General features: G+C 61.5%; 36 protein-coding genes and 2 pseudogenes. 13 read left to right on the top strand and 25 right to left on the bottom strand.

Going from position 1 to position 51,365, the window contains the following annotated elements; all coding sequences use genetic code 11:
• A pseudogene (locus AC07RO_RS26320) lies at positions 1 to 558 on the top strand (threonine ammonia-lyase, biosynthetic); the annotation flags it as partial.
• Positions 559 to 619: 61 nt separating this feature from the next.
• A complete protein-coding gene (locus tag AC07RO_RS26325) occupies positions 620 to 1,048 on the top strand; it encodes a DUF2269 domain-containing protein (protein WP_495087492.1) in 429 nt (142 codons plus the stop codon).
• Between the two features lie 81 nt (positions 1,049 to 1,129).
• Here the strand turns inward: AC07RO_RS26325 and AC07RO_RS26330 are convergent, their stop codons facing one another.
• Positions 1,130 to 1,786, bottom strand: coding sequence for a histidinol-phosphatase (locus AC07RO_RS26330; RefSeq protein WP_495087493.1), 657 nt, complete (start codon positions 1,784 to 1,786; stop codon positions 1,130 to 1,132).
• Between the two features lie 166 nt (positions 1,787 to 1,952).
• Between AC07RO_RS26330 and AC07RO_RS26335 the strand changes: the two genes are divergently transcribed.
• A complete protein-coding gene (locus tag AC07RO_RS26335; RefSeq protein ID WP_062379340.1) occupies positions 1,953 to 2,432 on the top strand; it encodes an RNA pyrophosphohydrolase in 480 nt (159 codons plus the stop codon).
• Positions 2,433 to 2,453: 21 nt separating this feature from the next.
• The gene (gene ptsP / locus AC07RO_RS26340) at positions 2,454 to 4,733 is read left to right on the top strand and encodes a phosphoenolpyruvate--protein phosphotransferase (protein ID WP_065986723.1); all 2,280 of its coding nucleotides are present in this window, start codon (positions 2,454 to 2,456) and stop codon (positions 4,731 to 4,733) included.
• Between the two features lie 55 nt (positions 4,734 to 4,788).
• Here the strand turns inward: ptsP and AC07RO_RS26345 are convergent, their stop codons facing one another.
• Positions 4,789 to 5,535, bottom strand: a complete 747-nt coding sequence (locus AC07RO_RS26345; protein ID WP_495087494.1) for an NRDE family protein — start codon at positions 5,533 to 5,535, stop codon at positions 4,789 to 4,791.
• Positions 5,536 to 5,801: 266 nt separating this feature from the next.
• On the opposite strand from AC07RO_RS26345, the gene lgt reads away from it, so the two are divergent.
• From lgt to AC07RO_RS26360, 3 genes are all read left to right on the top strand, one after another.
• Positions 5,802 to 6,608, top strand: a complete 807-nt coding sequence (lgt, locus tag AC07RO_RS26350; protein WP_133774815.1) for a prolipoprotein diacylglyceryl transferase — start codon at positions 5,802 to 5,804, stop codon at positions 6,606 to 6,608.
• Positions 6,609 to 6,681: 73 nt separating this feature from the next.
• Positions 6,682 to 7,515, top strand: coding sequence for a thymidylate synthase (locus AC07RO_RS26355; protein WP_495087495.1), 834 nt, complete (start codon positions 6,682 to 6,684; stop codon positions 7,513 to 7,515).
• Positions 7,516 to 7,698: 183 nt separating this feature from the next.
• A complete protein-coding gene (locus AC07RO_RS26360) occupies positions 7,699 to 9,147 on the top strand; it encodes a catalase (RefSeq protein WP_346627985.1) in 1,449 nt (482 codons plus the stop codon).
• Positions 9,148 to 9,378: 231 nt separating this feature from the next.
• Here AC07RO_RS26360 and cadR read toward each other — a convergent pair whose 3' ends face one another.
• Positions 9,379 to 9,837 carry a Cd(II)/Pb(II)-responsive transcriptional regulator gene (gene cadR / locus AC07RO_RS26365; protein ID WP_122533975.1) on the bottom strand — a complete coding sequence of 153 codons (459 nt, stop codon included), beginning with the start codon at positions 9,835 to 9,837 and terminating at the stop codon, positions 9,379 to 9,381.
• Positions 9,838 to 9,921: 84 nt separating this feature from the next.
• Between cadR and AC07RO_RS26370 the strand changes: the two genes are divergently transcribed.
• Positions 9,922 to 12,255 carry a heavy metal translocating P-type ATPase gene (locus AC07RO_RS26370; RefSeq protein WP_495087496.1) on the top strand — a complete coding sequence of 778 codons (2,334 nt, stop codon included), beginning with the start codon at positions 9,922 to 9,924 and terminating at the stop codon, positions 12,253 to 12,255.
• Between the two features lie 198 nt (positions 12,256 to 12,453).
• Here AC07RO_RS26370 and hutG read toward each other — a convergent pair whose 3' ends face one another.
• The 13 genes from hutG to hutC all read right to left on the bottom strand — a co-directional run bounded on the left by hutG (position 12,454) and on the right by hutC (position 28,855).
• Positions 12,454 to 13,257, bottom strand: a complete 804-nt coding sequence (gene hutG / locus AC07RO_RS26375; protein WP_282369795.1) for an N-formylglutamate deformylase — start codon at positions 13,255 to 13,257, stop codon at positions 12,454 to 12,456.
• Between the two features lie 13 nt (positions 13,258 to 13,270).
• Positions 13,271 to 14,476: an imidazolonepropionase gene (gene hutI / locus AC07RO_RS26380; RefSeq protein ID WP_495087497.1), complete on the bottom strand. Its 1,206-nt coding sequence runs from the start codon at positions 14,474 to 14,476 to the stop codon at positions 13,271 to 13,273.
• 172 nt (positions 14,477 to 14,648) lie between these two features.
• A complete protein-coding gene (locus AC07RO_RS26385; RefSeq protein ID WP_495087498.1) occupies positions 14,649 to 16,043 on the bottom strand; it encodes an amino acid permease in 1,395 nt (464 codons plus the stop codon).
• A 187-nt stretch (positions 16,044 to 16,230) separates the two neighbouring features.
• Positions 16,231 to 17,781 carry a histidine ammonia-lyase gene (gene hutH / locus AC07RO_RS26390; RefSeq protein WP_495087499.1) on the bottom strand — a complete coding sequence of 517 codons (1,551 nt, stop codon included), beginning with the start codon at positions 17,779 to 17,781 and terminating at the stop codon, positions 16,231 to 16,233.
• The gene (gene hutH / locus AC07RO_RS26395; protein ID WP_495087500.1) at positions 17,778 to 19,427 is read right to left on the bottom strand and encodes a histidine ammonia-lyase; all 1,650 of its coding nucleotides are present in this window, start codon (positions 19,425 to 19,427) and stop codon (positions 17,778 to 17,780) included. Before hutH (AC07RO_RS26395) ends, hutH (AC07RO_RS26390) begins: the two co-directional genes overlap by 4 nt.
• Before the next feature lie 13 nt (positions 19,428 to 19,440).
• On the bottom strand, positions 19,441 to 20,325 hold the full coding sequence (locus AC07RO_RS26400) for a quaternary amine ABC transporter ATP-binding protein (protein WP_244655849.1): 885 nt from the start codon (positions 20,323 to 20,325) through the stop codon (positions 19,441 to 19,443).
• A complete protein-coding gene (locus AC07RO_RS26405) occupies positions 20,322 to 21,173 on the bottom strand; it encodes an ABC transporter permease (protein WP_192171248.1) in 852 nt (283 codons plus the stop codon). The genes AC07RO_RS26400 and AC07RO_RS26405 overlap by 4 nt, the downstream gene beginning before the upstream one ends.
• Positions 21,174 to 21,378: 205 nt before the next feature.
• On the bottom strand, positions 21,379 to 22,344 hold the full coding sequence (locus AC07RO_RS26410) for an ABC transporter substrate-binding protein (RefSeq protein ID WP_495008599.1): 966 nt from the start codon (positions 22,342 to 22,344) through the stop codon (positions 21,379 to 21,381).
• 139 nt (positions 22,345 to 22,483) lie between these two features.
• Complete coding sequence (locus AC07RO_RS26415; RefSeq protein ID WP_495087501.1) at positions 22,484 to 23,953, bottom strand: purine-cytosine permease family protein; 1,470 nt, start codon at positions 23,951 to 23,953, stop codon at positions 22,484 to 22,486.
• Positions 23,954 to 24,130: 177 nt separating this feature from the next.
• A complete protein-coding gene (gene hutU, locus AC07RO_RS26420; RefSeq protein WP_346629417.1) occupies positions 24,131 to 25,828 on the bottom strand; it encodes a urocanate hydratase in 1,698 nt (565 codons plus the stop codon).
• Between the two features lie 493 nt (positions 25,829 to 26,321).
• Positions 26,322 to 27,500: a Na+/H+ antiporter NhaA gene (nhaA, locus tag AC07RO_RS26425; protein WP_463583969.1), complete on the bottom strand. Its 1,179-nt coding sequence runs from the start codon at positions 27,498 to 27,500 to the stop codon at positions 26,322 to 26,324.
• Positions 27,501 to 27,554: 54 nt separating this feature from the next.
• The gene (locus tag AC07RO_RS26430) at positions 27,555 to 28,148 is read right to left on the bottom strand and encodes a HutD/Ves family protein (RefSeq protein WP_495087502.1); all 594 of its coding nucleotides are present in this window, start codon (positions 28,146 to 28,148) and stop codon (positions 27,555 to 27,557) included.
• Entirely contained in the window at positions 28,145 to 28,855 is a 711-nt protein-coding gene (gene hutC, locus AC07RO_RS26435; RefSeq protein WP_192171477.1) for a histidine utilization transcriptional repressor HutC, read from the bottom strand. The genes AC07RO_RS26430 and hutC overlap by 4 nt, the downstream gene beginning before the upstream one ends.
• A gap of 190 nt (positions 28,856 to 29,045) precedes the next feature.
• Between hutC and AC07RO_RS26440 the strand changes: the two genes are divergently transcribed.
• The gene (locus AC07RO_RS26440; protein ID WP_282369774.1) at positions 29,046 to 30,410 is read left to right on the top strand and encodes a formimidoylglutamate deiminase; all 1,365 of its coding nucleotides are present in this window, start codon (positions 29,046 to 29,048) and stop codon (positions 30,408 to 30,410) included.
• 127 nt (positions 30,411 to 30,537) lie between these two features.
• Here the strand turns inward: AC07RO_RS26440 and AC07RO_RS26445 are convergent, their stop codons facing one another.
• The 6 genes from AC07RO_RS26445 to AC07RO_RS26470 form a co-directional block, all read right to left on the bottom strand.
• On the bottom strand, positions 30,538 to 31,035 hold the full coding sequence (locus tag AC07RO_RS26445) for a lipocalin family protein (protein ID WP_495087506.1): 498 nt from the start codon (positions 31,033 to 31,035) through the stop codon (positions 30,538 to 30,540).
• 86 nt (positions 31,036 to 31,121) lie between these two features.
• Entirely contained in the window at positions 31,122 to 31,376 is a 255-nt protein-coding gene (gene bamE / locus AC07RO_RS26450) for an outer membrane protein assembly factor BamE domain-containing protein (RefSeq protein ID WP_192171240.1), read from the bottom strand.
• Between the two features lie 311 nt (positions 31,377 to 31,687).
• Positions 31,688 to 32,698: a class 1 fructose-bisphosphatase gene (locus AC07RO_RS26455; protein WP_065986681.1), complete on the bottom strand. Its 1,011-nt coding sequence runs from the start codon at positions 32,696 to 32,698 to the stop codon at positions 31,688 to 31,690.
• Positions 32,699 to 33,065: 367 nt separating this feature from the next.
• Positions 33,066 to 34,412, bottom strand: coding sequence for a DUF3999 domain-containing protein (locus AC07RO_RS26460; protein WP_495087507.1), 1,347 nt, complete (start codon positions 34,410 to 34,412; stop codon positions 33,066 to 33,068).
• A 50-nt stretch (positions 34,413 to 34,462) separates the two neighbouring features.
• Positions 34,463 to 37,333, bottom strand: coding sequence for a DUF2339 domain-containing protein (locus tag AC07RO_RS26465; RefSeq protein WP_495087503.1), 2,871 nt, complete (start codon positions 37,331 to 37,333; stop codon positions 34,463 to 34,465).
• A gap of 375 nt (positions 37,334 to 37,708) precedes the next feature.
• A complete protein-coding gene (locus AC07RO_RS26470) occupies positions 37,709 to 40,192 on the bottom strand; it encodes a glycogen/starch/alpha-glucan phosphorylase (protein WP_192171236.1) in 2,484 nt (827 codons plus the stop codon).
• 380 nt (positions 40,193 to 40,572) lie between these two features.
• On the opposite strand from AC07RO_RS26470, the gene pip reads away from it, so the two are divergent.
• From pip to mdoH, 4 genes are all read left to right on the top strand, one after another.
• The gene (pip, locus tag AC07RO_RS26475) at positions 40,573 to 41,544 is read left to right on the top strand and encodes a prolyl aminopeptidase (protein WP_122533954.1); all 972 of its coding nucleotides are present in this window, start codon (positions 40,573 to 40,575) and stop codon (positions 41,542 to 41,544) included.
• Positions 41,545 to 41,982 (top strand): D-aminoacyl-tRNA deacylase, encoded by a 438-nt coding sequence (dtd, locus tag AC07RO_RS26480; RefSeq protein WP_192171234.1) that lies wholly within the window; start codon positions 41,545 to 41,547, stop codon positions 41,980 to 41,982.
• A 264-nt stretch (positions 41,983 to 42,246) separates the two neighbouring features.
• Positions 42,247 to 44,202, top strand: a complete 1,956-nt coding sequence (locus tag AC07RO_RS26485) for a glucan biosynthesis protein (protein WP_282369765.1) — start codon at positions 42,247 to 42,249, stop codon at positions 44,200 to 44,202.
• Positions 44,195 to 46,792 (top strand): glucans biosynthesis glucosyltransferase MdoH, encoded by a 2,598-nt coding sequence (gene mdoH / locus AC07RO_RS26490; RefSeq protein ID WP_495087504.1) that lies wholly within the window; start codon positions 44,195 to 44,197, stop codon positions 46,790 to 46,792. The genes AC07RO_RS26485 and mdoH overlap by 8 nt, the downstream gene beginning before the upstream one ends.
• Positions 46,793 to 47,027: 235 nt before the next feature.
• Here the strand turns inward: mdoH and AC07RO_RS26495 are convergent, their stop codons facing one another.
• From AC07RO_RS26495 to AC07RO_RS26505, 3 genes and pseudogenes are all read right to left on the bottom strand, one after another.
• Entirely contained in the window at positions 47,028 to 48,971 is a 1,944-nt protein-coding gene (locus AC07RO_RS26495) for a methyl-accepting chemotaxis protein (RefSeq protein ID WP_495087505.1), read from the bottom strand.
• A gap of 182 nt (positions 48,972 to 49,153) precedes the next feature.
• Positions 49,154 to 50,017 (bottom strand): methyl-accepting chemotaxis protein, encoded by an 864-nt coding sequence (locus AC07RO_RS26500; protein WP_495087508.1) that lies wholly within the window; start codon positions 50,015 to 50,017, stop codon positions 49,154 to 49,156.
• Positions 50,018 to 50,056: 39 nt separating this feature from the next.
• Positions 50,057 to 51,223: pseudogene (locus AC07RO_RS26505) on the bottom strand (methyl-accepting chemotaxis protein); the annotation flags it as partial.
• Positions 51,224 to 51,365: the final 142 nt, after the last annotated feature.

The raw sequence follows: 51,365 nt of genomic DNA on the forward strand, positions 1-51,365 counted from the left end.
AGAGCTGAACTGGGCGAAGGCCGCGAAGCAATCATTGCCGTGACCATCCCGGAGCAGCCGGGCAGCTTCAAGGCGTTCTGCGAGGCGATTGGCAAGCGGCAGATCACCGAATTCAACTACCGCTACCACACCGACCGCGAGGCGCACATCTTCGTCGGCGTGCAAACCCACCCCGACACCGACCCGCGCAAAGCCCTGATCGCAAGCCTCACGGAACAGGGTTTCCCTGTGCTCGACCTGACCGACAACGAACTGGCCAAACTGCACCTGCGGCACATGGTCGGCGGGCATTCGGAACGGGTCAACGACGAGGTGGTGCTGCGCTTTGAATTCCCCGAGCGGCCGGGTGCGCTGTTCAACTTCCTGAACAAGCTGGGCGGGAAATGGAATATTTCGATGTTCCACTACCGCAATCACGGCGCGGCGGATGGCCGAGTGGTGGCGGGGTTGGTGGTGCCGGAGGATGAACGGCATCTGGTGCCGCAGGCGCTGGCAGAGATTGGGTATCCGTATTGGGATGAAACCAGGAACCCTGCGTACAAGCTGTTTCTGGGATAACAGCAGCGGCATGCGACTGGCTGCTACGCTTCAAACACAGCCATACAGGGACACGAACACAATGGAACACTTCGCTGCACTGAAAATCCTGCACGTCATCAGCACGGTGCTGCTGTTTATCTGCGCGCTGGGGCTGGTCGTGTGGATCGTGCGCGGCCGTCGGGCTGGCGATGCGAAGGTGCAGAACCGCGCCATGCAACGACCATGGGCATTTGCCTGGGTGCTGATGGGCGTGTGTTTGTTGACCCTGCCAATCAGCGGCTGGTGGCTTGTCCACTACGCCGGCTGGCCGCTGGGACAGACCTGGCTGCTGGCGGCGAGTGTGCTGTATCTCTTCGGCGCCTTGAGCTGGGCGTGGCTGGCGGTGCGAGTCAATCGCCTGCGCCGGCCAATCATCGTGGGTAATTCCCGCTTCACCCTGGCGCTGGCCATCTTCAGCGTCGTCTGCTTCGTGGCGATTGCCGGTCTCATGGGCGCCAAACCGGTCTAAACCTCAGTCATCCAAATTGACGCTACCGCAGGTGTTCCTGCCGATAAAGACCGGTGGGAGCGAGCTTGCTCGCGAAGGCTTTCAATCGCGCAGTGAAATCACCGGCCAGCCGCGACGGGTGGCGTCGGCGCGCAGCTTTTCATCAGGATCGACTGCGACCGGATTAGCCACCTGCTCCAGCAATGGCAAATCGTTCATCGAATCGCTGTAGAACCAGCTGTCATCGAGATTGAACCCATTCTCTCCGATCCAGCGATTCAGGCGGGTCACTTTGCCCTCGCGGAAGCACGGCACGTCAGTGGTGCGCCCGGTGTAGCGGCCGTCGACGATCTCGCATTCGGTCGCCAGCAAGGTGTCGATGCCCAGTCGGGCCACGATCGGCGCGGTGACGAAACGGTTGGTCGCCGTGATCACCGCCAGCTTGTCGCCGGCTTCGCGGTGTTTGGCGATGAGGGCCATGGCTTTCGGCAGGATCAAGGGCTCGATGCAGTCGCGCATGAATTCCCGGTGCCATTCGTCGAGCTGCGCCATTTCAGTGCGGCCCAGAATCTCCAGACTGAAATTCAGGTAGTCGGTCAGGTTCAGGGTGCCGGCCAGATAGTCCTGATAGAACGCATCGTTGCGTGCCTTGTAGGCAGCGCCGTCCAGGATGCCGCGCTCGCACAGGTAATCGCCCCAGGCGTGATCGCTGTCGCCGCCGAGAAGGGTGTTGTCGAGGTCGAACAGGGCCAGGCGCATGGGCTTTACTCGCTGAATTATCAGAAAAAAGAGCATAAGAATACGAGGTTTGCCCGAGAGATCGCATCTATTAATGCAGTTGTCACGATAAGCTGTCCCAGCCTCGTTGCTGCCTTCACGATCTTTGTGGAACAATGCGGCGACATGCGTTTGCGAGGTTGTAGCCGTGATCGACCCCGATGGTTTTCGCCCTAATGTCGGGATAATTCTGACAAATGATGCTGGCCAGGTCTTATGGGCTCGGCGCATCAATCAAGACGCCTGGCAGTTTCCGCAGGGGGGTATCAACCCTCAGGAGACCCCGGAAGACGCGCTTTACCGTGAATTGAATGAAGAAGTCGGGCTGGAACGGCATGATGTTGAAATTCTTGCCTGCACTCGGGGTTGGTTGCGCTATCGTCTGCCGCAACGATTGGTCCGTACCCACAGCCAGCCGCTGTGCATCGGCCAGAAGCAAAAATGGTTTCTCCTGCGCCTGATCTCCAATGAGCAGCGGGTGCGGATGGATTTGACCGGCAAACCGGAGTTCGATGGCTGGCGTTGGGTCAGTTATTGGTACCCGTTGGGCCAGGTGGTGACATTCAAGCGCGAGGTATATCGCCGCGCACTCAAAGAGCTTGCCCCGCGCCTGTTGGCGCGCGACTGACACGGAGTTCGACCCCGAGCCATGCTCAATACGCTGCGCAAGATCGTCCAGGAAGTTAACTCCGCCAAGGATCTCAAGGCGGCGTTGGGCATTATTGTGTTACGCGTCAAAGAGGCCATGAGCAGCCAGGTCTGCTCGGTCTATTTGCTCGATCCTGAAGCGAACCGCTTCGTGCTGATGGCCACCGAAGGCCTGAATAAGCGCTCGATCGGCAAGGTGAGCATGGCCCCGAACGAGGGCCTCGTGGGTCTGGTCGGTACGCGTGAGGAACCGCTGAACCTCGAAAATGCTGCCGATCACCCTCGCTATCGTTACTTTGCTGAAACCGGCGAAGAGCGTTATGCGTCGTTCCTCGGCGCGCCGATCATCCACCACCGCCGGGTTGTGGGCGTTCTGGTCATCCAGCAAAAGGAGCGCCGCCAGTTCGACGAGGGCGAAGAAGCCTTCCTCGTGACGATGAGCGCGCAACTTGCAGGCGTCATCGCCCACGCGGAAGCCACCGGTTCCATCCGCGGGCTGGGCCGTCAGGGCAAAGGCATTCAGGAAGCCCGATTCGTCGGTGTGCCGGGTTCGCCGGGCGCTGCGGTCGGTACTGCGCTGGTCATGTTGCCGCCGGCTGACCTCGAAGTCGTGCCGGACAAAACCGTCACTGATATCACCGCTGAACTCAAACTGTTCCAGACTGCGCTTGAAGGCGTTCGCAATGACATGCGTACCCTTTCGGCGAAGTTGGCCACGCAATTGCGTCCTGAAGAGCGCGCGTTGTTCGATGTGTACCTGATGATGCTCGACGATGCGTCGCTGGGCAGTGAAGTCACCAACGTCATCAAGACCGGCCAGTGGGCCCAGGGCGCCTTGCGCTCGGTGGTCAACGAGCACGTCAAACGCTTCGAGCTGATGGATGACGCCTACCTGCGTGAGCGCGCATCGGACGTCAAAGACCTCGGTCGCCGCCTGCTCGCCTACCTTCAGGAAGCGCGTCAACAAACCCTGGTCTACCCCGACAACACCATTCTGGTCAGCGAAGAGCTGTCGCCCGCCATGCTCGGCGAGGTGCCGGAAGGCAAGTTGGTGGGTCTGATTTCGGTACTCGGCTCGGGTAACTCCCACGTCGCCATTCTGGCCCGAGCCATGGGCATTCCCACGGTCATGGGCGTGGTGGACCTGCCGTACTCGAAAGTCGATGGCATCCAGCTGATCGTCGACGGCTATCACGGCGAGGTCTTCACCAACCCTTCCGAGATCCTGATCAAGCAGTACTCCGTCGTCGTCGAAGAGGAGCGTCAGCTTTCTCAAGGCCTCGACGCGCTGCGTGAATTGCCCTGCGTGACCCTCGACGGCCACCGCATGCCGCTGTGGGTTAACACCGGTCTACTGGCAGACGTGGCCCGCGCGCAACAGCGAGGCGCGGAAGGCGTTGGCCTGTACCGCACCGAAGTGCCGTTCATGATTCAGCAGCGGTTCCCGAGCGAGAAGGAACAGCTCGCCATCTACCGTGAGCAACTGGCGGCTTTCCATCCGCTACCGGTGACGATGCGAACGCTGGACATCGGCGGTGACAAGTCGCTGTCGTATTTCCCGATCAAGGAAGACAACCCGTTCCTCGGCTGGCGTGGCATTCGCGTCACGCTGGATCATCCTGAAATCTTCCTGGTGCAGACCCGCGCCATGCTCAAGGCCAGTGAAGGCCTGAACAACCTGCGGATTCTGCTGCCGATGATTTCCGGCACCCACGAAACCGAAGAGGCGCTGCACCTGATCCACCGGGCGTGGGGCGAAGTCCGCGATGAAGGCACCGACGTCCCGATGCCGCCGGTGGGCGTGATGATCGAAGTCCCGGCGGCGGTCTATCAGACCCGAGAGCTGGCGCGTCAAGTGGATTTCCTGTCTGTCGGTTCCAACGACCTGACCCAGTATCTGCTGGCGGTCGACCGTAACAACCCGCGGGTGGCGGATTTGTACGACTATCTGCACCCGGCTGTGCTCCAGGCCTTGCAGAGCGTGGTGCGCGATGCCCATGCCGAAGGCAAGCCGGTGAGCATCTGCGGCGAAATGGCCGGTGATCCTGCGGCGGCGGTGCTGCTGATGGCGATGGGCTTCGACAGCCTGTCGATGAACGCCACCAACCTGCCAAAAGTGAAGTGGATGCTGCGTCAGATCAACCTGAGCATGGCCAAGGACCTGCTGGCCCAGCTGATGAAGAACGACAACCCGCAAGTGATCAGCAGCTCGTTGCAGCTGGCGCTGAGAAATCTGGGCCTGTCGCGGATGATCAATCCGGGGTCTGTGAAGGGGCATTGACGGCTGGCGCTGCGCTGCTCTTAGTGGGACCGGCTTCAGCCGGGAAGAGGTGGAGTCAAATCTCCAGGTCCACCTCACCCAATCTCCCGCCATACGGCCCGAAGCTGCGCTCGATCAGGCGCCGGCTGCCGTCCGCATTGACCAGTAACACCGTGCTCGCCCGCGTGCCGTAATTGGGGCTGGCAATGAACACGCTCGACAATAACTTTTCCGTCGCAAGGCCTACGCCGGTGCTCGGCAGTTCAGCCTCTGGCGCAGGCGCGTGATCGATGAGAAAGCCAAACAGCGCTTCAGTGTCTGGATTCTCCAAATGTTCAGACAGCGCCGCTTTGGCTTTCACCAGTTTCGGCCACGGCGTATCGAGCCCTGCGTTGGACACCCCGTAAACGCCCGCTTCCAGACGGCGGGGTACCGGATCGTTCCCGTTGAGAAAATGCAACTGCTGACGATCACCCACCAGCAGGTTGAACCCACCGTACTCAGACGACCGCGTCGCGATCTCAGTCAAATACTCATCCATGGACACATCGCTGGTCAAAAAACGAGCAACCAGTTCGCCCCGCGAACGGTGGCCAGGCGGTTTGCCCGGTTCGCGGATATTGGTCAGAGCGGCAAAACGTCCGTCAGCATTGATCCCCAGCCATGTCCCGCCCGCTTCAAGATCGCGCCCGGCGTAGACCTGCGGCGCGTCTTCCCACTGGGCCAGCGGCAGAGTAGGGCGGGCGTAGAACTCGTCACGATTGGCCGCCAGAATCAGCGGCTGAGCGTGAGATGGCCGCCAGGCGAAGACGATAAGGCACATGGATGACTCCTTTTTGCGCCACTTTACCCACCCCGCACGCCGACATCCATCGCACGCTGCTAGAGCGGATTGGCGCGGTCCGGTAACATGCCGCACTGTTTTTGAGAGATGTCCGCGCCATGCGTGGCGACATCGTCGGCGTGCGAGACTTTCATCGCGGTCGCTCTTGCATCAGATTTCATCATTATTGGGTGGCACTACCTGCTACCGCCGCCGCATAGTTCTGCTTCGTCGCTCAATGAGCGCTTCTATTTCAAGGAGTCGCAATGCTGCCTTACCCGCAGATTGACCCGGTAGCCGTGGCCATCGGTCCGCTGCAAATTCACTGGTACGGCCTGATGTACCTGGTCGGTATTGGCAGTGCCTGGTACCTGGCATCCCGTCGCCTGAATCGCTTTGACCCGACGTGGACCAAAGAAAAGCTCTCGGACATGATTTTCTGGGTCGCCATGGGCGTCATCGTCGGTGGGCGTCTCGGTTACGTGCTGTTCTACGATCTGCCCAACTACATCGCCAACCCGCTGCTGATTTTTGAGGTGTGGAAGGGCGGCATGGCGTTCCACGGTGGCTTCATCGGCGTGATGATCGCGACGTACTGGTTCGGCAAGCGCAACGGCAAGTCATTCTTCCAGCTCATGGACTTCATCGCCCCTATGGTGCCGATTGGTCTGGGTGCCGGGCGCATCGGCAACTTCATCAACGCCGAGCTGTGGGGCAAGCCGACTGATCTGCCCTGGGCCATGGTGTTCCCCACCGACCCTGCGCAACTGCCGCGCCATCCGTCACAGCTCTACCAGTTCGCGCTGGAAGGCGTGGCCCTGTTCGTCATTCTCTACTTCTTCTCCCGCAAGCCGCGTCCGACCATGGCCGTTTCCGGCATGTTCGCGCTGTTCTACGGGATCTTCCGCTTCGTGGTGGAGTTCGTTCGCGTACCGGACGCCCAGCTGGGTTATCTGGCCTGGGGCTGGGTCACCATGGGGCAGATCCTCAGCCTGCCAATGATCATCGGCGGCCTGGTGCTGATCTGGCTTGCCTACCATCGCGCGCCCGCTGCCAACAACGCTGCGGCTTGACGCGCCGGGTACATTTGCTGAACGCCGGGCCCGAAGGGTTCGGCGGATTCTCCGAAACAGAGGGCCTCTGGTCATGAAGCAATACCTTGAACTGCTGCAGGACGTCATCAACAACGGAACCCGCAAGGGCGACCGCACCGGGACCGGCACCACTGCCGTGTTCGGTCGGCAGATTCGCCACAATCTGGCTGATGGCTTCCCGCTGCTGACCACCAAAAAGCTGCACTTCAAGAGCATCGCCAACGAGCTGATCTGGATGCTCAGCGGCAACACCAACACCAAATGGCTCAACGAGAACGGCGTGACCATCTGGGACGAGTGGGCCACTGAAGACGGCGACCTAGGCCCGGTATACGGCGCGCAGTGGACTGGCTGGCCGACCAAGGATGGCGGCAAGATCAACCAGATCGACTACATGGTCGACTGCCTGAAGAACAACCCGAACAGCCGCCGCATCCTGTTCCATGGCTGGAATACCGAATACCTGCCGGACGAAAAGCTGTCGCCGCAGGAGAACGTCAAAGCCGGACGCCAGGCACTTGCCGTGTGCCATTTGCTGTACCAGGCCTTCGTTGCCGACGGCAAGCTGTCGATGCAGTTGTACATTCGCAGCTCCGATGTCTTCCTCGGACTGCCCTACAACATCGCTGCGCTGGCGCTGCTGACCCACATGCTGGCTCAGCAATGCGACCTGATCCCCCACGAGATCATTGTCAGCCTGGGCGACACCCACGCTTATTCCAACCACGAAGAGCAGATCGCGACGCAGCTGACCCGCACGCCGCGACAGTTGCCGCAGCTGAACATCAAGCGCCGCCCGGAGCGCATCTACGACTATCGCTTCGAAGACTTCGAGATCGTGGGTTATGACGCGGACCCGAGCATCAAGGCGCCGGTAGCGGTGTAATCCTGCTGCGCTCATGAGCGGAGGCTATTGATCAATCGGTAATCGATTGAAATCCCCTATCCGCCCAGTGCGCAGTGACAATGAGCTTAAACGCGTCGATTTCCCTATCGTTCTCCCCATCGGACAGACACAGGGCGGCCTCAATGGAGGTCGCCCGCCAGTATCCTTGGTGGAGAAACACGCATGAGCAACAAACTGACGACCGCTTTCGGCGCCCCTGTAGTCGATAACCAGAATATCCAGACCGCCGGCCCTCACGGCCCCGCGCTGCTGCAGGATGTCTGGTTCCTCGAGAAGCTCGCCCATTTCGATCGTGAAGTCATCCCCGAGCGTCGCATGCACGCCAAGGGTTCCGGCGCGTTTGGCACCTTCACCGTCACCCACGACATCACTCGCTACACCCGTGCAAAAATCTTCTCTGAGATCGGCAAGTCCACTGAAATGTTCGCCCGTTTCTCCACCGTTGCCGGTGAGCGTGGTGCCGCCGATGCCGAGCGCGACATTCGCGGTTTCGCGTTCAAGTTCTATACCGAGGAAGGCAACTGGGACATGGTCGGCAACAACACGCCGGTGTTTTTCCTGCGCGACCCGATGAAGTTTCCCGACCTGAATCACGCTGTCAAACGCGACCCACGCACCGGCATGCGCAGTGCCGAGAACAACTGGGATTTCTGGACTCAACTGCCGGAAGCGCTGCACCAGGTGACTGTCGTGATGAGCGAGCGCGGCATTCCCCGCAGCTATCGCGAGATGCACGGTTTCGGCAGCCACACCTACAGTTTCCTCAACGCACAGCACGAGCGGTTCTGGGTGAAATTTCACTTCGTCTCGCAACAAGGCATCGCCAACCTGACCGACGCAGAAGCGCAGGAACTGGTCGGCCGTGACCGTGAGTCCCATCACCGCGATCTGTACGAAAACATCGAGCAGGGCAACTTCCCGCGCTGGAAGCTGTTCGTGCAGATCATGCCGGAGAAGGAGGCAGGCTCGTACCCCATCAACCCGTTCGACCTGACCAAGGTCTGGCCGAAGGGCGATTACCCGCTGATCGAAGTGGGCGTGGTCGAGCTGAACCGTAACCCGGAGAACAACTTCGCTGACGTCGAGCAGGCGGCATTCGCGCCTTCCAACGTGGTGCCCGGCATCAGCTTCTCGCCTGACAAAATGCTGCAGGGTCGGCTGTTTTCCTACGGCGATGCCCAGCGCTACCGCTTGAGCGTCAACCACCATCAGATCCCGGTGAACTCGCCACGGGCGGCGCTGCACGTGAACAGCTACCACCGCGACGGCCTGATGCGCGTCGACGGCAACCGGGGCGGCATGACCTCTTACGAGCCGAACACCAAGGGTGCGTTTCAGGAGCAGCCGGATTTCAGAGAGCCGCCGTTGTCGATCGAAGGCGCGGCCGCTCACTGGAACCACCGCGTGGATGGCGACTACTACTCGCAGCCAGGCAACCTGTTCCGTTTGATGAACGCGCGGGAGAAACAGTCGCTGTTCGACAATACCGCCCGCTCGCTGCGCGGCGTGTCGGCACCGATCATTCAGCTGCACATCGAGCATTGCTCGATGGCTGATCCCGAGTACGGGATTGGGGTCGCGGCTGCGGTTGAGCGTATTCACAACGCTTGATCCCTGTGGGACCGGCTTTAGCCGGGAAAGCGTCGGATGCCACACCGCGAAAGTGATGTTGCTCCCAATGGCCTCTTCCCGGCTAAAGCCGGTCCCACTAACATACCGCATATTCCCTGTGGGACCGGCTTTATCCGGGAAGGCGTCGGATGCCTCACCGCAAAAGTGATGGTGCGCAGACTGGTCTCTTCCCGGCTGAAGCCGGTCCTACTAAAAGCCGCATTTAGCCTCTCAATGCCCGTGGCTGCGGCCTACGTGGGAGTGTTCGACGTCCGCTGCCACGACACTCCCGCTGATCTCCAGTCGATCAAGAATCCCGCAGTGATCCGGCGCCCCTTCGCTGCAGCGTTGGCGCAGGTCGACCAGTTGCTCCTGCAGCGCTTGCAGGCTCGCGACGCGGGCGTTCACGTGCTGGATGTGTTCGTCGATCAGCGCGTTGACGTTCTCGCACTGGTCCCGCGGACTGTCGCGCAACGCCAGCAGGCTGCGGATCTCGTCCAGCGTCATGTCCAGGCTGCGGCAGTTGCGGATGAACGTCAGGCGTTCGACGTGCTCCTGGGTGTACAGCCGATAGTTGCCGTCGCTGCGCGCGGGTTCGCTTAGCAGGCCCTCGCGCTCGTAATAGCGGATGGTTTCCACCGGGCAATCCGTGAGCTTTGCCAGTTCGCCGATTTTAAATGAAGGGTTCATGTGCAAGATCTCGATAAGGACGCTTGACCCTATAGTGGCTACAGGGTGTTCACTTGGCAACACGCACATTTAGAGACTCAATCCATGAGTGACTCTGTACCCACATCTTCATCGCACAAGCCTGCCCACGACTCGCACAACCATGCCGAGCACGATCACGCAGGGCATGACCATTCCGCCCATGATCACGCTGGGCACGATCACGCCGGTCATGAACACGAGCAAACCAAACTCACGCCCGTGCATGACCATGCCGCCCACGCCTGCTGCTCCCACGACAGCGCGCCCGCCGTCGTGACCATCGATGGCGCATCAAATGCCGATGGAAAACTGAGCAGCTTCCGCATCGAAGCCATGGACTGCCCCACCGAGCAGACGCTGATCCAGAACAAGCTCGGCAAGATGAAGGGCATTCAGAAGCTTGAATTCAACCTGATCAATCGCGTGCTGGGCGTGTGGCATGAGCTGCCGTCCACCGATCCCATTCGCGACGCCATTGGCTCGCTGGGCATGCAGGCGGACCTGATCGAAGAGGGCGCCGACAAGGAAACAGCCTCGCTGCCACCTGCCAACAAACCGTGGTGGCCGCTGGCGCTGTCGGGTGTCGCGGCGTTGTCTGCGGAAGTCATCCACTTCACCAATGCCGCGCCCACCTGGGTGGTCGCCGTCGTTGCGCTGATCGCCATTTTCAGCGGCGGCCTGACCACGTACAAAAAGGGCTGGATCGCCCTGAAAAACTTCAATCTGAATATCAACGCGCTGATGAGTATTGCCGTCACGGGTGCGGTGCTGATCGGGCAGTGGCCGGAAGCGGCGATGGTGATGTTTCTGTTCACCGTCGCCGAGCTGATCGAAGCCAAATCCCTGGACCGTGCCCGCAACGCCATTGGCGGTCTGATGCAGCTGACGCCGGAAACCGCGACCGTGCAGCAGAACGGCGAGTGGCTTGAGCTTGAGGTCAAAGATATTGCGTTGGGCAGCGTCGTCCGGGTCAAGCCGGGTGAGCGTATCGGGCTGGACGGTGAAGTGGTTGCCGGCCAATCGAGCATTGATCAGGCCCCGATCACGGGCGAAAGTCTGCCGGTCGAGAAGACCTTAGGCGACAAGGTCTTTGCTGGCACGATCAATCAGGCCGGTTCACTGGAGTACAAAGTGACCGCCGCTGCCAACAACTCGACGCTGGCGCGGATCATCCATGCCGTCGAGGCGGCCCAGGGTGCTCGCGCGCCGACCCAGCGTTTCGTTGACAGCTTTTCAAAGATCTACACGCCCGCCGTGTTCGCGCTGGCGCTGGGGATTGCGATCATCCCACCGCTGTTCATGGGGGCAGTGTGGTTTGACTGGATCTACCGCGCCCTGGTGTTGCTGGTGGTCGCGTGCCCGTGTGCGCTGGTGATTTCCACGCCGGTGACGATCGTCAGCGGTCTGGCGGCGGCGGCGCGCAAAGGCATTCTGGTCAAGGGCGGCGTGTACCTGGAAATGGGCCACAAGCTCGATTACCTGGCCCTCGACAAGACCGGCACCATCACCCACGGCAAGCCGGTGCAGACCGATTACTTGTTGCTCAACGAGTCACTGGGTGAGCAGGCGCTGGCGATCTCGGCAAGCCTCGCCGGTCGCTCGGATCACCCCGTGTCTCAAGCCATCGCCAAGGCGGCTCAGGACGGCAACCACTTGCCGGTTGAGGCGTTCGAAGCCCTTGCCGGGCTTGGCGTGAAGGGCGAAGTGCAAGGGCGTTTGTACCATCTGGGCAACCACCGCTTGGTGCATGACGCCGGGTATTGCTCGCCGGAACTGGAAGCGCAACTTGAAGCGCTGGAAAGCCAAGGCAAAACCGTGGTGCTGCTGTTCGACGCCTCCGGCCCGCTGGCGTTGTTTGCGGTCGCCGACACGGTCAAGGACAGCAGCCGCGAGGCCATCGAGCAGCTGCATGCGCTGGGCGTGAAGACGATGATGCTGACGGGCGACAACCCGCACACAGCCAAGGCCATCGCTGCTCAGGTGGGCATCGATCAGGCCCAGGGGAATCTGATGCCGACCGACAAGCTGCAAGCCATCGAAGCCCTGTACGCGCAGAACCACCGAGTGGGCATGGTCGGCGACGGCATCAATGATGCGCCGGCGCTGGCCCGGGCGGAGATCGGTTTTGCCATGGCGGCAGCGGGCACGGACACCGCCATCGAAACTGCGGACGTGGCGTTGATGGACGATGACCTGCGCAAGATCCCGACGTTTATTCGCCTGTCGCGGGACACGGCGGCGGTGCTCAAGCAGAATATTGCGCTGGCGCTGGTGATCAAGCTGATCTTTCTGGCGGTGACCTTTGCCGGGATGGCGACCATGTGGATGGCGGTGTTTGCCGACATGGGCGTCAGTCTGCTGGTGGTGGCCAACGGCTTGCGGCTGTTGAAGAAGTAACGCTCACCATCAGGAGACTGATGGTGCCCAGACAGGCCTCTTCCCGGCTAAAGGCGGTCTCGCTAACGCCGCGTGCGCATCCAGTGGGACTGGCTTTAGCCGGGAAGGCGTCAGGTGCAATGCCGCAAAACTGATGGCGCTCAAACTGGCTTCTTCCCGGCTGAAGCCGGTCCCACCATGAGAATCATCAAGCCGGGTCTACTTCCCGTACTTTTCACGCCCCCACGCAATCATTTCTTCCAGCAGCCCTTTCAAGACCACCTGCGTCGGCTCAGCCAGGTCAGGGCGGTAGTGGAAGGGCACGAACTCGTCCATGTACGTGCTTTGCGCCAGCTCCAGTTGCACGGCGTGGATGTGGTTGGCCGGGTCGCCATAGTGGCGGGTGATGTGGCCGCCCTTGAAGCGCCCGTTGAGCACATGGCTGTAGTTCTTCGCGGCAGCGCACGCGGTATCCAGACGCTGGGCCAGCGCTTCATCACAGCTCGCGCCATTGAAGGTGCCGAGGTTGAAGTCCGGCAGACGACCGTCAAACAGATGCGGAATGTGCCCACGAATGGAATGCGCGTCGAACAGTAGCGCATAACCGAACTCGGCGCGCAGACGTTCAAGCTCGCCGCGTAGCGTCTCGTGATAGGGCGTCCAGATCTTCTCCAGATAAGTCGCGCGTTCTTCCTTGCTCGGCGCCTGACCCTCTTTGAACAGCGGATCGCCCTCGAACAGCGTCGACGGGAACAGCCCGGTGGTCGCGCCGGCGTACAGCGGCGTGTCGTCGGACGGACGATTGAGGTCGATGACGAAGCGCGAATATTCCGCCGAAAGCACGCTGGCGCCGAGGTCTGACGCGAAGTCATACAGGCGCGGAATGTGCCAGTCGGTGTCCGGCAGGCTCACGGCCTCATCCACCAGACCGTCCCGCACGGCGGGCGTCAGGTGCAGTCCCGGGTGCGGCATGCTGATCAGCAGCGGTACGCGACCGCGAGTGAAACTCAGAACCTTGTCCACAGTATTCCCCTGATTAGAGAGTGCGTTCCACGCCATGACGCACGACGCGTTTGCCCAGATCGCCGCCCAGCCAGTAGGCGAGGTCGGCGGGCCGTTCGATGTGCCAGGCAACGAAATCCGCCGTTTTGCCAACTTCCAGTGAGCCATGGGTCTCGGCCATGCCCAGCGCCTGTGCTGCGTGGACAGTTGCGCCGGCCAGGGCTTCTTCCGGGGTCAGGCGGAACAGTGTGCAGGCCATGTTCAGCATCAGCCGCAGCGACAGACCCGGCGACGTGCCCGGATTGAGGTCGGTGGAGATGGCGATCTTCACCCCGTGTTTGCGCAGGGCCTCCATCGGCGGCAACTGAGTTTCGCGCAGGAAGTAGAACGCCCCCGGCAGCAGTACGGCCACCGTGCCCGAGGCCGCCATCGCAATGGCGTCTTCTTCGGTCATGAACTCCAGATGGTCAGCCGACAGCGCTTGATAACGCGCCGCCAGACTCGAGCCGTGCAGCGAGGACAACTGCTCGGCGTGCAGCTTGACCGGCAGGCCCAACTGGCCGGCGGTGATGAACACCTGTTCGACCTGGGCCGGCGAGAACGCCAGGTATTCGCAGAACGCATCGACGGCATCCACCAGATTTTCCGCCGCCAGCGCCGGCAGCATTTCGCTGCAGATGTGGGCGATGTAGTCGTCGGCGCGGTCTTTGTACTCCGGCGGCAAGGCGTGGGCGGCGAGGCAGGTGCTGCGCACGGTGACCGGCAGGTTTTCACCCAGCTGGCGAATCACCCGCAGGATTTTGCGTTCACTGGCGAGGTCCAGGCCGTAGCCGGATTTCATCTCGATCGTGGTCACGCCGTCCCTGAGCAGGTGCAGCAGACGACGTTCAGCGCTGGCGTAAAGCTCTTCTTCACTGGCGGCGCGGGTGGCGCGCACGGTGCTGGCAATGCCGCCGCCCGCTGCCGCGATTTCCGCGTAGCTTACGCCCTGCAGACGCTGCTCGAACTCGCCGCTGCGGTTACCGCCGAACACCGTGTGCGTGTGGCAATCGATCAGGCCGGGCGTCACCCATGCGCCGTTCAGGTCGACGCGCTTGACGTCGCCCTGGTCCGGCAGCGCGTGGAGAGGACCGATCCAGACGATCCGCGCTGCATCGGTCACGATGGCGGCGTCCTCGATGATCGAGTACGTGCCGTTCGCCATGGTTGCTGCGTGACAGTGGTGCCAGAGCGTTTTCATCGATCTCTCCAAGGGTCCGGTTTTACAACCTGTTTCGGGTGTTGCAAGTGCTAAGTGTAGGAGTGAGCTTGCTCGCGAGGCGGCAAGTGTCTCCGCCGAATATTCGGCGCCTGAAATTCAGTCTTCGCGAGCAAGCTCGCTCCCACACGGACCGTTCATGACAGTCCATTTATCAGCTGTTTGATGTGGCCTTTATCAGGTTCTGCTTCGGCTTTACCCAAATCCAGTACGCAACCACCAGCAACCCGATCCACACCGCCCCCACCACCAGCGCGGCCTGGCTGTCCGGGAAATAACCCAGCACGCCGAACACGAACACCATGAACAACGTGGCAACAATCGGCGCGACGGGCCAGAACGGCACCGGGAATTTCAGCTGGGCGACTTCTTCTGCGCTCATCGAGCGGCGCATGGCGATCTGCGTGACCAGAATCATCAGCCACACCCAGACCGTCGCGAAGGTCGCGATCGAGGCGATCAGCAGGAACACGTTTTCAGGAATCAGGTAATTCAGCACAACGCCGCAGAGCAGCGCGACGCCCATCACCAGCACGGTCATCCACGGCACGCCCTGGGCGGACAACTGAGCAAAACCCCTGGGCGCCTGACCTTGTATCGCCAGGCCGTACATCATGCGTCCGGCGCCGAAGATGTCGCTGTTGATCGCCGAAACGGCGGCAGTGATGACTACGATGTTGAGGACGGTGGCGGCGGAGGAAATCCCCAGGTGATCGAAGATCTGGACGAACGGGCTGCCCTGGCTGCCGATCTGCTGCCACGGATACAGGGACATCAGGACGAACAGCGTGAGCACGTAAAACAGCAGAATCCGCAGCGGCACCGCGTTGATCGCGCGGGGAATTACGCGCTCCGGGTTGCGTGCTTCACCGGCGGTGATGCCGATGATTTCGATGCCGCCAAAGGCGAACATCACCACGGCCAGCGAGGCCACGAGGCCACCGATGCCGTTGGGCATGAAGCCGCCGTAGGCCCATAGATTGCTCACGCTGCTGACGCCTCCGCCCGAGACCGAGCCGAGTCCGAACAGCATGATGCCGAAGCCGGCGAGGATCATCGCGATGATTGCGCCGACCTTCAGCAGCGACAGCCAGAACTCCGTTTCACCGAAGACTTTGACGCTGCACAGGTTCAGCGCGCCGATCAGAAAGACAATGCCGAGCACCCAGATCCAGCGCGGCACTTCGGGAAACCAGAAGCCCATGTAGATGCCGAACGCAGTGACATCGGCCAGGCAGACGATGACCATTTCGAATGCGTAGGTCCAGCCGAGGACAAACCCTGCGAGCGGACCCAGATACGTGGTGGCGTACTCGCCAAACGAGCCGGACACCGGGTTGCGCACGGCCATCTCGCCGAGAGCGCGCATGACCATGTAAACCGCAGCGCCGGCGATGATGTACACCAGCAGAACGGCGGGACCGGCCAGTTTGATGGCCGACGCGGAACCGTAGAACAACCCGGTGCCGATGGCCGAGCCCAGCGCCATGAAGCGAATGTGACGCGCGCTGAGCCCGCGTTTCAGATCTGTAGCGTTTTGCGATGTCATTTCACACGTTCCTAGTCTTACTTTTTGCTGCGAAACGAGAGGCTTTTGTAGGCGTGAGCTTGCTCGCGATTGCGGTGTGTCAGACGGTAAATGCGTTTCTGACCTATTGCATCGCGAGCGAGCTCACTCCTACAGGGGGTAATCCCCCCACTCATTTCAACGACAGGCCATCCCTGGCCTGTCCCGATCAGAAGCTCGGCAGCAGGTCAGCAGAAACCAGGTCGCTCAGGCAGTTGGAAGCCAGCAGCTCGATGGCGGCCTCGATATCAGGGGCGAAGAAGCGGTCTTTCTCGTAGAACGGGACTTTGCCGCGCAGCGTGGTGCGGGCGATTTCCAGTTTTTCGGAGGTCTTCAGACCGTTGCGCAAGTCCAGACCCTGACACGCAGCCAGCCATTCTACAGCCAGCACGCCGCGAGTGTTCTCCGCCATTTCCCACAAGCGCTTGCCGGCGGCGGGCGCCATCGACACATGGTCTTCCTGGTTGGCGGAGGTCGGCAGGCTGTCGACGCTGTGGGGGTGGGACAGCGCCTTGTTTTCACTGGCCAGCGCTGCAGCCGTGACCTGGGCAATCATGAAGCCGGAGTTGACGCCGCCGTTGGCCACCAGGAACGGCGGCAGTTGCGACATGTGCTTGTCCATCATCAGCGAGATGCGGCGTTCGCTCAGCGAGCCGATTTCAGCGATGGCCAAAGCGATGTTGTCGGCGGCCATGGCAACCGGTTCGGCGTGGAAGTTACCACCGGAAATCACTTCACCTTCGGCCGCGAACACCAGCGGGTTGTCCGACACCGCGTTGGATTCGATCGCCAGCACTTCGGCGGCCTGACGCAGTTGGGTCAGGCAAGCGCCCATGACTTGTGGCTGGCAGCGCAGGGAGTAGGGGTCCTGAACCTTGTCGCAGTCGCGGTGGGAGTCGGATACCTGACTGCCTTCGCCGAGCAGGGCGCGATAGGCGGCAGCCGAATCGATCTGGCCGCGCTGACCCCGTGCCGCATGAATACGTGCGTCGAAGGGTGCGCGGGAGCCAAGCACGGCTTCAACGGTCAGCGCGCCGCAGCTGAGAGCGCCGGCGAACAGGTCTTCGGCTTCGAACAGGCCGCGCAAGGCATAGGCCGTAGACACCTGCGTGCCGTTGAGCAGCGCCAGGCCTTCTTTAGCCGCCAGCGTCAATGGCGTGAGCCCGGCGATGGCCAGCGCTTCCACGGCATTCAGCCATTCGCCCTTGTAGCGCGCCTTGCCTTCGCCCAGCAGCACCAGCGACATATGCGCCAATGGCGCGAGGTCGCCGGATGCGCCGACTGAACCCTTGAGCGGGATGTGCGGGTAAACCTCAGCGTTGATCAGGGCGATCAGCGCGTCGATGACCTGACGGCGAATCCCGGAGAAACCCCGGCTCAGGCTGTTGACCTTGAGCACCATGATCAGGCGCACCAGCTCATCGCTGATCGGCTGACCAACGCCCGCGGCGTGGGACAGCACCAGTGAACGCTGCAGGTTTTCGAGGTCGGCGCTGGCGATGCGCGTTGACGCCAGCAGCCCGAAACCGGTGTTGATGCCGTAAGCGGTTCGGTTTTCGGCGAGTATCTGCTCGACGCAGGCCACGCTGTCTTCGATCTGCCGATTGGCGCTGGCGTCGAGGGTCAGCGTGACGGGCCGCTGATAAATCGCGCGCAGCTGGGCGAGGCTTAATTGGCCGGGGATCAGATTGAGCGGGGTCGCCTGTTGGGTGTCGGTCACGATGCTGCTACTCCTGATTGGGTATCGGTCGTCTGCGCTGAACCGGCGCCTGCCTGTCCTGCGCGGAGGGCGCTTGCGCTGCGACCGTTGTTGTCGGTGTCGGGATTAGCGCCTGCCGCGTAGTCGCGGCAGCGCTGGAATACGGTTTCCAATGACTCTTCGTTCTTGAGCAGGGTCACGCTGCTGGCGATGTCCGGCGCCAGCCAGCGGTCTTCGTCATAGGCCGGCACGCGCTCGCGCAACAGACGCCACGCCGCTTCGGTGCCCACGCCAAAGCGCGGGCCCTTGAAAAACTCGAACGCCTGGGCGGCCAGCAAATACTCGATCGCGAGGATCTGCGTCACGTTCTCCAGGACCTTGTGCAGCTTCAAGGCGGCGCTGGTGCCCATGCTCAGATGATCCTCCTGCAGGCCGGACGTCACGTAGTTGTCGATGACCGCCGGTTGTGCCAGCTGGCGGTTTTCCGCGCACAGCGAGGCGGCGACGTATTGGGTGATCATCATCCCGGAGTTGACCCCCGGCTGGCTGACCAGAAACGCCGGCAGCCCGCTGACCGTGGGGTTGATCAGCCGGTCCAGCCGTCGTTCGGCAATCGAGCCCAGTTCGGCCATGGCAATCGCCAGCAAGTCAGCGGCCATCGCCACGGACTGGCCATGGGGATTGGCTTGGGAAACCACGCGATACGCGTCGGGCGTACCGAGCAGCAGCGGATTGTCGGTGGCCGAGTTGAGCTCGATTTCGATCTGCCGTGTGGCGTGGGCCAGCTGGTCGCGGGTGGCGCCGTGCACCTGCGGAATAGAGCGGATGCTCAACGCGTCCTGGGTGCGGATGCCCTGACTGTTGGCGAGTACTTCACTGCCGGCGAGCAGGCCGCGCAGGTTTTTGCCGACTTGTTGCATGCCGGGGTGTGGCTTGAGCGAAATAATGGTTTCGTCGAAGGCGTCGAGCTGGCCGCGCAGGCCCTCGAAGGTCATGGCGCTGATCACATCGGCCCACTGCATCAGGCGATTCACGTCGGCGACGGCCAGGCAGCTGAGGCCGGTCATGCACGGCGTGCCGTTGACCAGACACAGACCGTCCTTCGCTCCCAGCTCCACCGGCGACAAGCCTTCTTCGCTAAGCGCCTGCAACGCCGACATCACTTGGCCGCGGTAACTGACCTGACCCACGCCGAGCAGTGCGACGCCGATGTGCGCCATGTGCGTGAGGTATCCCACCGAGCCCTGGGACGGCACTTGCGGGGTGATGCGTCGATTGAGCAGGGCGAGCAGGGCCTCGACCACCTGACGATGAATCCCGGATTTGCCCTGGCTGTAGTTGATGATCGCGGCACAGGTGATCGCGCGGGTCTGCTCGTCCGGTAACGCCGGGCCGACGCCGCAGGCATGGCTGAGCAGGGTGTTGCGTGACAGTCGGCCAAGCTGCTCGTCGGCCAGCGACACATTGCACAGCGCGCCGAGGCCGGTGTTCACGCCATAGGCGCGTTCGCCGCTGGCAACGATGCGTTGCACGATCGCCTGGGCATTGTCGATCCGCGCCCAGGCGGCTTCCGACAGCGACAGCGTCGCGCCATGACGGGCAACCGCGGTCACGTCCCGCCAGCTGAGCGGGCCGTCGCCGATGATGATCTGTTCTGCTCGCGACATGACCACAGCGTCCTTAGAGAGTCGCCACGCGCCGCTGCACGAAACGATCAACGTAATCGTCGGCGGGCGAGTAGAGGATTTCTTTCGGCGTGCCAACCTGAATCAGCCGACCGTCCTTGAGAATGGCGATGCGGTTGCCGATGCGCACGGCTTCGTCGAGGTCGTGGGTGATGAACACGATGGTTTTCTTCAGGCTCGACTGCAGCTCCAGCAACTGGTCCTGCATCTCGGCGCGAATCAGCGGATCGAGTGCGCTGAACGCTTCGTCCATCAGGATGATGTCGGTGTCAGCCGCCAGCGCCCGTGCGAGGCCGACGCGCTGACGCATGCCGCCGGAAAGCTGATGCGGGTACTTTTTCTCGTAGCCCTTCAGGCCCACCGTGGTGATCCAGTGCTGCGCACGCTCGGCGCATTGCGCTTTGCTTTCGCCACGAATGGTCAAGCCGTAGGCGACGTTGTCGATCACAGTCTTGTGCGGCAGCAGGCCAAAGCTCTGGAACACCATGCTGATCTTGTGCCGACGGAAGTTGCGCAGCGCTTCCATGTCGTAGGTCAGTATGTTCTCGCCATCGACCAGGATCTCGCCGCTGGTGGGATCGATCAGGCGGTTGAAGTGGCGCACCAGGGTCGATTTGCCGGAGCCCGACAGGCCCATGATCACGAAGATCTCGCCGCTGGAAATGGACAGCGACAGGTCATTCACCCCGACCACGCAGCCGGTCTGCGCCAGGACCTGATCCTTGCTCTGGTTGTTCTGAACCATGGCCAACGCATCTTTCGCGCGGTTGCCGAAGATCTTGTACACGTTCTTGACGACGATTTTGCCGCCCGTGTTCTCTGGAACGCCCGCGCTCAGTGGATTGCCCGAGCTCGCTGGATTAATAGTCTCGACGCTCATTTGTTCGCCTCATGCCGTGGACGGCCGTAGGCCTGCGTAATGCGGTCGATCACGACCGCCAGAATGACGATGGCCAAACCTGCTTCCAGGCCACGACCGACGTTGAGGGTCTGGATGCCGACCAGCACGTCTTCGCCCAGACCGCGGGCACCGATCATCGAGGCGATCACCACCATCGACAGCGCCATCATCGTGGTCTGGTTGATCCCGGCCATGATGCTCGGCAGGGCCAGCGGGAGTTGCACGCCAAACAGTTGCTGCCAGCGGTTGGCGCCGAACGCGTTGATGGCTTCCATGACCTCGCCATCGACCTGACGAATGCCCAGATCGGTCAGGCGAATCAGCGGCGGCGCGGCATAGATGACTGTGGCGAAGATCGCCGGGACCTTGCCCAGGCCAAACAGCATCAGCACCGGAATCAGGTACACGAAGCTGGGCATGGTCTGCATGATGTCCAGCAGCGGCATCAGCACCGAGCGCAGGCGATTGCTGCGCGCCGACAGAATGCCGAGGGGTATGCCGATGATCACCGAGATCACCGTGGCGACCAGCATCAGCGCCAGGGTCTGCATCAGCTTGTCCCACAGGCCCACGGCACCGACCAGGAACAGCAGGCCGACGATGACCACCGTGGTGGTGATCTTGCGGGTCGCGTGCCAGGCGATCAGGCCGACGATGGCCAGCAGCAGCCACCACGGCGCAACGCGCAGCAGGCCTTCGAGCTTGACGATGGCCCACAGCAGCGTGTCGGAGATGTGCCGGAACACGTCGCCGTAGTTGGTGACCAGCTTGTCGACCCAGTCATTGACCCAGTCGGCGATGGAGAACGTAAAGCTTTCGGGAAACATATCGTTATCTCATTCAAATACTGCGTGCGGATCCGTGCTCTGCTAATGCCTGGGGCGGGTGGTTGACGACGAATCTGTGGGAGCGAGCTTGCTCGCGAAGTTCTTGTATTCGCCACATTTTCGACGCCTGATCATCCCCATTCGTGAGCAAGCGAAGGCCTACAGGTTCGGATGCCGCCGGATCGCACGGCACCCGGATCAAGGTTCACAGCGAAGCATCCACCTTCTTCGCCGCATCCTCGCTCACCCACTGATGCCACACTTCCGGGTGCTCCTTGAGGAAAATCTTCGCCAGCTTCGGCGACTCGATACGCTCCTTTGTCATGCGCGCCAGATTCTGGTTGAGCAGGTCGATCGGGATGTTGACCTTCTCCATCACCGACACCAGTTCAGGCGCCTGTTCGTGGAACGCCTTGGACAGGCCGACCTTGATCTCGATGGTCTTGTTCACGCCGTCTTTCTCTTCCAGACGGACCATGTCCACCTGGCCCATCAGCGGCGTCGGCGACCAGTAGTAAGCCAGGATCGGCTCGCCACGTTTGTAGCTGGACAGAATCGCCGCATCCAGCGCCGGGCCGGTGCCCGGGCGGAAGTTGGTGTATTTGCTTTCCAGGCCATAGCTTTTCAGCATTTCGCTGTTTTCCAGCTCGCAGGTCCAGCCCGCCGGGCAGTTATAGAAACGGCCTTTCTCCGGCTCTTCGGCGTCCTTGAACAGCGCTGCGTATTTGCCCAGGTCGGCGATGGATTTCAGGTCAGGTGCCTTGGCTTCCAGCTTGCGCTTGGCGTCGCCTTCGATCACATAACGCGGCACGTACCAGCCTTCCACTGCGCCCTTCACCGGCGAACCGACGCCGACCACTTTGCCGGCGGCTTCAGCCTTGTTCCAGACTTCGCTGCGACCCACCCACTCTTCGGCAAACACTTGAATGTCGTTGGTGCTCAGGGCGTTTTCCATGGTGATGGAGTTGCCCGGCAGGCTGTCCGTTTCGCAGCCATAGCCCTTGTTCAGCACAACTTGCAGTACGTCGGTCAGCAGCATTGCGCTTTCCCAGTTCAGGCCGGCGAATTTCACCGGCTTGCCGGACTCGCACCATCCCGCAGCCTGACTGGCGCCAGTGGCGAGCACGCCCGCGGTGAGCAACGTGGATAGCAGGGCCTTTTTCGTGTTCATTGAGTGACGCTCCGGTCTTGTAGTGGATGACGGCAGTAACGAAAACAGACGGCTTCCAGCCAAGGGGAGAGGCACTTGTCGGCCTCGTCCCGCTTCTCTCTCCAGCATGCCCCCTGCAACAGACGTGCATGACGAACGGTCAGTTCACCGCGACGTGCGCAGGGGCAACGGTGCAACTTGCCTGAGGCGCCCCCGAATCCGCCGGCAGGATCAGGCGATCGGCCACGTTGCCCGGCCACCTCTTCGCCGCCACGTAGTACAGCACAGCCGGCACGATGAGGCCGATGATCCACGAGATGTCGGTGTCATCGAGCCTCGCCACCAGCGGCCCGGTGTAAAAATGCGTGGAAATGAACGGCATCTGAATCAGCACGCCCACCACGTAAATCCCGATGCCCATCCCGTTCCAGCGGCCATAGCGACCGTTCGGGTCCGACAGCGCGGGAATGTCGTAGCGCTCTTTGGTGATGCAGTAAAAATCCACCAGATTGATCGCGCTCCACGGCGTGAAGAACGCCAGCAGAAACAGGATGAACGCCGAGAAGTCCTTGAGAAACGAGTCCTTGCCCAGCAGCGCAAGCGCCGTTGCGATGCCGACCATGGCGAAGATGTACGTCAGCCGCAGCGCGCTGGAGATGTGCCGGTTGCCGCGGAAGCCGCTGACGATGGTGGCAATGGACATGAAGCTGCCGTAGGCGTTGAGCGTGGTGATGGTCACCTTGCCGAACGCGATGCTGAAATACAGCGCGGCGGCCACCGCGCCGGTCCCGCCAAGGCCGACGATGAACGAGACCTCGTGGTGGGCGAAGTTCTTGCCGGCCAGTGCCGCCGCGAACACGCCGAAGACCATGGACGCCTGTGCGCCGATCACCGAACCCAGGCCCACCGCCCAGAAGGTTTTGCCAGCCGACGTGCTGCGCGGCAGGTAGCGCGAGTAGTCCGCGACGTAGGGGCCGAAAGCGATCTGCCAGGACGCCGACAGGGAAATCGCCAGCAGGAAACTGCTCAGCGAGAAGTGCTTGTTGCCCAGCAGCGCGCCCACGTCGTTGCCCGCCAGCAGCGCGGCGAACAGGTAGACGAAGGCAATCACGCCGATAAGGCTGGCGACACGGCCGATCATGTGGATGACCCGGTAGCCCAGAACAGTCAGTGCCACGATGGCAGCGGCGAAGATCACCACGCCTTGCCAGTCCGGCACGTTGATCAGTTGCGCCACCGCCTGGCCTGCGAGCAGCGAGCCGCTGGCGGAAAAGCCGATGTACATCAGGCACACCAGCACCAGCGGAATTACCGCGCCGTAAACGCCAAACTGCACCCGGCTGGAAATCATCTGCGGCAGGCCGAGCTTCGGTCCTTGTGCCGCGTGGAGCGCCATGACGCCACCGCCGATGAGCTGACCGATGAACAGCCCGATCAGCGACCAGAACACATCGCCGCCCAGCACCACGGCCAAGGCCCCGGTGACAATCGCGGTGATCTGCAGGTTGGCGCCCAGCCAGAGGGTGAACTGGCTGAACAGACGACCGTGTCGTTCGGCATCAGGGATGTAATCGATCGAACGCCGCTCGATCACGGAAGCAGGTGCAGCACGATCATCTGGAACAGCCATTGCGAAGATCCCCGTAAAGCGAGTGTTGGCACGCGCAAATTCTGCAAAATGCATCCCTCTGTAGGAGTGAGCTTGCTCGCGAAGAGGCCGGTACAGACGACGCATCACCTGCGTCTGGGCCTAAGCATTCGCGAGCAAGCTCGCTCCCACATGGGCTGCGAGCAACCCGGGCATTGATCAGTTATTGATCATCGGCAGGTTCAGACCCTGCTCTTTGGCGCAGTCGATCGCGATCTGATAACCCGCATCGGCATGACGCATCACGCCGGTGGCCGGGTCGTTGTGCAGGACGCGGGCGATGCGCTCGGCGGCTTCATCGGTGCCGTCGCAGACGATGACCATGCCCGAGTGCTGCGAGAAGCCCATGCCGACGCCGCCGCCATGGTGCAACGAGACCCAGGTCGCGCCGCTGGCGGTGTTGAGCAGGGCATTGAGCAGTGGCCAGTCGGACACGGCGTCGGAGCCGTCCTGCATCGATTCGGTCTCGCGGTTCGGGCTGGCGACGGAGCCGGAGTCCAGGTGATCGCGACCGATGACTACCGGCGCCGACAGCTCGCCGCTGCGGACCATTTCGTTGAACGCCAGGCCCAGCTTGGCGCGCTGACCCAGCCCGACCCAGCAGATACGTGCCGGCAGACCCTGGAAGCTGATGCGCTCACGGGCCATGTCCAGCCAGTTGTGCAGGTGCGCGTCGTCCGGGATCAGCTCTTTGACTTTGGCGTCGGTCTTGTAGATGTCTTCAGGATTGCCCGACAGCGCGGCCCAGCGGAATGGACCGACGCCACGGCAAAACAGCGGACGAATGTAAGCGGGCACGAAACCGGGGAAATCGAAGGCGTGGGTCACGCCGACTTCCTTGGCCATCTGACGGATGTTGTTGCCGTAGTCGAACGTTGGCACGCCCATCTTCTGGAACGCCAGCATGGCCTCGACGTGCTCGGCCATGGACTGCTTGGCGGCCTTGACCACAGCGGCAGGCTCGGTGGCGGCGCGCTCGCGGTACTGCTCCCAGGTCCAGCCTTTTGGCAGGTAGCCGTTAAGCGGGTCGTGGGCGCTGGTCTGGTCGGTGACCATGTCAGGGCGCACGCCACGTCGGACCATTTCCGGGAGGATCTCGGCGGCGTTGCCGCACAGGGCGATGGAGATCGCCTTGCCTTCGGCGGTGTATTTGGCGATGCGGGCGAGGGCGTCGTCGAGGTCAGTGGCTTGCTCGTCGACGTAACGGGTTTTCAGGCGGAAATCGATGCGGCTCTGCTGGCATTCGATGTTCAGCGAGCAGGCGCCCGCCATGCCGGCAGCCAGTGGCTGTGCGCCGCCCATGCCGCCAAGGCCGGCGGTAAGCACCCAACGGCCTTTCAGGTTGCCGTCGTAATGCTGGCGACCGGCTTCGACGAAGGTTTCGTAGGTGCCCTGAACGATGCCCTGGCTGCCGATGTAGATCCAGCTGCCGGCGGTCATCTGGCCGTACATGGCCAGGCCTTTGGCGTCCAGTTCATTGAAATGCTCCCAGCTCGCCCAATGCGGCACCAGGTTGGAGTTGGCGATCAGCACGCGCGGTGCGTTGCTGTGGGTCTTGAACACGCCGACCGGCTTGCCGGATTGCACCAGCAGGGTTTCGTCGTCATTGAGGTTCGTCAGGCTTTCGACGATCTTGTCGTAGCATTCCCAGTTGCGCGCTGCACGACCGATACCGCCGTAGACCACCAGTTCGTTCGGGTTCTCGGCGACTTCCGGGTCGAGGTTGTTCATCAACATCCGCAACGGTGCCTCGGTCATCCAGCTCTTGGCCGTCAGTTGCGTGCCACGGGCGGCGCGGATTTCCACATCGCGGCGTTTGGTCCATTGCTGAGCAGGGGTGTTGTGGTCAGTAGTCACTTAACAATCCTCGATGATCAATCCGGCCGGGACGCGGGGTCCGTGACGAATGTGGGAATAAGGTTCTGCATGAGCGTCGCTGCTGTGATCCGAACCGGGCGTGGACGCCTTTTATCGACTCATGCTTACTTGTACATACAAGCATGTGCAACCAAGGGGCCAATGTTGGTTTTGCAGGCGCAGAAATCCCGTCGGCCCGCTCTGCGTCGGGCTTGCCAAGATTTCAGGTGTAAGGAGGGTTACGGATGCAAAGAAGATGAAACGAAGGAAATTGTTACTTTTCGGTGCGAACGCACCAGCTCAGTGCGCGATTTGGGTAACAGAACGTCGTGTGCAGATATCGCTGCCGACACCTGACCTGTGGGAGCGAGCTTGCTCGCGAAGAGGCCCGTACATCCGCCAAATTCTCTGCGGCTGATACACGGTCTTCGTGAGCAAGCTCACTCCCACATGATCGGTAGCGCTGGGTATATCAGGGTAGTCTCAGTGCTAATCAGTGCTGCGCGAGCTTGCTGCGCAACAGCCACACCCCGGCAAGCGCCGACGCGATCGAACCCAGCAACACGCCCACTTTCACTTCATCGATCAGATGCGCGGCGCCCGGGAAGGCCAGGTTGCCAATGAACAGGCTCATGGTGAACCCGATCCCGCAGAGCAGGGCCACGCCATACAGCTGCGGCCAGTTGCTGCCTTCTGGCAGCGTTGCCAGGCCGGAACGGATCGCCAGCACGGCTGCGAGAAACACGCCGATCTGCTTGCCGACGAACAACCCCAGTGCCACCCCAAGCGGCACTGGATCGACCAGATTGCCGAGGGTGATGCCCGACAGGGACACGCCCGCATTGGCGAAGCCGAAAATCGGCACCACCGCGAACGCCACCCAGTAGTGCATTTTTTCTTCAAGGAACAGCAGCGGCGAGCGGGCTTCTTCCTTGGGCGTGCCCAGCGGAATGCACAGCGCCAGCGCCACACCGGCTAGCGTCGCGTGCACGCCGGATTGCAACACGAAGAACCACAACAGCAGACCCAGCAGCAGGTACGGCAGCAATCGCTGCACGCCCATGCGGTTCATGATCACCAGCACGGCCAGCGTCGCGAAGGAGGCACCGAGCATCGGCATGTTCAGGCCGCTGCTGTAGAACAGAGCGATGATAGTGACGGCGCCCAGGTCATCGAGAATCGCCAGTGCGGCCAGAAACACCTTTAACGACGTCGGCACCCGCTTGCCCAGCAACGAAAGCACGCCGAGAGCGAAGGCGATATCGGTGGCCGCAGGAATTGCCCAGCCGCTCAGGGTTTCGGCGTTGCCCATGTTGATGCCGATATAGATCAGCGCCGGCACCAGCATGCCGCCCGCTGCCGCAAAACCGGGAAGCGCGCGCTGACCCCATGTGGCAAGGCCACCCGCCAATACTTCGCGTTTGATTTCCAGACCGACCATGAGAAAGAAGATCGCCATCAGCCCGTCGTTGATCCACAGCTCGATCGACAACCCGCCCCACACACTGTGCAGTGCGGCGAAATAAGAAGGGGCGAGGGGGGAGTTGGCAACGATGATCGCCGCGAGGGCAGCGCCCATCAGCACAAGGCCGCCTGCCGACTCCGATGAAAGAAAACTGGCAAGAATGGCGAGGGCTCGGGGGCTTTCTTTATTGTTGTTGAGCGTCGTCATGGTCGTCCCTGTGCTGGCGAAAAAAAACGCAATCTACCACAGGGACGGCGGGACTCAGACGCGTGACAACTCGATCACGCACACGCGACTGGCGCGAGGGGCGTAGAGCACAACCTCCAGCAGCCCGCCTGCAGCGTTGTTCAATTGCAGGCAATCGTGTTTTTCCAGCCGTTGCGGCGGATGCTCGCCGACATTGGCGGCCATCTGCTCGGCCGCGCTGAATACCACGAACATGTTGGCCGAACTGAAAAACCGCTGCGGCTGCATAACGTCGATCCACTGCAGGCGCGCGCGGTAGCGGGCGGGCGAGTAGATCAGGTTGAAGTCGCGAATCGGGCCGTCGAGCAGCGTGCATGACACTGCGCTGTCGCCGCTGAATGCGAACGGATCGGACGGCAGCAGTGGCTCGCTGTCCTTGCCATCGATGTTCAGCGTCATGCCTGCGCCTTGCAGCACCGTGATGATGCGCTGATAACCGGCGAACACCGAAAAGCCCCCCGACTCACCGATGTCGGCAATCGACAGCCGCCAGCCGAAACCCTCCAGGCCTTCGCCGGCATCGCGAGTGATTTCCTCGGTGCTGCCGCCGCCGTTTTTCCAGGGCATGCGCGGGTAGTCAGCGGCGCGCAGAACAGTCAGTTGAGTCATTTGCTGAAGCGTCCTTCCAGGCGGTGGCGTGAGCCGGGATGAATCAGGCGGGCGGCGGTCACCGGTTGGCGGCCGGACCAGGTGCGCCGACGCACCAGCAGGCACGGCTCGCCCTTCTCGATCTGCAGCAATGTGCACTCGTCGGGCTCAGCGAGAATCGCCTCAACCACGTGCTCGCCCTCGGTCAGCGGCGCGACCTGAGACAGATAGGCGTAGGGCGTTTGTTGGGTGAAATCCTGCTGCAGGTAGTCCGGCGCGACGAGGGCGTTAACGAAACGGTCCTCGATTTGCACGGGGATATCGTTTTCGAAATGCACGATCAGCGAATGAAACACTCGCTGGCCTTCACGCATGTCCAGCGCCAGCGCGCGTTCGGAACCAGCGGCTTCTTCCGTGAGGATGATCACCTGGCAGGTGTGGGTATGTCCGCGGGCGGCGATCTCATCGGCGATGTTATGCACTTCGAACAGTGCCGATTGGGTCTTGGGCTCGGCGACGAATGTACCGACGCCTTGCATGCGCACCAGCAGCCCTTCGGCGGTCATCTCGCGCAGGGCACGATTGATGGTCATGCGGCTGAAGCCCAGCTGCGTCACCAGTTCGCTCTCGGACGGCACGCGGTGGTGCGGCGGCCACGTGCCGTTCTGAATCTGTTGGGTGATCATGTGCTTCACCCTGGCGTACAGCGGCGCCGGACTGTCACCCATCTGGGAGGCCAGCGGCAAATTGGCAGGCGGAGTCGGCACAGAGAGATCCTTGTTATGGCGTTATTCAGGCGAAAGAGGTTACAGCGTCCACGCTAACCATTAACACGTGTGCCGACAAGCGCGGCGCAGTTTACCGGCCGTATAAACGTCTGTATATGTATAGACAATTTCACGCAAGGGGTGCCGAGTCATGTCCGTTTTCTTTGCCGAACGCGCGCTATTGCCCACCGGCTGGGCCAATAACGTTCGTTTCGAGGTCAGCGCCGATGGCCTGCTGAGCCAAGTTCAAGCCGATGCCGAACGCGCTGGCGCCGAGCTGCTCAACGGGCCGGTCGTGCCGGGCATGCCCAATCTGCACTCCCATGCCTTTCAGCGTGCCATGGCGGGCCTCGCGGAAGTGGCCGGCAATCCCAATGACAGTTTCTGGACCTGGCGTGACCTGATGTATCGCCTCGTCGGGCAGATCAGTCCGCAGCAGCTCGGCGTCATCGCGCGGCAGCTGTACATCGAAATGCTCAAGGGCGGTTTTACTTCGGTTGCGGAGTTTCACTACGTCCATCAGGACACCACCGGCAAGCCCTACGCCGACCCCGCCGAGCTGGCGCTGCAGGTCAGTCAGGCGGCGAGTTCGGTCGGCATCGGCATGACCCTGTTGCCGGTGCTCTACAGCCACTCCGGTTTCGGCGGCCTGAACCCGAACGAAGGCCAGCGCCGATTCATCAACAGCACCGACAGTTACCTGGATCTGCAAGCACGTCTTAAGCCCATCATCGCCGCGCAACCCGCCCAGGCGCTGGGGCTGTGCTTTCACTCGCTGCGTGCCGTGACCCCGCAGCAGATCAGTGACGTGACGGCCGCCAGCGACACCCATTGCCCGATCCACATTCATATCGCCGAGCAGCAAAAGGAAGTCGACGATTGCCTGGACTGGAGCGGTCGCCGGCCATTGCAGTGGCTGTATGAAAACGTCGATGTCGACGCGCGCTGGTGCCTGGTTCACGCGACCCATGCCGAGCCTGACGAAGTGGCGTTGATGGCGAAAAGTCGTGCGATCGCGGGACTGTGCCTGACCACCGAAGCGAACCTGGGCGACGGGATTTTCCCGGCGGTGGATTACATCGCTCAGGGCGGGCGCTGGGGTATCGGCTCTGATAGCCATGTGTCGCTGAGCGTGGTCGAAGAGCTGCGCTGGCTGGAATACGGTCAGCGTCTGCGCGATCAGCGCCGTAACCGCCTGTACCGGCCTGATCAGCCGATGGTCGGGCGCACGCTATACGACGCGGCGCTAGTGGGCGGTGCCCAAGCGATGGGCCAACCGGTAGGTGCGCTGGAAGTGGGCAAACGGGCCGACTGGCTGGTGCTGGACGGTAACGACGCTTATCTGGCAACGGCGTCTGGCGATGCCATTCTCAATCGCTGGCTGTTCGCCGGGAGTGATCGTCAGATCAAGGATGTGATGGTCAATGGGCGCTGGGTGATCCGCGACGGCCACCATGCCGATGAAGGGCAGAGCAGCCGTGCGTTCGCTCAGGTGCTGAGGGAATTGCTGGGCTGAACATGTGTGCAGAGGCAAAGGGCCCCTTCGCGAGCAAGCTCGCTCCCACAATTTTTGTGTCCACAGGTAGAACTGCGGCGCTGTCATGTTTCATGAGAGTGAGCTTGCTCACGAATGACCGAACAGGTCAGTCCTTTGCCTTGCCCACTTTCGAATCCGCCACCCGCCAGATCAGCTTGGTGGTGTCGTAGCCCTGTTGCTGCGCTCTCATCAGCAGGTCGTTGCGCACTGCATCCGGCACTTGAGGCGTGCGCGACAGCAGCCAGAGGAACTTGCGGTTCGGACTGCCCACCAGCGCCACCTTGTAGTCGGGGCTCACGTACAGCACCCAGTAATCGCCCTTCGCCACACCCGGGAAGAGGTTCGAGAACCAGTTGTCGAACACGACCCACAGCTTGTCGGTCTTGCCCTGAACCTGCGGTGAAGCCGTTCCGGTTGCTTGCTCCCACTTGCCCTCGATCGTGCGGCAGCGGTTGGTGACAGCGATGTTGCTATCGTCCTTCAGCGTGTAATGCGCTTCGGACTGCGCGCAGTTGCGCTGGAAGAACATCGGCAGCCGCGCCACTTCGTACCACGTGCCCTGATAACGCTTGAGATCAACATGATCAACCGTCTTCGGCGCCATGGATTCGGTTTCTGGCTTAACCGCACAGGCGCTGATCCACAATGCTGCCAGCGCCACGGCGCCGATTTTCAATCCCTGACGAATATTCATTCAAGCCCCTGCGCCGAGAACAGCACGACCTTGTCGGCGGCGTATTGGACGCTGATGAAAGTCTTCGCATCGCCCCACGTGCAACTGGACATTCCCAACGCGCCGGAGCATTCGGTCGGACTGCCGAGCAGTTGCTCGACTTGGGCCTTGGGCATGCCGGCCGAGATTTTCGAGTAATTTTCCTGAGTGACCTTGCTGCAGGCCGCCAGCAATACACAGAACGACAACACCGCGAGAGTGCGCAAAGACATGAGATGAAGCTCCTGAATCGAGGGAGGAGAGCAGCGCCGCAGCGCCGCCCTGATGCCGCAAGCTTAGAAGAAAAAAGGGGAGGACTGGTTTCGAGGAAGAGATTTTTCCGCTCGGCCAGACAGCACGCGGTTGTGCAGCAAAAGTAAACCCTGTGGGAGTGAGCTTGCTCACGAAGACGGAATTTCAGCCGCATAAAATTTAGCGGTTGTTCTTGCCCGCCTGCGACAACAGTGAAGCGCCACCCAGGTCACTTCCACTTAACCGGGTCCTGCAGAAAAGAAATGGCCGCCAAAGGCGGCCATCCAGGACGTTACTCCTTGTGATACGCCGTTGCGCGTTCCACTTCTTCTTTCGAACCCAGGAACACCGCGACGCGCTGGTGCAGGCCTTCGGGCTGGATGTCGAGGATGCGCTGATGGCCATCGGTCGACGCGCCGCCAGCTTGTTCCACCAGGAACGACATCGGGTTGGCTTCGTACATCAGGCGCAGCTTGCCTGGCTTGGAAGGCTCGCGGGAATCGCGCGGGTACATGAACAGACCGCCACGGGTCAGGATGCGGTGGACGTCGCCCACCATCGCCGCGACCCAGCGCATGTTGTAGTTCTTCTTCAACGGACCGTCTTCGCCAGCCAACAGCTCTTCGACGTAGCGCTTGACCGGGGCTTCCCAGTGACGCTGATTGGACATGTTGACCGCGAACTCCTGAGTGGACTCCGGGATCTTGATGTCTTCGTGGCTGAGGACAAAGCTGCCCATCTCGCGGTCCAGCGTGAAGCCCTTGACGCCGTCACCCAAGGTCAGCACCAGCATGGTCTGCGGGCCGTAGATGGCGTAACCGGCGGCGACTTGCTGGGTGCCTGGCTGCAGAAAGGCCTTCTCGTTCAGCGCTTCGTTCTGGCTCAGGTACTCGTTCGGGCAACGCAGCACCGAGAAGATCGTGCCGACCGGCGCATTGATGTCGATGTTGGACGAACCGTCCAGTGGGTCGAACACCAGCAGGTAGGCGCCTTTCGGGTATTTGCCGGGGATCTGGTAGGCGTTGTCCATTTCTTCGGACGCCATGCCAGCTAGGTGACCACCCCATTCGTTGGCTTCGAGCAGAATCTCGTTGGACATCACGTCCAGTTTCTTCTGCACTTCACCCTGCACGTTTTCGGTGCCCATGCTGCCGAGCACGCCGCCCAGGGCGCCTTTGGATACCGCGTGGCTGATCTCCTTGCACGCACGCGCCACCACTTCAATCAGAAAGCGCAGATCGGCAGGGGTGTTGTTGGTGCGGGTCTGCTCGATCAGATAACGACTCAAGGTAACGCGGGACATGGAGAGCTCCGAAATGGGGGATAAAAACGCGCACAGTCTAGCGTGAGCGGAGATTTAATACTGCCTGTCAGACCGGTTAGGTAGTGATTCAGTTCACGGGCTACATCCAAGTGCGACCGGCTTTAGCCGGGAAGAGGCCAGTGTGAACACCGCAAATCTTGCAGCGTGACGACCGACGCCTTCCCGGCTGAAGCCGGTCCCACAAGGGATCGTCGCACCCGGTCGCATCGGGTGTACGTTAAGCGTAACGCGATCGGGGTGACGAATTGGCGGCCATCGTCTGCAATTTTTTCGATGCCGGATCGATTCAGCGTCATCACCCCGACACTTATAATTTGGCGCCTCGATTGGCGCGTTATTTTGCGCGTTACTTGCTACGAGACCCGCGCAGTGTGCCAAGCGCCATCCAGGCCAGAAAAACCACGCCGAGTATCAGCACGGCCCACAAACCGATGCGTTTCAGGTCAGGACCACTGGCCTCCACGGGTGCAGCCGCAGCAACCGGCGCGACCGGTGTGGAGGCCATGGACGCACTGCCCAGCGCCGCCAGTTTCTCGGGGCTGACACCGGGAATCAGCGTCGCCAGTGGCAGCGCCGCGCTTTTCACCGTGGCATTGCCGACGGCCAGGCTGTAAGGCGGCGCGCCGCGGCCGAGAAACACCAGTTGCGTGGCGCGCACGGCAAAACTCAGCGTAGGCGCGTCATTGCCCAGGCCGCCGCCACGGTCATCCACCTCAAGTTTCAGCTGCTGCACGACGTTGCCCGGCAGCTCCATTTCATCCTGCACAACGTCCTGACCGTTCTGGCTGAGCCGATAAAGCAGGCCATTGTCGATCAACTGCCACGGCGCATTGCTATCGCGACGCCCATACAGCGTGGCGGGCGCGAGGCTGTTGGGTTGCGCGATGTCGATCCGCATCCGTTCCAGCGGCAGAGCCACCGGCAGTTGCCACACATACACGCCAGGTTTTTCGACGCGGCCATTGATGGCCGGCGACCAGCTCAACGGCAGCACGCCGGGCCGCGTGCTGATCAGTTGCACGGCGTTCAGCGTCGGCGCGGACAGGGGCGATTTCCACAGCAGACGCAGATAGCGGGCGCTGCGCCCCGGCAGATTGACGACGCGCTGCTCAACCAACTCTTCAGCAAATGACAGCCTCGCGACCTGACCCTCGCCCCAGCGCTGCCAGTGCTGGAGGTCGTCGCTGGCCTCGATGCTGAACCGCTGAAAGCCGTCGCGCTCGCTGCTCCAGTCCAGAATCAGTTGATCCAGCGGCGCGTTGATCGCGCTGGTGTCGAGCAGCCAGCCGCGCAGAATCTCTTCGCCCGCCTCGATCTCGCCTTGGGGCTGAACCTCCACCAGCGTGCCGTTGGGCGTGCGCTCGACGCGGATTTTCGGCTCGGCGTCTTTCGCGCCATCGCTGTTGTACAGCGGGAACCACTTCACCGAGACCGGGCTGGCGTCGGCGGCACGCTGAGGCGGGCTTTGAGTGATCGCGTAGGGCTGGGCCTGGCCGTCCGCATTGAAAACGCGCACATCGTTGAGATTGCTCTGGCGCGCGTTCAACTGCACGCCGAGGGGCAATTCCAGCCGATACCAAGGCCCTTCACCTCTGACGGTCAGGGGCGCATGGGTGGTGAAATCATCCGGCAGATCCTCCGCCTGACTGAGCGACGCCGCGCACAGCAGCGAGCCCAGCAACGGGACAAGCAGGGCAGCCTTGATGAAGAACTGACGACTCAACTGAACACTCCTTACACCCTTCATTTCGATGCCCGGTCCGTAATACCCGCATCGGTTAAACCCTCACTTCGGGCCGGATGCCGGGGCGGCAGGGGGGCGAAATATCCCACCACCAGCAACAGAACGCCAACGCCGATGAAGGAAATGATTCGCTCCAGTCCGCCGCGATTGCTCAGCTCGACGAAGAACAGTTTGGCGACGACAACCCCAATCAGCGCGGCGCCGACGATCCACAGGTCGCGGCGGGCGCGCAGGTGGCCGCCGATCATCAGCGCCAGCGCGGTCAGCGTCCAGACGATGGAGAGCCCGGCCTGCACCCGCATGGATTCAAACAACGCGTCGGGATGCCAGGCAATGCCGAGCCAGTGATGCGCCGTGCGCAGGACCATGGCTGTGATCAACGCAAATAGTGATGCGCCGGCAATGACCAGCGCCGCTTTTTGAGCCCGCCCCTCGCTGACGCCCAATTGCGGGAGTTGCTGGCGGCTCCAACTGAAGATACCGGTCAGTGTGATCAGCAAGCACAGCTCCAGCGGGTTCAGCAGCGGCAGATAGGGCAGGGGATCGGCAGCGCCTTCGCTGAACCCGTTCGCCAGCCAGAACCAGCCGAGCATCAATGCCGCCAGCGGCGCGGCGGCCCAGACGCGGTATTCGCGCGGGTACGCCCCGACAGGCCAGGGCCACGTGCGGGATGCGGTCATCGCCAGCAAGTACAGGCTCGGCAGCAACGCCCAGCCCAGCCAGCGCCAGGCGTTATACGACTCCGACAACACCAGCAATCCGTAACGAAGTTGCAGCGAGAGCACTGCGATGATCAGCCAGCAGCCGATCACATGGGCTGCACTGCGCAAGCGCGGGAGCAGCAGTTTGTCGAGCCGATTCAGCGACCACAGATGAACCGCAAACACCGCGAGCCAGCCCAGCCAGCCCCAATCGGCGGCGGGGTTGTAGTAAGAGTTGAAGCTCATCAGCGCCAGCAATACCGCACTCATGGGCGTCAGCAGCGTGGACAGCTGCGCGATGCCCGCCCAGTTCAGACGCAGGGCCGCCATTGTCCACAGCCCGACACTGAAAGCGCCCAACAGCAAGAGCGTCGAGAACTCGGTCTCTCCCGGCACGTAATGGGTGCTGACGCCCACTGCCGCGGACCACCACAGCGCGCCCCAGATCAACAGCAACGGCTGCAGGAAACGATTGCTCAACGACAAACGCAAGGTGCCTACGCGCTCGACCGTGAAGGCGCTGACCAGGCCGGCAAGCGCGATGATCAGCGGTGTCCAGAAATCGCCGTGGTTGAAGTTCGGCACAAACCAGCGGCCGACCACGCCAAGGAACGCGATCCCCGCGCCCAGTTGCAGCAGCAAGCCGAACGCCCGCGCCAGCAAGCGGTTCTGGCGCATGCCGAGCCAGAACACCGCCGCGCCTTCGACGGCCCAGGCGACCGTCGTCCATTGCGCGCTCAGGCCCAGCGGAATCGCCAGCGTGCCAAACACCACGCCCAGTGACAGGCACGTTTCGACCAACAGCAATGCCCGACCCGGTGCGCGCCCGGCCAGTAACCGGGCGATGCCCATGTACAGCAAGCCAAGCGCCAGTGCGCTCAACGCAGCGCCGAATTCCAGATGTTTGACGAGCGCGTATTGCAGGCCGAACCCCACGATGGGCGCGCCGAACAACAGGCTGCCATCCACGTAGTGAGTCTGGCGCGCGGACCAGCGCAGAGTGGCTTCGCGGCTTTCCTCGTCGGGCCCGGCGGCATGCTCTTGCAGCTTGCGCCGGGCGAACAGCAGGCCGATGGCCAGGTACATCAGGAAGAACAGAATCAGGAAGGGTTCGGTGCTCCAGAACAGCTCGGGCGTGTACGCGTCCATGCCCCAGGCGAAGCCAATGCCGAACGTGCCGATGAAGCCGATCAGGTTCAGCGGGCGCCATGCCTTGAACCACGCGATGGCGAAAATGCCGGCGTTGAGCAGGGCGAAATAACTGAACAACGCGACATGACTCCCCTCGCCGGAGGACGTCAGCAGCGGCGCAGCAAACCCACCCAGCGCGGCCACGCAGGCGAGGGCCAGGGAGTTTTGCGTGACGGCGAGAATGGCCGAAAACACGGTGACTGCAACCAACAGGCTGAACGCCATCCCCGGCGCCAGCAGGGTGTGGACTTTCATGGCGGCGAATACGGTCAGGTACAGCACCGCGACGCCCGTCCCCTGCAGCATCAACGCGAAGGATTCGTTGCGTTGACGCAACCACCAACCCAGACCCAGCAGCGCCAGGGCGGCCAACGCCACGCCGGCATAACGGGCTTCGATCGGGACGACCATGCCTTCGGTGGCGTAGCGCAGCAGAAACGCCAGTCCGAGAAACAGCAGCACCACGCCGACCCGCAGCACGGTGTTGCCACCCAGCAGCCAGTTTTTCGCGCGCAGTAAGGCGCTGTCGAAGAGGCTGTGCTGGGGAGGAGCGGGCTGGGTTGAAGCGGGCAGGGAGGCGGGCGGGTAGCTCGGGGCTATAGGTGATGGCGCTCGCGCAGGCCGGCTCCATTCTGAGTCGCCAGCGTCCGAGGCGGCCGGTTCAAGATCCGGGAGGTCCCACAGCAGTTCCGGGCCGTCGTCTGCGATGGGCTGAACATTCAACGGCGCAGGCGCGGGCGCATCCGGCAATTGCGCGGCGGCTGAGTCCAGCTGGCTAAGGCGTTGTTGAACGGCGTTGAGGTCCAGCCGGGTTTTGGCGAGCTCGGCTTTCTGCGCAGCGGTCTCCCGCGTCAATGCGCTGAGCCGGAAGCTCAAGCCCGCGGCCAGGCCAATGACCGCGCCGACAGCGCCGCCCAACAGCGACTCATCAAGAAGCGCTCCGATTACCAGACCGGCCAGCAGAAGAATCCATTGCACGCGACGACATCCCTTTTCGGCCGATTAACGGCGATGGCGAAAAGTATATCGGGCCTCAGGAAAGGGGAAACATTTTGTGTCGGGGAGGAGATCTGGGTTTAAGAGGGCGGTGAAGGGGGGCGGCGTTTTTTTGTGAGTGAAGGTAAGTCTTCGCGAGCAAGCTCGCAGGATCGAGGTGAGGTCAGGATCTTGGCCTCGCTGCTGGAATTGTGGGAGTGAGCTTGCTCACGAAGAGGGCGGTACATCCGCTAAATCACCAGCGGCTGAAATACCTATTCGCGAGCAAGCTCGCTCCCACAGGATTTGCATCTGCTTCGAAACCGAGTGCTGTGGCCGAGGTGATCGTCTCGGATGAGACAATCACCCCACGCGTCCTTAATCCAGCGCGTTCCAGATTTCGGTCGCGTACTCGCGGATGGTCCGGTCCGAAGAGAACCAACCCATGCGCGCGGTGTTGAGCACCGCCGAGCGCCACCATTCTTTCGAATCGTGCCAGCGCGCTTCCACCTTGGCCTGGGCGTGCCAGTACGACTCGAAGTCCGCGCAGACGAAGAAGCGGTCGTAGTTGATCAACTGATCGATCAGCCCGGCATAGCGATACGGATCATCCGGCGAGAACACCCCGCCCCGAATCGCTTGCAGCACGTCATTCAAACGCCCGGACGCCGCGATGTCCTGATGGGCGTTGAACTCACCGGCATGCTTGCGCGCTTCGACTTCCTGCGCGGTCATGCCGAAGATGAACATGTGCTCCAGGCCGACCTGCTCGCTCATCTCCACGTTGGCGCCGTCGAGGGTGCCGATGGTCAGCGCACCGTTGAGGCCGAACTTCATATTGCTGGTGCCGGACGCTTCCAGACCTGCCGTGGAAATCTGCTCCGACAAATCCGCCGCTGGAATGATGCTTTCCGCCAGGCTGACGTTGTAGTTGGGCATGAACACCACTTTCAAACGGCCGCGCAGCGTCGGGTCATTGTTGACCGTACGCGCGATGTCGTTGGTCAGCTTGATGATCAGCTTGGCCGAGTGATAACTGGCCGCCGCCTTGCCGCCGAAGATCTTCACCCGCGGCACCCAATCGGTGCTCGGGTCGGCGCGCATGGCCTGATACAGCGCCACAGTGTGGAACAGGTTCAGCAACTGACGCTTGTACTCGTGGATGCGTTTGACCTGCACGTCAAACATCGCCTCGGGGTTAACCGAGATGCCCATGCGTTCCTGAATGATCGAGGCCAGGGCTTGTTTGCTTTGCAGGCGCTGAGCAGCGAACTCCTTCTGGAAACGTGCGTCGTCGGCCAGCGGCTCCAGTTTCAGCAGTGCGGTCTCGTGGTTGTCGAGCACCTGCTCGCCCAGCTCGTTGACCAGCATGGACGTCAGTTGCGGGTTGGACTGGAACAGCCAGCGGCGGAAGGTGATGCCGTTGGTTTTATTGTTGATGCGATCCGGGTGCAGCTTGTGCAGATGGGCGAAAACGGTTTTTCGCATCAGCTGCGTGTGCAGCGCTGACACACCGTTCACGCTGTGCGAACCGAGGAATGCCAGGTTACCCATGCGCACGCGACGGCCGTTGTCTTCTTCGATCAGCGACACGGCGCGCAGCAGGTCGAACAGTGCGGGGTCGTCTTTGAAGTCCTGGCGAACCTTGTCGATGTGCTGAGCGTTGATCATGTAAATGATCTGCATGTGGCGCGGCAACATGCGCTCCATCAGGCCGACCGACCAGGTTTCCAGCGCTTCAGGCAGCAGCGTGTGGTTGGTGTACGCCAGGGTGCCCACGGTGATGCGCCAGGCCTCGTCCCACTCCACGTCGTGCAGGTCGATCAGAACGCGCATCAGCTCTGCCACAGCGATCGACGGGTGCGTGTCGTTCATCTGGATGGCCACATGTTCCGGCAGGCTGCTGATGCTGTAGCCCATGTTCTTGTGACGGCGCAGCAAATCCTGCAGCGACGCCGAGACGAAGAAGAACTCCTGACGCAGGCGCAGTTCCTGGCCCGCTTCGGTGCTGTCGTTTGGATACAGCACACGGGAAATACTTTCTGCCCGCACCACTTCCGCCACCGCACCGACGTGGTCACCGGCGTTGAAGCGTTCCAGGTGCAGGTCTTCCACGGCGCGCGCACGCCACAGGCGCAGCGTGTTCACCGCTTTGCCGCGCCAGCCCACAACCGGGGTGTCGTACGCGATCGCGCGGACGGTTTCACCTGCGGTCCAGACCTGACGGGTTTCGCCCGAGGCGTCCAGTACTGGCGCGCCGGCTGCATCAAGCAGGGGCTGGACGCTGCCGCCGAAGCCGATCTGATAAATCACTTCAGGGCGTTCGAATTCCCACGGGTTACCGAAGTCCAGCCAGTTCTCGGTCTGCTCCTGCTGCCAGCCATCGACGATGGCCTGACGGAACAGGCCGTGCTCGTAACGAATGCCGTAGCCATGACCCGCAATGCCGAGGGTCGACATGCTTTCCATGAAGCACGCCGCCAGACGACCGAGGCCGCCGTTGCCGAGTGCAGCATCAGGCTCCAGCGAGCGGATTTGCTCAAGGTCGACGTTCAGGCCCTTCAACGCTTCGCGCGCGGTTTCGAGAATGCCCAGGTTGCTCAGGCTGTCGAACATCAGACGGCCGATCAAGAACTCGAGGGATAGGTAATAGACGCGCTTCTTTTCCTGCCGGTAGACGTAGCGCGTGTGGTTCATCCAGCGCTCGGCCATTTTGTCGCGCGTCGCCAGGGCGATTGCCATGAACCAGTCATGATCGAAGGCATGGTCGGGGTCTTTACCGACGGCATACTCGAGTTTGTTCAGCACAGCTTCTCGGAAGGCTGCCACTTCAGCGTCACGAACGTTGGGTTCCGGAGACATCGGGTACGACCTCAAGTTGGTTTGACGATTAAATGGGTGGGTTGACTGTAGGGCGTGTCATTGGTTATTTCCTCCCGATCGGATGAAAAATACGCGGTTGCACGACCCTCGGTTCGACTCGAACAAGCTACCTCGGTTCGCCGTCAATGCACACCGGCGGCGAATATCTGGCGCTTTCCCCCTGATCTGGAGACGGCTTGCATTGATCGTTCCACTCTGGCGTTGATCTTGCTCATGCCTGCTTTCAGTGGGCTTATGCCGCGTGAAACAGGGGATCACAGTTGGCCAGAATGAGGCAGACATGTTCATTCGCCGATTCGGGTTTATGATGCCCCACGGCAGATAGACCGCAGCCCCTGAACCGGACTTTTGGAGCACCTATGCAGACTTTGTACCCGCAGATCAAACCTTACGCCCGGCACGATCTGGCGGTGGAAGAGCCGCATGTGCTGTATGTCGATGAAAGCGGCTCGCCAGACGGCTTGCCCGTCATCTTCATCCACGGCGGGCCGGGTTCGGGATGCGACGCACAGAGCCGCCGCTACTTTGATCCGAACCTCTACCGCATCATTACTTTCGATCAGCGCGGTTGCGGCCGGTCCATTCCTCACGCCAGCCTGGAAAACAACACCACCTGGCATCTGGTCGACGACCTCGAACGCATTCGCACTCACCTTGGCATCGACAAATGGGTGGTGTTCGGTGGCTCGTGGGGTTCGACGCTTTCCCTGGCCTACGCACAGAAGCACCCGGATCGGGTTCATGCACTGATTTTGCGCGGCATCTTTCTGAGCCGTCCCCAGGACATCAAGTGGTTCTATCAAGAGGGCGCAAGCCGCCTCTTTCCTGATTACTGGCAGGATTACATGGCGCCGATTCCGCCGGACGAGCGCCACGACGTGCTCGGCGCATTCCACAAGCGCCTCACCGGCAGTGACCAGATTGCGCAGATGCACGCCGCCAAGGCATGGTCGACGTGGGAAGGCCGCACCGCCACGTTGCGTCCGAACCCGCAGGTGGTCGATCGCTTCACTGAGCCCCATCGCGCCCTGTCCATCGCGCGCATCGAATGCCACTACTTCACTAATGGCGCGTTCCTTGAAGAAAACCAGTTGATTCGCGACATGCCGAAGATCGCCCATTTGCCGGGCATCATCGTCCATGGCCGCTACGACATGATCTGCACGCTGGACAATGCCTGGGAACTGCATCAGGCGTGGCCGAACAGTGAGCTGCAGGTCATCCGCGACGCCGGGCACTCGGCGTCCGAGCCGGGCATCACCGACGCGCTCGTGCGCGCAGCGTCAGAAGTGGCGCGCCGTTTGCTGGATCTGCCACCGGAAGAGGCGTAAATGAAAGCGTTGCTGCAGCGCGTTTCCCAGGCGCGCGTCGACGTCGCCGGCGAAACCATTGGCGCGATTGATCAAGGATTAATGGTCCTGATTGGCATCGAGCCTCAAGACACGCCGACCAGCGCCGACAAGATGTTGCACAAGCTGCTTAACTACCGGGTATTCAGTGACGCCGACGCAAAGATGAACCTTTCGTTAACCGACGTTAATGGCGGGTTGTTGCTGGTCTCTCAGTTCACACTGGCGGCGGATACCAAAAGCGGGATGCGGCCGAGCTTTTCAAAAGCCGCGCCTCCGGCACTCGGTGCCGAGCTGTTTGGCTACCTGGTGACGAAGGCCAGAACGTCTCACCCGACCGTGGAAACGGGCCAGTTTGGTGCAGATATGCAGGTGCATCTGGTCAATGATGGTCCTGTGACATTTTTGCTTGAGACCTGAATAGCAGGGTCTGTTTGATGACCCCGGATTTACGCGCTTTAACCGCAATAAATAGTTTGCGTCACCTGATGCGTTGTAACGCGAGCTACTGGATAATCGCGCGCTACAAGGACGGGCCAGGGCCCGTCAAATCGGTAAAACGCAGACTGGTCCGACACCGCTTGGGGAATCATTGGCCCCTTTTGGAGTCGGAACAATGCTCGCCAACCCGGCATTTGATAGCTGGCCGTTGGTTTCTTCATCTGTTTTCGGCGAGGGTTGCTCGTGATTGTTAGTCCATGTAATGCACCAAAGAACCCGGGTGGTCGCTTGCGTAGCGCACTGCTGGCAGGGTCGGCTTTGTTTTGTCTGTTCGGCGCCAGTCAGCTGTGGGCGTTCGATCTCGACGACGTGGCGACAAAGGCCAAAGATCTGGCCGGACAGAAATTCACCGCGCCGAAGAGCAATCTTCCGGCCGAATTCCGCGACATGAAGTTCGCGGACTATCAAAAGATCCGCTTCCTGCAAGACAAAGCCGAATGGGCCAATGACAAGACTCCGTTCAAGGTGTCTTTCTACCACCAGGGCATGCACTTCGACACCCCGGTCAAGATCAACGAAGTCACCGCCAACTCCGTCAACGAGATCAAGTACGACCCGAGTCGTTTCGATTTCGGCGACGTGAAGTTCGATCCGAAGTCGACCGAGAACCTGGGCTATGCCGGTTTCCGCGTGACTTACCCGATCAACAAAGATGACAAGCAAGACGAAATCATGACCATGCTGGGCGCGAGCTACTTCCGCGTCATCGGTAAAGGTCAGGTCTACGGTCTGTCTGCACGCGGGATGGCGATCGACACGGCCATGCCCTCGGGTGAGGAATTCCCTCGCTTCACCGAATTCTGGATCGAGAAGCCGAACCCGGATGACAACCATCTGGTCATCTTCGCCCTGCTCGACTCCCCTCGCGCCACTGGCGCGTACAAGCTGACCCTGCGTCCGGGCACCAATACACTGGTTGATGTCCAGTCGCGCATGTACCTGCGTGACAAGGTCGGCAAACTGGGTGTTGCGCCGCTGACCAGCATGTACCTGTTCGGTGCCAATCAGCCGTCGAAAGTCCTCAACTATCGCCGCGAGCTGCACGACTCCAGCGGTCTGTCGATTCAGGCCGCCAATGGCGAGTGGATCTGGCGCCCGCTGAACAACCCTAAACACCTCTCGGTCAGCAGCTTCTCTGTGGAGAACCCGCGCGGTTTTGGTCTGCTGCAACGTGGCCGCAACTTCAGCCACTACGAAGATCTGGATGACCGCTACGACAAACGTCCAAGCGCCTGGATCGAGCCGAAGGGCGACTGGGGCAAGGGCACTGTTGATCTGGTAGAGATCCCGACTGCCGACGAAACCAACGACAACATCGTTGCGTTCTGGAAGCCGGAAACCCAGCCAGAGCCGGGTCAGGCGATCGACTTCAACTATCGTCTGCACTGGACCATGGATGAAGATGCCATTCACTCGCCAGATCTGGGCTGGGTCAAGCAGACCCTGCGCTCCACTGGTGATGTGAAGCAGTCGAACCTGATTCGTCAACCGGACGGCAGCGTTGCCTACCTGGTCGATTTTGTTGGCCCGACCCTCGCCAAGCTGGGCGAAGATCCGTCGATCCGCAGTCAGGTCATCACCGACGACAACACTGATCTGGTCGAGAACAACCTGCGCTACAACCCGGTGACCAAAGGCTGGCGTCTGACGCTGCGCCTGAAGGTCAAGGATCCGGGCAAGGCGGTTGAGATGCGTGCTTATCTACTGCGCGAAACCCCTGCCGAGCCAGGCAAAGAGCCCGCGGTGATCACAGCTGACAAGTCCGACAAGAAACCGGCCGCCAAAGCTGATTCCAAGCCTGCCGTTGCCGCTGCGCCAGTCGTTGCTGCACCGAAAGACGAGAAAGCTGAAATCGTCAAAACCGACGCCTTGAAGGCGGGTGATGCGAAGGAAGCCAAAGGTCCTAAAGCCGACAGCAAAGACGCCGCCAAGTCTGCCGACGCCACCAAAGTAGCGGAAGCCAAGTCGGACGAGGCCTCCAAGCCCGAAGCCGCGCTGGGCGACGCTGCCAAGGCCAACAAAGGCGTGAAAGATACCCCGCAGCCAGCGGTAGAGGCTGCATCCACCCAACAGGGGCCGGCCATGATTCAACAAGTCCTGACCGAAACCTGGAGCTACCAGTTGCCAGCCGATGAGTAATTCACACGCGGTGCCAGAGCCTTTGAATGAGTCTCTCAGCGAGTACCTGGCGCACTTGCCGATGACCGATGCGCAGCGGGCAGAACTTGCCAGCTGCACCTCGTTCGCTGAGTTGCACGAACGCCTTTCGGCGCAAACCGTCGCTGATTCTGCCGAGGCCTCCCAGGCTTCGGTGGGTCGTCGCCTCACCCTGACGACCGCTGATGAACTGCGCGAGGCCGAGATGCTGAGTGTCGACGCCAGCGGCCGCGTGGTCCTGAAAGCGACGCCGCCGATTCGTCGGACCAAAGTCGTGCCGGAGCCGTGGCGGACCAACATCCTGCACCGCGGCTGGCGCCGGTTGACCGGGAAATCCAACCCGCCGCCGCCCAAGGACGATTTGCCACGGGATCTGCCGAAGGCGCGCTGGCGCACTGTCGGTTCGATCCGTCGCTACATTTTGCTGATCCTCATGCTGGGCCAGACCATCGTCGCCGGCTTCTACATGAAAGGCATCCTGCCGTATCAGGGCTGGTCGCTGGTTTCGTTCGACGAAATCAGTCATCAGACCTTGTGGCAGACCGCGGTTCAGGTCATGCCGTACGCGTTGCAGACCAGCATTCTGTTGCTGTTCGGCATTCTGTTCTGCTGGGTATCAGCGGGTTTCTGGACCGCGCTGATGGGCTTCCTCGAACTGCTCACTGGCCACGACAAGTACCGTATTTCCGGTGCCAGTGCGGGCAATGAGCCGATCGAAGCCGGTGCGCGCACTGCGCTGGTCATGCCGATCTGCAACGAAGACGTGCCTCGTGTATTCGCGGGTCTGCGGGCGACGTTCGAATCGGTCAAGGCCACGGGCGATCTGGATCGTTTCGACTTCTTCATTCTCAGCGACTCCAACGAAACCGACATCTGCGTGGCCGAGCAACAAGCCTGGCTGGACGTGTGCCGTGAGACCGGCGGTTTCGGCAAGATCTTCTATCGTCGTCGCCGCCGTCGCGTTAAGCGCAAGAGCGGTAACCTCGATGACTTCTGCCGTCGCTGGGGCGGTGAATACCGCTACATGGTCGTCCTTGACGCTGACTCTGTCATGAGTGGCGACTGCCTGACCAGCCTCGTGCGTCTGATGGAAGCGACGCCGGACGCCGGTATTATCCAGACCGCGCCGCGTGCTTCGGGCATGGATACGCTGTATGCCCGCATGCAGCAGTTCGCGACTCGCGTATACGGCCCGCTGTTCACGGCCGGCCTGCACTTCTGGCAGCTGGGTGAATCCCACTACTGGGGTCACAACGCGATCATCCGCATGAAGCCATTCATCGAGCATTGCGCCCTGGCGCCGCTGCCCGGGAAGGGCGCCTTCGCCGGTGCGATTCTGTCCCACGACTTCGTCGAAGCAGCGCTCATGCGCCGTGCCGGCTGGGGCGTGTGGATTGCCTACGACCTGCCGGGCAGTTACGAAGAGCTGCCGCCGAACCTGCTGGATGAGCTCAAGCGTGACCGTCGCTGGTGCCACGGTAACTTGATGAACTTCCGCCTGTTCCTGGTCAAAGGCATGCACCCGGTACACCGTGCGGTGTTCCTGACCGGCGTGATGTCCTATCTGTCGGCGCCGTTGTGGTTCTTCTTCCTGGTGTTGTCCACTGCGTTGCTAGCGGTGAACACGCTGATGGAGCCGACCTACTTCATGGAGCCGCGTCAGCTGTATCCGTTGTGGCCACAGTGGCACCCGGAAAAAGCCGTCGCCTTGTTCTCGACGACCGTCGTGCTGTTGTTCCTGCCGAAACTGCTCAGCGTGATTCTGATCTGGGCCAAGGGCGCGACCGGCTTTGGTGGTCGTATCAAGGTCACGATGTCGATGCTGCTGGAAATGCTGTTCTCCATGCTGCTGGCGCCGGTGCGCATGATCTTCCACACCCGCTTTGTACTGGCCGCGTTCCTGGGCTGGGCTGCGACGTGGAACTCACCGCAGCGTGATGATGACTCCACGCCGTGGAGCGAAGCGGTCAAGCGTCACGGACCGCAGACGCTGCTGGGCTTTTGCTGGGCGCTGCTGGTGGCTTGGCTGAACCCGAGCTTCCTGTGGTGGCTGGTGCCGATCGTGGGTTCGTTGATGCTGTCGATCCCGGTGTCGGTGATTTCCAGCCGCACGAATCTGGGTTTGAAGGCGCGCGACACCAAGCTGTTCCTGATCCCGGAAGAGCACACGCCGCCGCAAGAACTGGTGTCCACTGACAAGTACACCCACGAGAACCGCTGGCACGCGCTGAACGACGGCTTTGTTCGCGCCGTGGTTGATCCGCAGCAGAACGCCTTGGCCTGTGCGCTGGCGACCTCTCGCCATCGCGAAGCCGAGCCGATCGAGTGGATGCGTGTCGAGCGTGTGCGTCATGCGATCAAGGGTGGCCCTGAACTCCTGAATAACCATGAGCGCCTGCAATTGCTGAGCGATCCGGTTGCCCTGGCCCGGTTGCACGAATTGGTCTGGAGCGAAGGCAATTCTGCCTGGCTCAATGCCTGGCGCGCCTCGGTCGAAGCCGATCCCCATGCGCCGCTGCTGCCTCTGCAGCCAGCGACCCATGTGAACGACGCGACCCTCGTCAACGCCTGATCCACCCGCTAAACAAAACGCCGCCGAAGAGTGATCTTCGGCGGCGTTTTTGTTTGAGAGTCTGTGTTGGTCCATCCCTGTAGGACTGGCTTTAGCCGGGAAGAGGCCAGTGCGTGCGCTATTAATTCTGCGGTGTGAATGCAGACGCCTTCCCGGCTAAAGCCAGTCCCACTAAAAACTGTGAACTCTGTGGGATCGGCTTTAGCCGGGAAGGCGTCGGTTGCCACACCACAAATCAACTCACCCGAAACTTCCCGACCATCTCCTGCAACTGCACCCCGAGCCGCGCCAGTTCAATGCTCGACGCGGCCGTCTCTTCGCTGGACGCGGCGGTTTGCTCGGAGACATCCCGCACGTTCAGCACGCTGCGATTGATCTGCTCCGCCACGCTGCTCTGCTCCTCGCCCGCCGCAGCGATCTGCTGGTTCATTGTCTGAATCGTCGACACCGTGCGTGTGATGTGTCCTAGGGCATCGCCGGCCTGACGACTCAGCTCGACGCTGCTGTCGGTCAGGGTCCGGCTGGCATCAAGGGTCATCACCACCTGCTGGGTGCCGCTTTGCAGCGCCGCGATCAGCACTTCGATTTCTTCGGTGGATTCCTGAGTGCGTTGCGCCAGGCCGCGAACCTCATCGGCCACCACCGCAAAGCCGCGTCCCGCTTCGCCTGCACGGGCGGCCTCGATGGCGGCGTTCAGTGCGAGCAGATTGGTCTGCTGCGACACTGACTTGATCACGTCGAGCACCCCGCCGATCTTGTCGCTCTCCAGTTTCAGCTTGCCCATGGCTTGGGTTGAGTTGTTGACCTCCAGCGCTAGGCGCTCGATCTGCGCGATAGCGTCGTTGACCACCTTGTCGCCGTCCCGCGCCTGCTGATCAGCGTGCCGCGCGGCTTCACTGGCTTCTTCGGCATTGCGGGCCACTTCCATCACGGTCGAGGTCATCTGGTTCATCGCCGTGGCGACGCAGTCCGTTTCGTCTTTCTGGCTGGTGACGCCCACGCTGGTCTGCGCAGTGACGGCCGACAGCTGCTCTGCCGCGCTGGCAATCTGGGTCACGCCGTCGCTGATGCCGCTGATGAGTTGCCGCAGGCTCAGGGTCATGTCCTGCATGCTGCGCTGGAGCATGCCCATTTCGTCGCGACGGCCGATTTCCAGGTCCTGACTCAGATCACCCTTGGCGATGCGCGCGGCGGCGCTCAACGTCAGCCGTAGCGGCGCGATGATCTGCTGGGTGATCAGCCAGGCGGCCAGCAGGCCAAGCAGCATCGCCAACCCGGCCACGCCACTGAGCGTCTGCCGCGACTGAGTGGCTTCGGCATCACGCCGCTGGCCTTGCAGCGCAGTGATCTCACAGGTTGATGTCAGCAGATTCTCGCTAAGCGCCTCCATGGACTCCTGGGCCGCTTCAACCTTGACCTGGAGGTCCTTGAACTGGCCCATGTGCTCGCGGTACTTGAGCAGCGTCTTGCGGGCGTTGAGCAATTCACTGACATTGCCATCGGCCTGGTCGGTGGCAATTTGTTCGACTTCCTTCAGCGCTTCGTCGATGGCGGTAATGGCGGCGACCTCGTAGGACTCCTTACCGCTGAACACGTACGCCTGGACTTCGTAACGGGCGTTCTGCACCTGGCCGCGCAGCTGCTGGATGTTGGTGAACTCCCCCAGCCGCTCGCTGCTGTCCTGCTCCTGACTCACAGCCTTCAAGACTTCGCTTTCCACCTGGCCAATGGACGTGATCGCCTCTTCAGACAGAACGGCCAGTTGAGCGCGGGAATCTGCCCGCGCACTCAACAGCTTGGCCAGATCGGCGAAGGTGGCTTCGAGGGCTCGTACGGTGTCGCTCTGCCCGTTGAGTAACGTGAGGATGTCGGCCGGTGGGGCGTCGTCACGCAGGAGCACCAGATGCGCTTCGATCTCATTGATGCGGGCAACGACGCGCGAGGCGCTGTCAGCGGTGTTTTCGACCCGAAAGACAATGCGCTCGGCGCGCAGGTCCTTGGTCATCGCGTTGAGCTGGGCGATGGAGGTCAATGACTCCGAGCGCTCGATCATGGTGTCGAGCCCATGCCAGCCGGTCAGCGTGATGGCCAGGGTCAGAAGCAAAACCAGGCCGAAGCCCAGCGAGAGTTTGAGTTTGACGCTGGTGTTGGCCAGCGTCCGGTTGATGCCTTGCAGCATGATGCGTCTCCTGCGGATGAGCGATAAACGCGCATCGGCAGGGCAAGCGGAGGCGTGACCTGATCAGGTCGTAGGAGATTTCCGAGAGGTGGGAAGGGGTGACGCGTGTCACAGATTCCACCCCTGATCGGAGGTTTTGCGGCTGGTGCGTTACTGAGACGGGTGCGGGTCAGGCAACTGAATCAGACCCGGAAGCGACCCACCAGCGCTTGCAGATGGCTGCCCAGTCGCGCCAGTTCGACGCTCGATGCGGCGGTTTCTTCGCTGGCCGCGGAGGTCTGTTCCGACACATCGCGCACATTGAGCACGCTGCGGTTGATCTCTTCGGCGGTGGCGCTTTGCTCCTCGGCCGCGGCAGCGATTTGCTGGTTCATGGATTGAATCGCAGACACGGTGCGGGTGATGCTTTCCAACGAGCTGCCAGCACGTCGGGTCAGCTCTACGCTGCTGACAGTGAGCTCACGGCTGTTGTCCATGATCGTCGCCACCTGCCGCGTGCCGTTCTGCAGGCCGGAAATCAGTTCCTCGATCTCTTCAGTGGATTTCTGAGTACGCTGCGCCAGGCTACGCACTTCGTCCGCCACCACAGCAAATCCGCGACCAGCCTCGCCCGCCCGCGCAGCCTCGATAGCGGCGTTCAGGGCGAGGAGGTTGGTTTGCTGTGCGACGGATTTGATCACGTCGAGGACGCTGCCGATCTTGTCGCTCTCGCGCTTGAGCTCGGCCATGGCCTCGGTGGAGTGACCGACTTCGGTGGCGAGAAGCTCGATCTGGGCGATGGCCTCGTTGACCACCTTGTCGCCTTCGCGCGCCTGGAGGTCGGCAGCTACGGCGGCCTCGGACGCTTCTTCGGCGTTACGGGCGACTTCCTGCACCGTGGCGGTCATCTCATGCATCGCGGTCGCTACCTGGTCAGTCTCGACCTTCTGGCTGTTGACGCCGGCGCTGGTCTGTTCGGTGACCGCCGACAGCTCTTCGGCAGCGCTGGCGATCTGAGTTACGCCTTCGCCGATGCCGCTGATCAACTGACGAAGCTCCACGGTCATGCGCTGGATGCTGCCCTGCAACTGACCCAGCTCATCGCGGCGGTCGACGCTCAAGTTGTGGGTCAGATCACCGGACGCCACGCGCTCGACCGCCACGAGCGTCTGGCCCAGCGGCACTGTGATTTGTCGTGTGATGATCCAGGCGGCGAGAACACCGAGGATCAGGGCCACTATCGTAGCGATGCCAAGCGTCGATTGGGCCTGACGAGTGTCTGCATCACGCTTGGCGTTTTGCGAACTGTTCAATTGTTCGCTGTTGTCCAGCAGCTGCTGGCCCAGCTCGGTCATTTTGGCCAGGGCCTGAACGCTGACCAGTTGTGCGTCACGGTACTGGCCGACAGCGTCGCGGTAGCCTTTGAGCGCCAGGTTGGCCTTTTGCAGCTGCGGGATGTATTGGGAGGAAACGTCCCCGGCCAGCGTGTTCACTCCGACGATGGCTTCGTCGATGGCGGCGGTGGCGTTCTTCTCGAAATCCGCTTTGCCGCTGAAGGTGTAACCGCGCACCTGGAAGCGTGCCTGCTGAATCTGTTTGCTGACATCCACCGCGCTGTTGAATTGCAGGATGTTGTCGTGCTGGATCAACGCTTCTTCGATCTTTTTGACGACATCTACGGCTGCGTCGGCCGTAGTTCCCAGATTGGTTCGGCTCGCTTCGCGGGTCTGGATGGCTTTGGTCATGTCGCCAAAGGCGCGGCGGTATTCGCCCGCGGCCTGAGCCTGAGCGTCCATCAGTTTGAGATCGCCGACACCTTTGACCATGCTCTGCGCGGTTTTCAGGTCGGCGTCGAGATTGTCCAGCGCGGTCATGACAGCCGTCGCGGCTTCAGCGGTGTATTGGGTTTCATACACCATGCGTGCCGTGCGCAGGTCCATCGTCCGCTCACTGATCTGCGAGATCATCCCCAGCTTGTCGCCGCGCTCGATCAACGCCTTCACGCTAGACCACCCCGTCGCCGTGATGAGCAGCGTCAGCAATAGCACCAGGCCGAAACCGATACCCAGTTTGAGGCTGACGCTCATATTTCCAAGGCGTTGGGTAAACCAGCGAGACATGATGATTCCTGCGAATTGTAGTGATGGACGCCTGTACATCGGCCGCTGCGTGACGAACTGAAGCGTGGGGTGATGAAGAGGGCGTGGGGGTGTTGGATGGAAAATTCCCCATCGCTCTGACACCGCGTAATTCAGCCAGCCAACACTGCCCATGTGAGACTGAGCTTGCTCAGGAAGAAGCCGGGACAGTCAGCAACGTTGTCGGGTGACTGACAGTGAGCCTTCGCGAGCAAGCTCGCTTGTATGGTTAGACTTGAAGGGGTGGTGGGACGAACAGTTCGCATCTGACTGCTGC

Source organism: Pseudomonas sp. GW821-FHT07F05 (assembly GCF_059418765.1).

What these genes read in the sequence shown, in the direction of transcription:
- AC07RO_RS26325 (WP_495087492.1), top strand. Translation starts at nt 620, where the DNA reads ATGGAACACTTCGCTGCACTGAAAATCCTGCACGTCATCAGCACGGTG.
- AC07RO_RS26330 (WP_495087493.1), bottom strand. Translation starts at nt 1,786, where the DNA reads ATGCGCCTGGCCCTGTTCGACCTCGACAACACCCTTCTCGGCGGCGAC.
- ptsP (WP_065986723.1), top strand. Translation starts at nt 2,454, where the DNA reads ATGCTCAATACGCTGCGCAAGATCGTCCAGGAAGTTAACTCCGCCAAG.
- AC07RO_RS26345 (WP_495087494.1), bottom strand. Translation starts at nt 5,535, where the DNA reads ATGTGCCTTATCGTCTTCGCCTGGCGGCCATCTCACGCTCAGCCGCTG.
- lgt (WP_133774815.1), top strand. Translation starts at nt 5,802, where the DNA reads ATGCTGCCTTACCCGCAGATTGACCCGGTAGCCGTGGCCATCGGTCCG.
- AC07RO_RS26355 (WP_495087495.1), top strand. Translation starts at nt 6,682, where the DNA reads ATGAAGCAATACCTTGAACTGCTGCAGGACGTCATCAACAACGGAACC.
- AC07RO_RS26360 (WP_346627985.1), top strand. Translation starts at nt 7,699, where the DNA reads ATGAGCAACAAACTGACGACCGCTTTCGGCGCCCCTGTAGTCGATAAC.
- cadR (WP_122533975.1), bottom strand. Translation starts at nt 9,837, where the DNA reads ATGAACCCTTCATTTAAAATCGGCGAACTGGCAAAGCTCACGGATTGC.
- AC07RO_RS26370 (WP_495087496.1), top strand. Translation starts at nt 9,922, where the DNA reads ATGAGTGACTCTGTACCCACATCTTCATCGCACAAGCCTGCCCACGAC.
- hutI (WP_495087497.1), bottom strand. Translation starts at nt 14,476, where the DNA reads ATGAAAACGCTCTGGCACCACTGTCACGCAGCAACCATGGCGAACGGC.
- AC07RO_RS26385 (WP_495087498.1), bottom strand. Translation starts at nt 16,043, where the DNA reads ATGACATCGCAAAACGCTACAGATCTGAAACGCGGGCTCAGCGCGCGT.
- hutH (WP_495087500.1), bottom strand. Translation starts at nt 19,427, where the DNA reads ATGTCGCGAGCAGAACAGATCATCATCGGCGACGGCCCGCTCAGCTGG.
- AC07RO_RS26400 (WP_244655849.1), bottom strand. Translation starts at nt 20,325, where the DNA reads ATGAGCGTCGAGACTATTAATCCAGCGAGCTCGGGCAATCCACTGAGC.
- AC07RO_RS26405 (WP_192171248.1), bottom strand. Translation starts at nt 21,173, where the DNA reads ATGTTTCCCGAAAGCTTTACGTTCTCCATCGCCGACTGGGTCAATGAC.
- AC07RO_RS26410 (WP_495008599.1), bottom strand. Translation starts at nt 22,344, where the DNA reads ATGAACACGAAAAAGGCCCTGCTATCCACGTTGCTCACCGCGGGCGTG.
- AC07RO_RS26415 (WP_495087501.1), bottom strand. Translation starts at nt 23,953, where the DNA reads ATGGCTGTTCCAGATGATCGTGCTGCACCTGCTTCCGTGATCGAGCGG.
- nhaA (WP_463583969.1), bottom strand. Translation starts at nt 27,500, where the DNA reads ATGACGACGCTCAACAACAATAAAGAAAGCCCCCGAGCCCTCGCCATT.
- AC07RO_RS26430 (WP_495087502.1), bottom strand. Translation starts at nt 28,148, where the DNA reads ATGACTCAACTGACTGTTCTGCGCGCCGCTGACTACCCGCGCATGCCC.
- hutC (WP_192171477.1), bottom strand. Translation starts at nt 28,855, where the DNA reads ATGGGTGACAGTCCGGCGCCGCTGTACGCCAGGGTGAAGCACATGATC.
- AC07RO_RS26440 (WP_282369774.1), top strand. Translation starts at nt 29,046, where the DNA reads ATGTCCGTTTTCTTTGCCGAACGCGCGCTATTGCCCACCGGCTGGGCC.
- AC07RO_RS26445 (WP_495087506.1), bottom strand. Translation starts at nt 31,035, where the DNA reads ATGGCGCCGAAGACGGTTGATCATGTTGATCTCAAGCGTTATCAGGGC.
- bamE (WP_192171240.1), bottom strand. Translation starts at nt 31,376, where the DNA reads ATGTCTTTGCGCACTCTCGCGGTGTTGTCGTTCTGTGTATTGCTGGCG.
- AC07RO_RS26455 (WP_065986681.1), bottom strand. Translation starts at nt 32,698, where the DNA reads ATGTCCCGCGTTACCTTGAGTCGTTATCTGATCGAGCAGACCCGCACC.
- AC07RO_RS26470 (WP_192171236.1), bottom strand. Translation starts at nt 40,192, where the DNA reads ATGTCTCCGGAACCCAACGTTCGTGACGCTGAAGTGGCAGCCTTCCGA.
- pip (WP_122533954.1), top strand. Translation starts at nt 40,573, where the DNA reads ATGCAGACTTTGTACCCGCAGATCAAACCTTACGCCCGGCACGATCTG.
- dtd (WP_192171234.1), top strand. Translation starts at nt 41,545, where the DNA reads ATGAAAGCGTTGCTGCAGCGCGTTTCCCAGGCGCGCGTCGACGTCGCC.
- mdoH (WP_495087504.1), top strand. Translation starts at nt 44,195, where the DNA reads ATGAGTAATTCACACGCGGTGCCAGAGCCTTTGAATGAGTCTCTCAGC.
- AC07RO_RS26495 (WP_495087505.1), bottom strand. Translation starts at nt 48,971, where the DNA reads ATGCTGCAAGGCATCAACCGGACGCTGGCCAACACCAGCGTCAAACTC.
- AC07RO_RS26500 (WP_495087508.1), bottom strand. Translation starts at nt 50,017, where the DNA reads ATGACCGTGGAGCTTCGTCAGTTGATCAGCGGCATCGGCGAAGGCGTA.